This window comes from Pseudomonas fluorescens, from assembly GCF_000802965.1.
GTDB classification, from domain to species: domain Bacteria; phylum Pseudomonadota; class Gammaproteobacteria; order Pseudomonadales; family Pseudomonadaceae; genus Aquipseudomonas; species Aquipseudomonas fluorescens_A.
Genome location: NZ_JSAK01000005.1, coordinates 1 through 56,223, shown reverse-complemented (window position 1 = coordinate 56,223; position 56,223 = coordinate 1). Strand labels below are relative to the sequence as shown.

At 59.5% G+C, this 56,223-nt stretch carries 54 protein-coding genes (1 of these 54 only partly in view); 35 read left to right on the top strand and 19 right to left on the bottom strand.

Translation table 11 applies throughout. The features are described 5' to 3' along the window. The 5 genes from NL64_RS04940 to NL64_RS04920 form a co-directional block, all read left to right on the top strand. On the top strand, positions 1–1,254 hold the 3' portion of the coding sequence (locus NL64_RS04940; RefSeq protein ID WP_034147042.1) for a PepSY-associated TM helix domain-containing protein. It extends 327 nt beyond the left edge of the window; the window shows 1,254 of its 1,581 coding nt (coding positions 328–1,581); its start codon lies off the left edge, out of view; the stop codon is at positions 1,252–1,254. Continuing rightward, positions 1,255–1,581: a DUF3325 domain-containing protein gene (locus NL64_RS04935; protein ID WP_034147041.1), complete on the top strand. Its 327-nt coding sequence runs from the start codon at positions 1,255–1,257 to the stop codon at positions 1,579–1,581. It begins immediately after the preceding gene. Between the two features lie 4 nt (positions 1,582–1,585). Next, positions 1,586–2,173 (top strand): RNA polymerase sigma factor, encoded by a 588-nt coding sequence (locus NL64_RS04930; protein WP_034147111.1) that lies wholly within the window; start codon positions 1,586–1,588, stop codon positions 2,171–2,173. Next, complete coding sequence (locus tag NL64_RS04925; protein WP_034147040.1) at positions 2,170–3,159, top strand: FecR family protein; 990 nt, start codon at positions 2,170–2,172, stop codon at positions 3,157–3,159. The genes NL64_RS04930 and NL64_RS04925 overlap by 4 nt, the downstream gene beginning before the upstream one ends. A 197-nt stretch (positions 3,160–3,356) precedes the next feature. Then, positions 3,357–5,783 (top strand): TonB-dependent siderophore receptor, encoded by a 2,427-nt coding sequence (locus NL64_RS04920; protein WP_034147039.1) that lies wholly within the window; start codon positions 3,357–3,359, stop codon positions 5,781–5,783. Positions 5,784–5,906: 123 nt separating this feature from the next. Here the strand turns inward: NL64_RS04920 and NL64_RS04915 are convergent, their stop codons facing one another. Continuing rightward, positions 5,907–6,782, bottom strand: coding sequence for a helix-turn-helix domain-containing protein (locus tag NL64_RS04915; protein ID WP_034147038.1), 876 nt, complete (start codon positions 6,780–6,782; stop codon positions 5,907–5,909). Positions 6,783–7,058: 276 nt separating this feature from the next. Between NL64_RS04915 and NL64_RS04910 the strand changes: the two genes are divergently transcribed. Beyond that, a complete protein-coding gene (locus NL64_RS04910) occupies positions 7,059–7,961 on the top strand; it encodes a DMT family transporter (RefSeq protein WP_034147037.1) in 903 nt (300 codons plus the stop codon). A gap of 29 nt (positions 7,962–7,990) precedes the next feature. On the opposite strand, the gene NL64_RS04905 is transcribed toward NL64_RS04910, so the two are convergent. Together NL64_RS04905 and NL64_RS04900 are read right to left on the bottom strand one after the other, a co-directional pair. Beyond that, positions 7,991–8,500, bottom strand: coding sequence for a DUF2165 domain-containing protein (locus NL64_RS04905; RefSeq protein ID WP_034147036.1), 510 nt, complete (start codon positions 8,498–8,500; stop codon positions 7,991–7,993). Positions 8,501–8,675: 175 nt separating this feature from the next. Continuing rightward, positions 8,676–9,650, bottom strand: coding sequence for a 2-hydroxyacid dehydrogenase (locus tag NL64_RS04900; RefSeq protein ID WP_034147035.1), 975 nt, complete (start codon positions 9,648–9,650; stop codon positions 8,676–8,678). A gap of 201 nt (positions 9,651–9,851) precedes the next feature. On the opposite strand from NL64_RS04900, the gene NL64_RS04895 reads away from it, so the two are divergent. Continuing rightward, entirely contained in the window at positions 9,852–10,109 is a 258-nt protein-coding gene (locus tag NL64_RS04895) for a hypothetical protein (RefSeq protein WP_034147034.1), read from the top strand. A 157-nt stretch (positions 10,110–10,266) separates the two neighbouring features. On the opposite strand, the gene NL64_RS04890 is transcribed toward NL64_RS04895, so the two are convergent. The 5 genes from NL64_RS04890 to norR all read right to left on the bottom strand — a co-directional run bounded on the left by NL64_RS04890 (position 10,267) and on the right by norR (position 14,806). Beyond that, positions 10,267–11,016 (bottom strand): YkgJ family cysteine cluster protein, encoded by a 750-nt coding sequence (locus tag NL64_RS04890; protein WP_034147033.1) that lies wholly within the window; start codon positions 11,014–11,016, stop codon positions 10,267–10,269. Positions 11,017–11,099: 83 nt separating this feature from the next. Continuing rightward, a complete protein-coding gene (locus NL64_RS04885) occupies positions 11,100–11,420 on the bottom strand; it encodes a hypothetical protein (protein ID WP_034147032.1) in 321 nt (106 codons plus the stop codon). 146 nt (positions 11,421–11,566) lie between these two features. Further along, positions 11,567–12,028: a GNAT family N-acetyltransferase gene (locus NL64_RS04880; RefSeq protein WP_034147110.1), complete on the bottom strand. Its 462-nt coding sequence runs from the start codon at positions 12,026–12,028 to the stop codon at positions 11,567–11,569. Between the two features lie 25 nt (positions 12,029–12,053). Continuing rightward, a complete protein-coding gene (locus tag NL64_RS04875) occupies positions 12,054–12,956 on the bottom strand; it encodes a chemotaxis protein CheV (protein WP_034147031.1) in 903 nt (300 codons plus the stop codon). Between the two features lie 299 nt (positions 12,957–13,255). Continuing rightward, a complete protein-coding gene (gene norR, locus NL64_RS04870) occupies positions 13,256–14,806 on the bottom strand; it encodes a nitric oxide reductase transcriptional regulator NorR (RefSeq protein ID WP_034147030.1) in 1,551 nt (516 codons plus the stop codon). Positions 14,807–14,962: 156 nt separating this feature from the next. On the opposite strand from norR, the gene hmpA reads away from it, so the two are divergent. The 8 genes from hmpA (at position 14,963) to NL64_RS04825 (ending at position 23,291) form a co-directional block, all read left to right on the top strand. Beyond that, the gene (gene hmpA / locus NL64_RS04865) at positions 14,963–16,144 is read left to right on the top strand and encodes an NO-inducible flavohemoprotein (RefSeq protein WP_034147029.1); all 1,182 of its coding nucleotides are present in this window, start codon (positions 14,963–14,965) and stop codon (positions 16,142–16,144) included. A gap of 228 nt (positions 16,145–16,372) precedes the next feature. Continuing rightward, entirely contained in the window at positions 16,373–16,882 is a 510-nt protein-coding gene (locus NL64_RS04860; protein WP_034147028.1) for a disulfide bond formation protein B, read from the top strand. Positions 16,883–17,710: 828 nt separating this feature from the next. Continuing rightward, entirely contained in the window at positions 17,711–18,646 is a 936-nt protein-coding gene (gene cyoA / locus NL64_RS04850; protein WP_034147026.1) for a ubiquinol oxidase subunit II, read from the top strand. A 3-nt stretch (positions 18,647–18,649) separates the two neighbouring features. Next, positions 18,650–20,680: a cytochrome o ubiquinol oxidase subunit I gene (cyoB, locus tag NL64_RS04845; protein ID WP_034147025.1), complete on the top strand. Its 2,031-nt coding sequence runs from the start codon at positions 18,650–18,652 to the stop codon at positions 20,678–20,680. 3 nt (positions 20,681–20,683) lie between these two features. Then, positions 20,684–21,310 carry a cytochrome o ubiquinol oxidase subunit III gene (locus tag NL64_RS04840; RefSeq protein WP_034147024.1) on the top strand — a complete coding sequence of 209 codons (627 nt, stop codon included), beginning with the start codon at positions 20,684–20,686 and terminating at the stop codon, positions 21,308–21,310. After that, on the top strand, positions 21,311–21,652 hold the full coding sequence (cyoD, locus tag NL64_RS04835; RefSeq protein ID WP_034147023.1) for a cytochrome o ubiquinol oxidase subunit IV: 342 nt from the start codon (positions 21,311–21,313) through the stop codon (positions 21,650–21,652). Positions 21,653–21,663: 11 nt separating this feature from the next. Continuing rightward, entirely contained in the window at positions 21,664–22,551 is an 888-nt protein-coding gene (cyoE, locus tag NL64_RS04830) for a heme o synthase (RefSeq protein WP_034147022.1), read from the top strand. 245 nt (positions 22,552–22,796) lie between these two features. Further along, positions 22,797–23,291, top strand: coding sequence for a RidA family protein (locus NL64_RS04825; protein WP_034147109.1), 495 nt, complete (start codon positions 22,797–22,799; stop codon positions 23,289–23,291). 26 nt (positions 23,292–23,317) lie between these two features. Here NL64_RS04825 and NL64_RS04820 read toward each other — a convergent pair whose 3' ends face one another. Beyond that, a complete protein-coding gene (locus NL64_RS04820; RefSeq protein WP_155292716.1) occupies positions 23,318–23,590 on the bottom strand; it encodes a hypothetical protein in 273 nt (90 codons plus the stop codon). Between NL64_RS04820 and NL64_RS04815 the strand changes: the two genes are divergently transcribed. Then, a complete protein-coding gene (locus NL64_RS04815) occupies positions 23,589–24,140 on the top strand; it encodes a hypothetical protein (protein WP_034147020.1) in 552 nt (183 codons plus the stop codon). The two genes, NL64_RS04820 and NL64_RS04815, sit on opposite strands and share 2 nt — an antisense overlap. A 144-nt stretch (positions 24,141–24,284) precedes the next feature. On the opposite strand, the gene NL64_RS04810 is transcribed toward NL64_RS04815, so the two are convergent. The 3 genes from NL64_RS04810 to NL64_RS04800 all read right to left on the bottom strand — a co-directional run bounded on the left by NL64_RS04810 (position 24,285) and on the right by NL64_RS04800 (position 27,349). Next, a complete protein-coding gene (locus NL64_RS04810; protein ID WP_034147019.1) occupies positions 24,285–24,989 on the bottom strand; it encodes a hypothetical protein in 705 nt (234 codons plus the stop codon). Positions 24,990–25,118: 129 nt separating this feature from the next. Further along, complete coding sequence (locus NL64_RS04805; RefSeq protein WP_034147018.1) at positions 25,119–26,633, bottom strand: sensor histidine kinase; 1,515 nt, start codon at positions 26,631–26,633, stop codon at positions 25,119–25,121. Beyond that, positions 26,630–27,349, bottom strand: coding sequence for a response regulator transcription factor (locus NL64_RS04800; RefSeq protein WP_034147017.1), 720 nt, complete (start codon positions 27,347–27,349; stop codon positions 26,630–26,632). Before NL64_RS04800 ends, NL64_RS04805 begins: the two co-directional genes overlap by 4 nt. 151 nt (positions 27,350–27,500) lie before the next feature. Here NL64_RS04800 and msrB point away from each other — a divergent pair, with 151 nt between their 5' ends. Both msrB and msrA read left to right on the top strand, forming a co-directional pair. Next, positions 27,501–28,013 (top strand): peptide-methionine (R)-S-oxide reductase MsrB, encoded by a 513-nt coding sequence (msrB, locus tag NL64_RS04795; RefSeq protein WP_034147016.1) that lies wholly within the window; start codon positions 27,501–27,503, stop codon positions 28,011–28,013. A 48-nt stretch (positions 28,014–28,061) separates the two neighbouring features. Further along, the gene (gene msrA / locus NL64_RS04790) at positions 28,062–28,766 is read left to right on the top strand and encodes a peptide-methionine (S)-S-oxide reductase MsrA (RefSeq protein ID WP_034147015.1); all 705 of its coding nucleotides are present in this window, start codon (positions 28,062–28,064) and stop codon (positions 28,764–28,766) included. A gap of 26 nt (positions 28,767–28,792) precedes the next feature. On the opposite strand, the gene NL64_RS04785 is transcribed toward msrA, so the two are convergent. Then, the gene (locus NL64_RS04785) at positions 28,793–29,806 is read right to left on the bottom strand and encodes a sensor domain-containing diguanylate cyclase (protein ID WP_034147014.1); all 1,014 of its coding nucleotides are present in this window, start codon (positions 29,804–29,806) and stop codon (positions 28,793–28,795) included. Positions 29,807–29,881: 75 nt separating this feature from the next. After that, positions 29,882–30,787: a LysR family transcriptional regulator gene (locus tag NL64_RS04780; RefSeq protein ID WP_034147013.1), complete on the bottom strand. Its 906-nt coding sequence runs from the start codon at positions 30,785–30,787 to the stop codon at positions 29,882–29,884. Positions 30,788–30,889: 102 nt separating this feature from the next. On the opposite strand from NL64_RS04780, the gene NL64_RS04775 reads away from it, so the two are divergent. Then, positions 30,890–32,062 carry an aspartate aminotransferase family protein gene (locus NL64_RS04775; protein ID WP_034147012.1) on the top strand — a complete coding sequence of 391 codons (1,173 nt, stop codon included), beginning with the start codon at positions 30,890–30,892 and terminating at the stop codon, positions 32,060–32,062. On the opposite strand, the gene NL64_RS04770 is transcribed toward NL64_RS04775, so the two are convergent. From NL64_RS04770 to NL64_RS04755, 4 genes are all read right to left on the bottom strand, one after another. Then, positions 32,056–32,310 (bottom strand): Txe/YoeB family addiction module toxin, encoded by a 255-nt coding sequence (locus NL64_RS04770; protein ID WP_034147011.1) that lies wholly within the window; start codon positions 32,308–32,310, stop codon positions 32,056–32,058. The genes NL64_RS04775 and NL64_RS04770 overlap by 7 nt on opposite strands. Further along, a complete protein-coding gene (gene yefM / locus NL64_RS04765; RefSeq protein WP_080757859.1) occupies positions 32,307–32,561 on the bottom strand; it encodes a YoeB-YefM toxin-antitoxin system antitoxin YefM in 255 nt (84 codons plus the stop codon). The genes NL64_RS04770 and yefM overlap by 4 nt, the downstream gene beginning before the upstream one ends. Positions 32,562–32,734: 173 nt before the next feature. Beyond that, the gene (locus tag NL64_RS04760) at positions 32,735–33,229 is read right to left on the bottom strand and encodes an adenylate kinase (protein WP_034147010.1); all 495 of its coding nucleotides are present in this window, start codon (positions 33,227–33,229) and stop codon (positions 32,735–32,737) included. A gap of 111 nt (positions 33,230–33,340) precedes the next feature. Further along, positions 33,341–35,260, bottom strand: coding sequence for an alkaline phosphatase D family protein (locus NL64_RS04755; protein WP_034147009.1), 1,920 nt, complete (start codon positions 35,258–35,260; stop codon positions 33,341–33,343). Between the two features lie 130 nt (positions 35,261–35,390). Between NL64_RS04755 and NL64_RS04750 the strand changes: the two genes are divergently transcribed. The 8 genes from NL64_RS04750 to NL64_RS04715 all read left to right on the top strand — a co-directional run bounded on the left by NL64_RS04750 (position 35,391) and on the right by NL64_RS04715 (position 42,388). Further along, the gene (locus tag NL64_RS04750; protein WP_034147008.1) at positions 35,391–35,855 is read left to right on the top strand and encodes a hypothetical protein; all 465 of its coding nucleotides are present in this window, start codon (positions 35,391–35,393) and stop codon (positions 35,853–35,855) included. Between the two features lie 140 nt (positions 35,856–35,995). Then, positions 35,996–36,976 (top strand): quinone oxidoreductase family protein, encoded by a 981-nt coding sequence (locus tag NL64_RS04745; RefSeq protein ID WP_034147007.1) that lies wholly within the window; start codon positions 35,996–35,998, stop codon positions 36,974–36,976. A gap of 13 nt (positions 36,977–36,989) precedes the next feature. After that, the gene (locus NL64_RS04740) at positions 36,990–37,838 is read left to right on the top strand and encodes a TauD/TfdA dioxygenase family protein (protein ID WP_034147006.1); all 849 of its coding nucleotides are present in this window, start codon (positions 36,990–36,992) and stop codon (positions 37,836–37,838) included. An 87-nt stretch (positions 37,839–37,925) separates the two neighbouring features. Next, complete coding sequence (locus NL64_RS04735; protein WP_034147005.1) at positions 37,926–38,978, top strand: 3-keto-5-aminohexanoate cleavage protein; 1,053 nt, start codon at positions 37,926–37,928, stop codon at positions 38,976–38,978. A 92-nt stretch (positions 38,979–39,070) separates the two neighbouring features. Then, the gene (locus tag NL64_RS04730) at positions 39,071–40,399 is read left to right on the top strand and encodes an MFS transporter (RefSeq protein ID WP_034147004.1); all 1,329 of its coding nucleotides are present in this window, start codon (positions 39,071–39,073) and stop codon (positions 40,397–40,399) included. Further along, positions 40,396–41,058, top strand: coding sequence for a DsbA family protein (locus NL64_RS04725; RefSeq protein WP_034147003.1), 663 nt, complete (start codon positions 40,396–40,398; stop codon positions 41,056–41,058). Before NL64_RS04730 ends, NL64_RS04725 begins: the two co-directional genes overlap by 4 nt. Continuing rightward, on the top strand, positions 41,055–41,381 hold the full coding sequence (locus NL64_RS04720; protein ID WP_034147002.1) for a Rieske (2Fe-2S) protein: 327 nt from the start codon (positions 41,055–41,057) through the stop codon (positions 41,379–41,381). Before NL64_RS04725 ends, NL64_RS04720 begins: the two co-directional genes overlap by 4 nt. Beyond that, a complete protein-coding gene (locus NL64_RS04715; protein WP_034147001.1) occupies positions 41,378–42,388 on the top strand; it encodes a YeiH family protein in 1,011 nt (336 codons plus the stop codon). Before NL64_RS04720 ends, NL64_RS04715 begins: the two co-directional genes overlap by 4 nt. A 130-nt stretch (positions 42,389–42,518) precedes the next feature. Here NL64_RS04715 and NL64_RS04710 read toward each other — a convergent pair whose 3' ends face one another. Further along, positions 42,519–43,562 carry an AraC family transcriptional regulator gene (locus tag NL64_RS04710; RefSeq protein ID WP_034147000.1) on the bottom strand — a complete coding sequence of 348 codons (1,044 nt, stop codon included), beginning with the start codon at positions 43,560–43,562 and terminating at the stop codon, positions 42,519–42,521. 352 nt (positions 43,563–43,914) lie between these two features. Here NL64_RS04710 and NL64_RS04705 point away from each other — a divergent pair, with 352 nt between their 5' ends. The 8 genes from NL64_RS04705 (at position 43,915) to NL64_RS04665 (ending at position 55,934) form a co-directional block, all read left to right on the top strand. Beyond that, positions 43,915–44,481 carry an RBBP9/YdeN family alpha/beta hydrolase gene (locus NL64_RS04705; protein ID WP_034146999.1) on the top strand — a complete coding sequence of 189 codons (567 nt, stop codon included), beginning with the start codon at positions 43,915–43,917 and terminating at the stop codon, positions 44,479–44,481. 122 nt (positions 44,482–44,603) lie between these two features. Beyond that, positions 44,604–46,610, top strand: a complete 2,007-nt coding sequence (locus tag NL64_RS04700; RefSeq protein WP_034146998.1) for a DUF1302 domain-containing protein — start codon at positions 44,604–44,606, stop codon at positions 46,608–46,610. Positions 46,611–46,651: 41 nt separating this feature from the next. Beyond that, positions 46,652–48,010 carry a DUF1329 domain-containing protein gene (locus tag NL64_RS04695; RefSeq protein WP_034146997.1) on the top strand — a complete coding sequence of 453 codons (1,359 nt, stop codon included), beginning with the start codon at positions 46,652–46,654 and terminating at the stop codon, positions 48,008–48,010. Between the two features lie 149 nt (positions 48,011–48,159). After that, positions 48,160–49,251, top strand: coding sequence for a WD40/YVTN/BNR-like repeat-containing protein (locus NL64_RS04690; RefSeq protein WP_034146996.1), 1,092 nt, complete (start codon positions 48,160–48,162; stop codon positions 49,249–49,251). Positions 49,252–49,267: 16 nt separating this feature from the next. After that, positions 49,268–51,787, top strand: a complete 2,520-nt coding sequence (locus NL64_RS04685) for an efflux RND transporter permease subunit (RefSeq protein ID WP_034146995.1) — start codon at positions 49,268–49,270, stop codon at positions 51,785–51,787. 6 nt (positions 51,788–51,793) lie between these two features. Further along, positions 51,794–53,572: an acyl-CoA dehydrogenase C-terminal domain-containing protein gene (locus tag NL64_RS04680; RefSeq protein ID WP_034146994.1), complete on the top strand. Its 1,779-nt coding sequence runs from the start codon at positions 51,794–51,796 to the stop codon at positions 53,570–53,572. A gap of 22 nt (positions 53,573–53,594) precedes the next feature. Further along, on the top strand, positions 53,595–55,238 hold the full coding sequence (locus NL64_RS04675) for a fatty acid--CoA ligase (RefSeq protein ID WP_034146993.1): 1,644 nt from the start codon (positions 53,595–53,597) through the stop codon (positions 55,236–55,238). A gap of 354 nt (positions 55,239–55,592) precedes the next feature. Continuing rightward, a complete protein-coding gene (locus tag NL64_RS04665) occupies positions 55,593–55,934 on the top strand; it encodes a potassium channel family protein (RefSeq protein ID WP_034146991.1) in 342 nt (113 codons plus the stop codon). Positions 55,935–56,223: the final 289 nt, after the last annotated feature.

Genomic DNA, 56,223 nt, shown 5'->3' with positions numbered 1-56,223 from the left:
CTCGACCCACAAACCGGCAGTGAAGTGCACGGCAGGGATACGCGCGGCGGCGAGTTCTTCTACCGCTTCCACTTTCAGCTGCAAATGCCTTATCCGTGGGGCCGCTGGCTGTCGACTATCGCAGCCATGGTGATGTTCGTCGCGCTGATCAGCGGGATCATCACCCATAAGAAAATCTTCAAGGACTTTTTCACCTTCCGTCCACGCAAGGGCCAGCGCTCCTGGCTCGACGGGCACAACGCGGTAGGCGTGCTGGTGCTGCCGTTTCACCTGATGATCACCTATAGCAGCCTGGTGATTTTCATGTCCATGGTCATGCCGGCAAGCATCCTGGCCTCGTACAAAGGTGATGCGCAGGCGTTCTTCAGTGAGGTGTTTCCCGCGGGCAATACCGCAAAAGCCTCCGGCGACGTTGCGCCGTTGTTGCCATTGGCGCCGTTGCTGGAAAAGGCTCGCGAGCAGTGGTCGGGCGGGCGAGTCGGACGATTGACCGTGAACAATCCGGGCGATGCGAATGCCACGGTGGTGCTGGCCCGCGATGGCGCGGATCGCGTGGTTCACGACCTTGGTAGCGCCGTGACCTTCAACGGTGTGACTGGTCAATTGCTGGGTGCGACACCTGAACAAGCGTTACCGATGGCGATTGCCGGCAGTTTCTACGGCTTGCACATGGGCCATTTCGCCGGGCCGGTGTTGCGCTGGCTGTACTTTATTTGCGGGCTGGCGAGCACGGCGATGATCGGCACCGGGCTGGTGATCTGGCTCGGCAAGCGTCAACTCAAGCACGCCAAGAGCGGCGTGATGCCGTTCGAACTGCGATTGGTGGAAGTGCTGAACATCGCCAGCATGTCGGGTCTGGTGGTCGCGGTGGCGGTGTTCTTCTGGGCTAACCGTTTGCTGCCGGTCGACCTGGACGGCCGGGCGGATTGGGAGGTCAACAGCTTCTTTATCGTCTGGGGCCTGTGCCTGCTGCATGCCATGCTCCGGCGCGGTCGTACCGCGTGGGTGGAGCAACTGGCGCTGGCGGCGTTGCTGTTTGCTGCGGTGCCGTTGTTGAACGCCGTGACCACGCCGTATCACTTGGGCGTGACGCTGGTCCAGGGCGATTGGGCCATGGCCGGTTTCGATCTGGCGTGCCTGGGAAGCGGTCTGTTCCTCGGTTGGGCGGCGTGGAAAATGCAGCGCGCCGGACAGCCTGAACTCACCGGCCAGCAACGTGCGCGCGCCGTCATCCCAGAGCAGGAGGCGAACTGAATGCTGCTCGCCTGTTTGCTCTGCTACGGCGCGTTCACTGCGCTCTGCTTATCCATGGATCGACATCATGCTGATCTGCTGGGGCGCAAACTTTCACCGCGCCTGCGCCCATGGCTGAAGCTCGCGGGCTGGTTGCTGCTTGCCTTGTCGTTGTGGGCGGCAGTGTCGAGCACCGGTTGGGGGCTGGGACTGGTGGAGTGGTGCGCGGTGTTGATGCTCAGTGCCTTGCTTCTGGTGTTGCTGATGCCCTATCGCCCGCGTCTGGCGTTGTCGCTGGCCGGGTTGAGCCTGGTGGCCAGCCCGATTGCCGCGTTGGCGCAGTTTTGAATCGATGATCAGTCGTCCGCCCCGACTCTGTGAAAAAGAGCCCTGTGAAGGTGAGCGCGATGAACCGCGCGGCGACCGTGCGCATTTTCTCCAGGTGTTCCTCTCGCAACGGTCGCAAATGGAAGCGCTGGTGAGTCGCCGCGTGGGGTGCCGGGCGACCGCCGCGGACCTGGTGCAGGACTTGTTCCTGCGTTTCTGGCGACGGCCGCTGGTGCAGGTCGAAGAGCTCAGCACCTACCTGTTGCGCTGCGCCGGCAACATCGCCATCGATCATTTACGCAGTGAAGGCACGCGGGTCCGCGCCAACGAAGGCTTGATGGCGGAACCGTCGGACAGCGCAGGCAGTGAGCCGCAAGCGGCGTTGGAGGCGGGCAACGATTTGCGTCATGTCGAAGCGGCATTGCGTGCATTGCCCGAGCGCACGCGGCAGATCTTTTTGCTCAATCGCATCCATGGCCGCAAATACGCTGAAATCGCCAAGGCCATGGACCTGTCACAAAGTGCCGTGGAAAAACATATGATGCGCGCGCTCGAGGCCTGCAAGGCCAGCCTGCGGGAACCCGACCCGCGCATGCCAGGGAAAGCACTGTGAACAACTTGGAACGCGTCACCCCGACGCCGGCTCAGGAGCAGGCTGCGCTGGCCTGGCTGAGTCTCTTGCATGACCAGCCGAGCAGCGGCGATCAGGCCACGTTCAGCCAGTGGTTGCAGGCTGACCCGGCCCATGCCGAGGCGTATGCCCGTGCGCAGGTGCTATGGGAATTGAGCGAAGGGCCGGCGCGCACGCTCGCCGATGAAGACGCATTGGCTCTGCAGGGTTACCTCAATGCGATGAACCGCTCACGCCGCGGCAGTGTCCGGCGTTGGTCCGCAGCGCTGGTTATGGCTGCGTGTTTGCTGCTGATGGTCAGCCTCGGCAGCGGTTGGCAGCCATCGCGCTGGATCGACGATCTGGGCGCCGATTATGTGTCGGCGCCGGGGGAAATCCGCACCGTCATTTTGGCCGATCAGTCGCAAGTTACTCTTGATGCCGATAGTGCAATTGCCGTGGATTTCAGTCGTGGTGAGCGGCATGTGCAGGTGCGTCGCGGTGCCGGATTTTTCAGCGTGACCCATACTGGCGAGCCGTTTGTGGTGGATGCCGAGAACGGCCAGGCGCGGGTGTTGGGCACGCAGTTTGAGGTGCGCCTGCGGCCCCATGGGGCGCAGGTCACGGTGTTGTCTGGTCGGGTTGGCGTAACGGCTGGCAAGAATGCCGAGCAGCAAATTCTCACCGCTGGCCAGCAAGTGGCGTACGGCGAAGGCTCAGCGGAAAAGCTTCACGCGGTGGACAGCGAAGCGCAGTTGGCATGGCGTCAAGGGTGGCTCAATTACTACAAGGCGACACTGGCCGATGTGGTGGAGGATTTACGCCGCTATCACCCGGGGCGGATCGTGTTGCTTGACGATGAACTGGCCCAGCGCCGGGTCAGCGGCAGCTTTCCGAGCAAGGACCCGCAAGCGGTGCTGAATTCTTTGCAGGGGGTATTGGGGTTTGAACAGCATCAGGTGTTGGGGCGTCTGATTATTCTGCGCTGAGGCAAAATCAAAAGATCGCAGCCTTCGGCAGCTCCTACATGGAACACGTCCCCTGTAGAAGCTGCCGAAGGCTGCGATCTTTTGATCCTCCCAAAATATTTTCAACTTTCTGCTGAGGTAAAACCGAGCGCCATCCGTGTAGTGACTGAAACTGCGAGTCATTCGCATCCGTTGCGGTTCTACACAGGTCATGAGTGATGAAGTCCAGGGCAAAATCGGGTTCGGTCAAACAATGGTTGGGTGTTTCTGCGTTGAGCTTCTCGGCGTTGGCGTTGCTGCCGCTGAATGTGGCGATGGCGGCAGAAACCAGTGCCCAGGAACGCACACAGTTCAGCTTTTCGATGGCCGCCCAACCACTGCCCCAGGCCCTGAGCGACTTCAGCCGCATCACCGGCATCAGCGTGGTCTACACCGATGAAGCGCCTTACGGCATCACTGCCCCGGCCGTCAGCGGGCAGTTCAGCGCCGAACAGGCGATGCAGCGTTTGCTCGCCGGTTCAGGTTTCACCTTCCGTCGTACCGACGGCCACACGTTGGTGCTGGAACCGCTGCCCACCGAAGGCGCCTTGAACCTGGGCGCGACCACCATTACTTCAGTGATGGATCAGTCGACGAGCTACCAGCCGCCCGACACCAGTTCGGTGATGCGCACTTCGGCATCGCTTCAGGAAATTCCGCAGACCGTCAACATTGTCCCGGCCCAGGTCATCCGCGATCAGACGCCGCGCAACCTCGACGATGCGCTGGCCAACGTCAGTGGCATCACCCAAGGCAACACACTGGGCAGCACTCAGGATTCGGTGATGACCCGCGGCTTCGGCGACAATCGCAACGGTTCGATCATGCGCGACGGTATGCCGATCGTGCAGGGCCGTGGCATGAATGCCACGGTGGATCGGGTCGAAGTGCTCAAGGGCCCCGCCTCGTTGCTCTACGGGATTCAGGATCCGGGCGGCGTGGTCAATATGGTCAGCAAGAAACCTGAGCTTGAGCAGTACAACGCGTTGACCGTGCGTGGCTCGACCTATGGCGAAGGCAAGAACGGCAGCGGCGGTACCTTCGACAGCACCGGCGCATTAGGGCAGTCCGGGCTGGCCTATCGCATGGTGCTGGACCACGAAGACGAAGATTACTGGCGCAACTACGGTGTGCATCGCGAGACTTTGGTGGCGCCGTCGCTGGCCTGGTTCGGCGAAAACACCAAGCTGTTATTCGCCTATGAGCACCGTGAATTCCTGACCCCGTTCGACCGTGGCACGGTGATCGACCCGCGCGACAATCATCCGCTGGACATCCCTCGCGATCGCCGGCTCGACGAGCCCTTCAACAACATGGAAGGGCGTTCCGACCTGTATCACTTCGAAGCCGATCACCAACTCAACGACAACTGGAATGCGCACTTCGGCTACAGCTGGAACCGCGAAACCTACGACGCCAGCCAAGTGCGCGTGACAGCCATCGACACCAATAAAGGCACCCTGACCCGCAGCATGGACGGCACCCAGAATGCGCTCAGCACCGACCGCTTCACCACGGCCAGCCTTGAAGGCAACGTCGATGTCGCGGGCATGCGCCATGACGTTGTGTTCGGCATCGATGACGAGTACCGCAAGATTTACCGCGAAGACCTGATCCGCCAGAAAAGCCTGACCACGTTCAGTTATCTCAATCCGGTGTATGGCCGTGAAGTCGCCGGCACCACGGTCAGCCCGGCCGACAGCGCGCAGACTGACAAACTGCGTAGCGATTCGGTGTTTCTGCAGGACTCGATCCATCTCACCGACCAATGGATCCTGGTGGCCGGTGGACGTTTCCAGGAGTACGACCAGTACGCGGGTAAGGGTGTGCCGTTCAAGGCCAACACCGACAGCAACGGCCAGAAATGGGTGCCGCGCGCGGGGCTCGTTTATCGCTACACCGATGAGTTGTCGTTCTACGGCAGCTACACCGAATCGTTCAAACCCAACTCGACCATCGCGCCATTGAGTGGCAGCAGCACGGTGCTCGACGGCAGCGTTGCGCCGGAAGAAGCCAAGTCCTGGGAAGTCGGCGCCAGGCTCGATATGCCGGGTCGCGTCACGGGTAACGTCGCCTTGTTCGACATCAAGAAACGCAACGTGTTGGTAGCTAATTCGGAAGGCCCGGTGACGATCTACAGTGCTGCTGGCGAGGTGCGCTCCCGAGGTCTGGAACTGGATTTGAGCGGCCAGCTCAGCGAGCGCTGGAGCATGATCGGCAGCTACGCCTATACCGATGCCGAAGTGACAGAAGACCCGGACTACAAAGGCAAGAAACTGCAAAACGTTGCGAAGAACAGCGGCTCATTGTCGGTGGTGTACGACTTCGGCTCGGTCATCGGTGGCGATCAGTTGCGGGTCGGCGCGGGCGCGCGTTATGTCGGGGAGCGGGCGGGTAATGCGGTGAACGATTTCGAGCTGCCGAGCTACACCGTCGCCGATGCGTTCGCCACGTACGACACTCAACTCGACGGGCAGCGGGTCAAGTTCCAACTCAATGTGAAGAACCTGTTCGACCGCACGTACTACACCTCGGCGGCGAGCCGGTTCTTTGTGTCGATGGGCGATTCGCGGCAGGTGACGTTGTCGAGCACGTTGGAGTTTTGACTTTAAACCGCGTCATCGTTCATCGCTGGCAAGCCAGCTCCCACAGGGTTTGCGTCGACACAAAAACCTGTGGGAGCTGGCTTGCCAGCGATGGCGGCCTTGCAGGCACTGAAAATCTCAGCGCTAGCGCAAAAACGCCTGCCGATATTCCCCCGGCGTCCCACCCAACGCCTGCCGGAACCGATTGGTAAAGTGACTGGCACTGGCAAACCCGCAGGCCAGCGCAATCTCTCCCAACGGCTGCGATGTCGAGCGCAACAACTCCCGCGCCCGGCTCAGACGCCGCGCCAATACATACTGATGCGGCGGCAAGCCGAAGCTCTCCCGGAACATCCGCGCGAAGTGGTATTCCGACAGTGAACACAACGCCGCCAATTGTCCCAAGCTGATGGCCTCAGCCAATTGGCTGTCGATGTACTCCACCAACAGCCTTCGTTGATGCGCGGCCAGGCCACCCTTTAGGCGCAGGCCCTGACGGCTGCTGACCTGACTCAGCAAGGCATGGCTGAGCATCTCATGGGCCAGGCTGCTGGTCAGCACACGCTCACCCGGCTCGTCCCAGTTGAGGCTGATCAACTGCCTGAAGCGTGATGCTTGCTGCGGGTCATCCAGAAAGGTTTGCTCACGTAGCTGCACTTCTCGTGGTTCGCGATCGAGCAGCGTGACGCAGCCAAGGGCAAATTGTTCGGGGCTGAAATACAGGTGCGCCAGGCGAATGTCGCCATTGATCACCCAGCCGGACTGATGGTCGGCCGGCAGGATGCACAGTTTGTCCGGGCCGCCCTTGTTGCCGGGCTGGTCGCGACGGAAAGTCCCGGTGCCGCCGGCGATGTAGCAGGACAGGGTATGGTGGCTTGGCGCTTCGTAATCCTGCGCGTCGTGATGGTTGCTCCACAAAGCTGCGGACAAGCCGTCACCAAGCTCGGCGCTGTGCTCGAGGCGAGCATTGGGCGAGCGGTTAAGGGCTTGAAAGACTTGTAGCGTTTCCAGTGCGGCCATGATTGTTGCTCTCTAACACCTGCATCCAACGCCTTGCATCCTACTCCGTAGACCTCTGCGTGCCAGCCCGTCGCCTGACAAAAGCGCAAGTTTATGCAAGTGCGTGCGCGTTTGGCGCAGCACACTGAATCCTCGACCAGGCAGGGCTTTGTGGCGAGGGAGCTTGCTCCCGCTTGAGTGCGTAGCGCTCACAAAAGGGCCGCAGCGCAGCCCAACGCGAGCAAGCTCGCTCGCTACAAAAGCAATCTGCCATGCCTCATTTTGGGAGCCCTTGCCATGAACCTTTCTTTGTACCTGCTGACCGTGCTGATCTGGGGCACCACCTGGATCGCCCTGAAATGGCAACTGGGTGTGGTGGCGATTCCGGTGTCGATCGTTTATCGCTTCGGCCTCGCCGCGCTGGTGCTGTTCGTGATGTTGCTGCTCAGCCGCAAGCTGCAAGTGATGAACCGTCGCGGACATCTGATCTGCCTGGCGCAAGGTTTGTGCCTGTTCTGCATCAACTTCATGTGTTTCCTGACGGCCAGCCAGTGGATTCCCAGCGGTTTGGTGGCCGTGTTGTTCTCCACCGCGACCCTGTGGAACGCGCTCAATGCGCGGGTATTCTTCGGCCAGAAAATCGCCCGCAATGTGCTGATGGGCGGCGCGTTGGGCCTGTCGGGCTTGGGTCTGCTGTTCTGGCCTGAACTCGCGGGCCACACGGCCAGCCCGGAAACCCTGCTCGGTCTGGGCCTGGCGTTGCTCGGCACCTTGTGTTTCTCGGCGGGCAACATGCTCTCGAGCCTGCAACAGAAAGCCGGGCTCAAGCCGCTGACGACCAACGCCTGGGGCATGGCCTACGGCGCGGCAATGCTGTCGGTGTGGTGCCTGGTCAAAGGGATTCCGTTCGACATGGAATGGAATGCCCGCTACATCGGCTCACTGCTGTATCTGGTCATCCCGGGCTCAGTCATCGGTTTTACCGCCTACCTGACCCTCGTCGGGCGCATGGGGCCGGAGCGTGCCGCCTACTGCACCGTGTTGTTCCCGGTGGTGGCGCTCAATGTGTCGGCGTTTGCCGAGGGCTATCAGTGGACTGCTCCGGCGCTGGTGGGGCTGGTACTGGTGATGATGGGGAACGTGCTGGTGTTTCGTAAGCCCAAGGCACCCATAGTGGCAGGTACTGGCAAGCTGGCTTGAAACCGCGTCAGGGTCGAAAGTGTTCGCCTTCAGTTTTCGATCCTGATCGCCAGATATATCAGTGCAGGCAACATGAAGCCGACTATATGTCTGGCCCAATCCTTGTAACTCCACTGTAGCGATTCGTCCATGTTGAACCATTCAATCCCGATAACTTGAAAGCAGACGTAATAGAGAAATAGCGCAATCAATAATCCAATGATCGCGAATTTTTTGGCTTCGTGGAACGCTGTCGCGTTAGTGTTCATGTTCTTGAATAGTTGGATGGTTCCCATTGTGCAAAATACTGTAAACATGACTTCAAGTGTAATGATGAGCCAGTAGATGCGATGATGCATCATTGGCGAGTTGATTGCGCGATGAGCGTATTTATGACCGTCGCGTGTCGTGTCCATGCTCAGGATGTGAGCCAGATACTCATAGTTGGTAGCGTAATCGGTAACGTTGCTGTACATCATCAATATGCCGAAGAAACTGATAAACAACATTATGCTGGCCTTACTGATCTTGATGGCCTGGCTGGTAGTAAGTTTGTTCAACGTGTTGTTCTCCAAAGCCGATTAATATCGGAGTGATTAGTCTGGAGAGTTTATATCGCGGGTTGTTTGTCAGGTGCTGAACTGAGTTGCAAGGTATGTAGGGGGTATATAAAATTTGGTAAGGATGGATTCTTGGTTAACGGGCAGGCGTATATAACGCCTGCCCGTTTTTATTTTAGCCTTTCCAGACTTGCGGATTGACCAGATCCTGCGGTCGTTGACCCAGCAAGGCACTTCGCAAGTTGGCAAGGGCACGGTTTGCCATTGCGTCGCGAGTTTCATGGGTGGCCGAACCGATGTGTGGCAAGGTCACGGCGTTTTTCAGTTGGAACAATGGAGACTCGGCCAGCGGTTCCTTTTCGTAAACGTCCAGGCCAGCGCCGCGAATTCGGTTGTTTTGCAGTGCTTCGATCAGCGCTGGTTCGTCTACCACCGGGCCTCGGGCAATGTTCACCAGAATGGCACTGGGCTTCATCAACGCCAGTTCGCGATGGCTGATCAGGTGTTTGGTTTTTTCGCTGAGTGGCACCACCAGGCAGACGAAATCGGCTTCGGCCAACAGTTGATCCAGGCTGCGGAACTGCGCACCCAACTCCTGTTCCAGTGCAGTCTTGCGGCTGTTGCCGCTGTAGATGATCGGCATGTTGAAACCCAGGCGACCGCGACGGGCAATCGCCGCACCGATGTTGCCCATGCCGACGATGCCCAGGGTTTTCCCGTGCACATCGCTACCGAACAATGGCGCACCAACGGTGGCTTGCCATTGACCCGCCTTGGTCCAGGCGTCGAGTTCGGCCACACGTCGGGCGCTGCTCATCAGCAAGGCGAAGGCCAGGTCGGCGGTGCTTTCGGTGAGCACATCGGGCGTGTTGGTCAGCATGATTCCGCGTTCACTGAGGTACGCGACGTCATAGTTGTCGTAGCCCACCGAAACGCTCGACACCACTTCCAGATTGGATGCGTTCTCCAGTTGCGCACGGCCGAGTTTGCGGCCGACGCCGATCAAGCCGTGCGCGTGGGGCAAGGCTTCGTTGAACTGGGCGCTGATGTCACCGTTTTTCGGATTCGGCACGATGACGTCGAAGTCTTGTTGCAGGCGTTCGACCATTTCAGGCGTGACGCGGCTGAAGGCGAGGACAGTCTTTTTCATGGGAGGCAGGGCTCGTCGGGCGGTGGAGATTACTTAGCAAGCTACTAGCTTCAAGCGGCAAGCTGCAAGTTAAAAGCCGTCCCTCATCGCTTTTAACCAGAAGCTTGCTGCTTGAAGCTTGTAGCTGCCGTTCCGCTATACTGTCCGCCTTTCGTGGCTCGCTGACCGGGCCCGACACTTTACGTATCACCCGGAGCTTTCATGACTTCCCCGAAACAACCGCCGGTCGCCGACACCTTGAGCGACGAGCAGGCAGAGCTGCCAGACAGCGTCGACTCCAGCGCCGACAGCGAAACCAAAGCCGAAATCCCGGCATTCAAGTTCCCGTTCAAACCGGGCGAACTGGCCGCTGGCAAGAACTCCAATCAGCCGTGGTACAAGAACGGCGCCAAGAACGGCCACACCAAGACCCCGGGTATGGCGCCTCCGGGGACTCGTCGTTCGATGGGTAAGCGCTAAAGTTCAAATTGTGCGGTGATGGTGCTGCCGTCATCGCGGGCAAGCCCGCTCCCACAGGGGATCGTGGTTGTACACAACATCTGTGCTCACCGACGAACCCTTGTAGGAGCCGGGCTTGCCCGCGATGAAGCCATCACAGGCGATAAATCCCTCGGGCTCAAACCGCCCGCAACGAAATAAACGCGTAGTTCACCGGCACATCCGTCGCCACTTGCGCGCCGGCTGCAAGTAACTGCCCAGCGATATCGCCACCCGAGACATGGAACAGCCATTCGTTGTCCCACTGCGGTAATGGCTGCCCGGCCAAGTCGTCGATGATCTTGGCAAACTTGCTCATATCCGGCAGATAAGCGGTAAACCCATCGCCCTTCAGCGCCGTCGTCCGAATCCCCAGCGACGCGCAAATCGCCACCTTCGCTTGAATATCATCGCGATCCGCTTGACGCGAGCGCTGGATCAGCTCCGACAGTTCCCGGTCCACTAGCTCGCCGCCAACAATCAGCTCCGGTCCTTTTTCCCACGACTCTGACGGGCATTCCTTGATGTCCGGGTTGAGGGGGATGTGCGGATTGATTTCCATCGGGTAAATGCGGCACACCAGGGGGCGGCGTTCGTAGATGCGGCAGAGGTTGTCTTCGTCAAGATTCCGACAGGCACCGACGTTGTAGGCGGCAAAGGTGATAGCGACGTAGGCATCCGCATTGGCGCTGCGAACCCGCGCCGAACGGCGTAGCGCATGTTCTCGTTGTTGTGCCGGCAGCCCCAGTCCGGTGCCCAGAAAACCCTCCACCAGCACGATCACCTGGCCACCATCGGCCGCCCACATCCGGACTTCAGGCAGGGTCAGGGGCACATGGTGATCATTGCAGCATTTGCCACAGCCAACGCAGGAAAACCTTGTATTCATTGAGCAGTCAGTCGCTTTCAAAGGCATTAAACGGCGACAGAATTCCACCGCGAAGGTGGCTGTTGAAGCAACTTATGCGCCAGTCATTGCGCCTTGGCAGTTGGGCGGATGGAGTCCCACTCGGTGATAAAAGCGGTTTTGCTTTTCTTGTTGTAGAGGCACAGCTCGGTGCCTTGCTGGCCTTTCATGTGTTTTTGCGGGTACTGCCCTTGCAGCAGGAGTGCGGTGTAACCGACCCGGTCATCGAACTGAGCGGCGTCGCCAACGGGTTTCACATTCTTCAGGCCACTGGCCTTGGTGCAACTGGCGAGCACGGTTTTGTCGTAGGCGGCCCAGGCGTCGGGGCTGGAGGCGTGGGCCAGGGGGGCGATGAGGCAAAGGAAGGTAAGGGTTGCGGCTTTCATTGATCAGGCATCCTTGGAGGGTAATGGCCAAGGTTGGAGTATGCCTCAGGGGATATTTTCTGAGGGCCATCGCCAAGATCGCATCCTTCGGTAGCGCCTACAGGAGAATGCATTCCAACGTAGGAGCTGCCGAAGGCTGCGATCTTTTAGCGGGTCGGAACCAGCTCCCGGCGGACTACATACATCCCGACACTTTCATACAATCGCCGCGCCCGCTCGTTGTCCTCCAGCACCTTCAAATCCACATATCCTTCCCGGCGTTGTTGAAACAACCTGAATGCATTCAACAGCAGAGCGCGTCCCAGGCCTTGCCCTTGGGCGCGAGGATGCACCACCAGGTTCTTGATGTAGGCACTGGTCCAGCACTGACACACGGCAACGATGCCTTCGGCATCCAGGGCGATGAAGCACAGGCCAGGATCGTACTCCGGATCGGTTTCAAAACGCTGCTGCCAGACATCCAGCTCCGATACCCGACCGCCGCCCTCCCGGTAACCCATTTCCATCAGGTGGTGCACCGAAGCCGCAAGTTCAGGTCGGTATTCGGACAATTGAATGCCGGTTGGCCAAGTGATTGGCGGCACAACCTCAGCCAGGTTGCGCCGCATCAGAAAGCAAAAGTCCGCGGCCAACTCAGTATCCTTGTTCGGTCACAGCTTTGGCTGCTGTGATCAGGCACTGGGTCAGCTCGGGCGAAGAGAATTTGGTCAGCACCGCGTTCGCGCCGGCCAGGCGGGCCTTTTCGCTGTTCATTGCGCTGTCCAGAGAGGTGTGCAGCAACACATAGAGGTGCGCGAAGTCCGGGGTTTCGCGCAGGGTACGAGTGAAGGCGTAGCCATCCATCTCGGACATTTCGATATCGGAGACGATCAGGTTGATCTGCTGGGCCGTACCTTGCAGATCCAGCAGGCAATCGATGGCTTCCTTGGCGCTGCGCGCGGTGTGGCATTGCAGGCCGAGATTGCGCAGGGTGTGCACCGATTGTTGCAGGGCGACCTGGCTGTCATCGACCACCAGAATTCGCGCGCTGCCCAGTATTTCGGCATCTTCCATGCTGAGTTCGGTCGGGGCCGTTTCAATCTGCGCCGGGGCGATGCCGTGGATGACTTTTTCGATGTCCAGCACTTGCACCAGCGTGCCATCGACCGACGTCACGCCGGTGATGTACGAGCGCCCGCCGCCCGAGCCGAAGGGCGGCGGGCGGATGTCGGTGGTCAGGCAGTGGACGATCTTGCTGACCGCTTGAACGTGCAAGCCCTGCTTGGAGCGACTGACATCGGTGACGATCAGGCAGCCACCGTTCGGGTCTTCCAGAGGACGCTCGCCGATGGCGCGGCTGAGGTCGATCACCGACAAGGAGGTTCCGCGCAACGTGGCGATGCCTTTGACGTGAGGGTGCGACTCCGGGAGTTTGGTCAGCGGCGGGCAGGGGATGATTTCACTGACCTTGAGCAGGTTGATCGCCATCAACTTGCCACTGCGCAAGGTGAACAGCAGAAGCGAAAGTGAATCTGCGCGGGCTTTGGTGGAGGACATAAAAACCTTCTATGGAAAAAGGTGATGGTCGACCGCAAGGATCGCCAACAGCTATCAATGCCGGGTTATCGACTTGTCGGGGGCAGGCTTTAGGTCAATTACCCATCGACAACCGAACCAGTAGGAGCCGGCTTGCTGGCGATGGCGTTTTCAAAGGCGCCATCGCCAGCAAGCCGGCTCCTACGAAAAGCGATTCACACCATGCAGGGATCCAAGGCAGATCAAAAGATCGCAGCTTGCGGCAGCTCCTACAGGGATCGCGTTTCTCTGTAGGAGCTGCCGAAGGCTGCGATCTTTTCTTACTTCATCCCCAATCGCTTGGCCATCCGCCCAAGATTCGCCCGGTCCAAGCCTAGCTCACGGGCCGCGCTCGCCCAGTTGTTGTGGTGCCGTTCCAGGCACGCACCGATCAAGTGGCGCTGATAGTTTTCGGTCGCCTCGCGCAAATCACCTGTTACCAATGCCATTGCGGCGGCGGTCGGTTGTTCGGCGGTGACTTCGATGCTGCCGTTGGGCAGATCGAGGTCGGCGGCACTCAAGCTGAGAATCTTCGGGCGTTCCTTGCAATTGCCCAGCGCCTTGAGGGCGCTGCGGCCGATCAAGTGTTCCAGTTCCCGGACGTTGCCGGGCCAGTCGTAACTCAACAGCGCAGCCTGGGCGTCGGCGTTCAGGCGCAGGCTGTTGAGGCCCATGCGCGAACGGTTCTGCTCCAGAAAGTAGCCGCTGAGCAACAGCACATCCCGCCCGCGATCACGCAGGGCCGGCACCAATAACGGATAAACGCTGAGGCGGTGATAGAAGTCGGCGCGGTAACGGCCGCTGCGCACTTCCTCGGCCAGGTCTCGGTTGGTCGCGGCGATCAGTCGTACGTCGACCTGATGCTCCTTGTCCGAACCCAGGCGCTGCAGTTGGCCGCTCTGCAGGACACGCAACAATTTGGCCTGCACTGTCAGCGACAGTTCACCCACTTCATCGAGAAACAGCGTGCCGCCATTGGCCAGCTCAAACTTGCCGCGTCGATCATTCATCGCCCCGGTGAAGGCGCCGCGCACATGACCGAATAGCTCGCTCTCCACCAGCGTGTCCGGTAACGCGGCGCAATTGAGGCTGATGATCGGCTTGTCGGCGCGGGGCGAAGCGGCGTGGATGGCCTGGGCCACCAGTTCCTTGCCGACCCCGGTTTCCCCGGTGATCAACACGGTCAGGTCGCTGCCGCCCACCAGATTGATTTCTTCCACCAGGCGTTTGTGCGCCTTGCTCTGGCCGATCATTTCGCGGTTCTGCTGACCGCTGGCCTGGCGGTAGACCTCGGCACGCTGATGCTCGTCTTCGACGCGATTGTTCAGGCGTTCGATGCGCTCGGCGGCATTAACAGTGGCGGCGGCGAGGCTGGCGAAGGCTTCCAGGGCATCCAGTTCGATCGGCTCGAACTGCTCCGGATCCAGGGCATCGAGGGTTAAAAGGCCCCATGGACGCTCATCTATAAACAGAGGGCAACCCATGCAGTCGTGGACTTCCAGATGGTCATCCAGGCCATCGACCAAGCCGTCATAAGGATCGGGCATGTCGCTGTCGGCGGCGAAACGGGTCGGGCCTGTGCTGCTGAGTAGCGCCTCGAAACGCGGGTGTTCACTGACTTTGAAACGTCGTCCGAGGGTGTCGGTACTCAACCCGTCGACGGCCAGCGGCACCAGCCATTCGCCGTCGAGGCGCAGCAGGGCGGCGGCATCGCAGGGGAGCAGGGCGCGCATGGCTTCCAGCAGACGCCGGTAGCGCTCGCCCTCGGGGAGTTCGCGGGACAGGTCGGAGACCAGTGGCAACAGAGCTGTGAGCAGGGATTTTGCAGTCATAGTGACTCCATGTAGTCGGTGTGACTATAAAGCAGCCTGTGTCGATATGACTATCTGTGTTTTAAGTTATTGATTTATAACAATATTAAAACTGGCACGGAACCTGATAAGCATAGGGCAATAGTTAAGAAACCCTCGTTGCTCAGGAGTCACTTTATGCTTAGCGTCCAAGACCGTGCCATCGTCAAATCCACTGTGCCGCTGCTGGAAAGCGGTGGCGAAGCCCTGATCACTCACTTCTACCGCATGATGCTCTCCGAGTATCCGCAAGTTCGCCCGCTGTTCAACCAGGCTCACCAGGCCACGGGTGACCAACCACGTGCCCTGGCCAACGGCGTACTGATGTATGCGCGCCACATCGACCAGCTCGACCAGTTGGGCGACCTGGTGGCCAAGATCATCAACAAACACGTCGCCCTGCAGATTCTGCCGGAGCATTACCCGATTGTCGGCACTTGCCTGCTGCGTGCCATCGCCGAAGTGTTGGGCGAAGAAATCGCCACCCCGGAAGTCATCGCGGCGTGGGGTGCAGCTTATGGTCAACTGGCGGACATTCTGATCGGCGCCGAAAAAAGCATCTACGACCAGAAAGAACAAGCACCCGGCGGCTGGCGCGGGGCGCGGGAATTCATCGTCGCGGCCAAGGTCGAGGAAAGCGCGGAAATCACCTCGTTCTACTTCGAACCGGCTGACAAAGGTCCAATTCTGGCGGCAGAGCCAGGCCAGTACATCGGCATGAAACTGATCCTCGATGGCGAAGAAATTCGTCGTAACTACTCGCTGTCGGCCTTGGCCAACAAGGGCCAGTACCGCATCAGCGTCAAACGTGAAGCGGGCGGTCGCGCCTCCAATCACCTGCACGACGAGTTGCACGTAGGTTCGAGCATCCAGCTGTTTCCGCCATCGGGCGAGTTCACCCTGACCGCCAGCGAAAAACCGCTGGTGCTGATCAGTGGCGGCGTCGGCATCACCCCGACCTTGGCGATGCTCGAAGCGGCGCTGGAAACCGAGCGCCCGGTGCACTTTATCCACTGCGCCCGCAACGGCAGCGTTCACGCCTTCCGCGACTGGATCGACGGCTTGGCCGAGCGTCACCCGCAACTCAAGCGCTTCTACTGTTATGCCGAAGATGACGGTGTCAGCCCGGCGGCGCACAAGGTTGGTCTGTTGAGCCAGGAGCAATTGGGCGAATGGTTGCCGGCAGAGCGCGATGTTGATGCTTACTTCCTGGGGCCTAAAGGCTTCATGGCGGCGATCAAGCGTCACCTCAAAGCCTTGGGTGTGCCAGAGAAGCAAAGCCGTTACGAGTTCTTCGGGCCGGCGGCGGCGCTGGAGTAACACTACATAAAAGATCGCAGCCTTCGGCAGCTCCTACAGGATGCAATCCATCCCCCTGTAGGAGCTGCCGGAGGCTGCGATCTTTTGATCTTTCTGTTTTAAAAGTTAATCCCTTCTTAACCGTCTTGTCGTCTATTCCCTCCGACACCCGCCGATACGCGCCAGGCTCTCAAACGTCAGGGCCAGCGTGTAGACTGGCGGGCAATCGATATCTTGAAGGGAAACGCGATGAGCGAGGAAACAATGCGGTTGGGGCGTGAACGACGCTATCTGGTGTTGCTGGGCGTCATCTGCCTGGCACTGATCGGCGGCGCCCTGTACATGCAAATCGTCCTGGGCGAGGCGCCGTGCCCGCTGTGCATCCTGCAACGTTATGCCTTGTTGTTGATCGCGATTTTCGCCTTCATCGGCGCGGCCATGCGCACCCGCCGCAGCATCACAGTGTTTGAAACCCTGGTGGTGATCTGCGCGCTGGCAGGCGTCGGCGTGGCCGGGCATCACGTCTACACGCAGTTCTACCCGGCAGTGAGTTGCGGCATCGATGTGCTGCAACCGATTGTCGATGGCCTGCCGCTGGCGAAGATCTTCCCGCTGGGTTTCCAGGTCGATGGATTCTGCTCGACGCCATACCCGCCGATCCTCGGTTTGTCCCTGGCGCAATGGGCGCTGGTGGCCTTCGTATTGGTTGTGGTGCTGGTGCCGCTGCTCACTGTGCGTAATCGCAAAGCGCTGCGCTGAAGCTATTTGCCGTACTGCTGCCGTGCACATAAACGCCCCGATCCTCGATAAGAGGAGCGGGGCGTTTTTTCATTTCAGTGCCGAGGTAAAAAGAACGTGATGTGCGACAGCGAAGGGGTGCGACACGTGTGCGACATGTTGTCACATCTTTGGTGTCGCACCGAGTTTCCAAAGACGGGATTGGCACAACGTCATGGGAAGAAATTGGTCAGGTTTAGCGGTGCGCAGCATTTCACTTGCAAGGCTGGAGCAGGCAGTTTTAACAGGTGTTGGCAATTTGCCAGAGCCCTTGTCATATCGGGGCTTGGGCCGGGTGGGGGACGGCTGTCGAGCCTTCGATGCTGTCTGAATTGCGGATGGTAGGCCTACTATTTTTGGTGTTTTTGTTGAGAATCGATTTCGATAAGATGCGCCACTTTTGCGAAAATCGGTAAGCATTGTTGCCAGTTCGGATAAAAATTATTTCGGGATAAGACATGGTTTATAAAACGCTACATATCTACAATCGCCCGCACTGAATTCCCGACTCTGCTCGCTCTCACTCAGTTGCATGAGCAGAAACCGGGTGTCGAGAGGCCGGGTGGCTTCATGCGACCCCCTGGTGTCGGTGCCTCCAACTATCCGCACCAAATGGAATTGGTCTGTAACAAGGCCTTTGACCACGAATTCGAATAAGAACTCAACGCTAGCCCAGGATTTGTCGAAACGCGTCTGACGCACGACGGGCCAGCCCTTATTCAATCCAAGAAAAATGCCAACCCTTGGCAGGGTGAAGTGTTGGCGATCAAAACCCAACTGCATTGCGCAAGCTGCTTTAGAGGTCGTGAGATGAGTAAAAACAGGTACCCCAGACTACTAGGCTTATTGCCGCTGATCGGCACGTTGTTGCTGTCAGGCTGCAACATGACCTTGCTCAATCCCAAGGGCCAGGTCGGTCTGGACGAGCGAAACCTGATCATCACCGCAACGCTGCTGATGCTGTTGGTCGTGATTCCGGTCATCGTCATGACGTTCCTGTTCGCCTGGAAATACCGCGCGTCCAACACCAACGCCACCTACACCCCGAAATGGAACCACTCCACCAAGATCGAGATCGCGGTGTGGGCCGTTCCAATTCTGATCATCATTGCCCTGGGTTACGTCACCTACAAGTCGACCCACGCTCTGGACCCATACAAGCCGCTGGAATCCGACGTCAAGCCGGTGACCATCGAAGTGGTCGCGCTGGACTGGAAATGGCTGTTCATCTACCCGGAACAAGGCATCGCCACGGTCAACAAGATCGTGTTCCCGGCGCACACCCCGATCAATTTCCGGATCACTTCCGACGCCGTGATGAACTCGTTCTTCATCCCTGCGCTGGGCGGCCAGATCTACGCGATGGCGGGCATGCAGACCAGACTGCACCTGATCGCCAACGAGAACGCCGAGATGGACGGTATCTCCGCCAACTACAGCGGCGCCGGTTTCACCGGTATGAAATTCAAAGCGATCGCAACTTCCCAGGAAGATTTCGACGCCTGGGTCAGTGAAGTCAAAAAGGCACCTAAACAGCTTGAACAAGCTGAATACGCAGCCCTTGCCAAGCAGAGCCAGAACAACCCAGTCGAGCTCTACTCCTCGGTCACACCGAACCTGTTCCAGACCATCGTCGACAAGTACGAAGGCATGAAACCAGGCCCGAAAGTGAAGCACGAGAAGAAAGAGAAAGAAGTGGCCGCTACGGACATGGACTCGCATTCAGCTGCCGGGGCAGAGGAGTAAACGATGTTTGGTAAATTAAGTTGGGAAGCGGTCCCGTTCCACGAGCCGATCGTGATGGTGACCATCGCCATGATCGCGCTGGGTGGTCTGGCACTGTTTGCAGGTATCACTTATTTCAAGAAGTGGACCTATCTGTGGACCGAGTGGCTGACGTCGGTCGACCACAAGAAAATCGGCGTGATGTACATCATCGTCGCCATGGTCATGCTGCTGCGCGGCTTTGCCGACGCCATCATGATGCGTACCCAGCTGGCCATGGCCACCGAGGGTTCGCCTGGCTACCTGCCACCTGAACACTATGACCAGATCTTCACCGCTCACGGTGTGATCATGATCATCTTCATGGCGATGCCATTCTTCACCGGCCTGATGAACCTTGCAGTGCCGCTGCAGATCGGCGCGCGAGACGTTGCCTACCCGTTCCTGAACTCCCTGAGCTTCTGGCTGCTGGTTTCCGGCGTAGTGCTGATCAACCTGTCCCTGGGCGTCGGCGAATTCGCCAAGACCGGTTGGGTTGCCTATCCGCCGCTGTCGGGCCTGCAATACAGCCCGGGCGTGGGGATGGATTACTACATCTGGGCGCTACAGCTATCCGGGTTAGGTACGACGCTGACGGGGGTCAACTTCCTGGCCACCGTGCTGAAAATGCGTACCCCTGGCATGAAGCTGATGGACATGCCGATCTTCACCTGGACCTGCACCTGGGCCAACGTCCTGATCGTGGCTTCGTTCCCGATCCTGACCGCTACCCTGGCACTGCTGACGCTTGACCGTTACATGGATTTCCACATTTTCACCAATGAACTTGGTGGCAATCCAATGATGTACGTCAACCTGTTCTGGGCGTGGGGTCACCCTGAGGTGTACATCCTGATCCTGCCGGCGTTCGGCATTTTCTCGGAAGTCATCTCGGCCTTCACCGGCAAGAAACTGTTCGGCCACCACTCGATGATCTACGCATCGGGCGCGATCTCGATCCTGGGCTTCATGGTTTGGCTGCACCACTTCTTCACCATGGGTTCCGGTGCCAGCGTCAACGCCTTCTTCGGTCTGGCGACGATGCTGATTTCCATCCCGACGGGTGTGAAGCTATTCAACTGGCTGTTCACCATTTACCAGGGCCGTCTGCGCTTCACCAGCCAGGTTCTCTGGACCCTGGGCTTCATGGTGACCTTCGCCATCGGCGGCATGACCGGCGTACTGCTGGCCATCCCGGGTGCTGACTTCGTTCTGCACAACAGCCTGTTTGTGATCGCGCACTTCCATAACGTGATCATCGGCGGCGCGGTATTCGGCTACATCGCAGGTTTCGCGTTCTACTTCCCGAAAGCGTTCGGCTTCAAGCTGCACGAAGGCTGGGGTAAAGCAGCGTTCTGGTTCTGGATCTCGGGCTTCTTCGTCGCGTTCATGCCGCTCTATGCACTGGGCTTCATGGGCATGACCCGTCGTCTGAACGCCACCACCAACCCTGAGTGGGTGCCGTACCTGTACGTCGCCATGTTCGGTGCGGTGATGATCGCTGTCGGTATCGCTTGCCAGCTGATCCAGCTCTACGTGAGTGTGCGTGACCGCAAGAAGCCAGAGAACATGTGCGAACACGGCGACCCGTGGAATGCCCATACCTTGGAATGGTCGACCTCGTCGCCACCTCCGTTCTACAACTTCGCTGTGTTGCCGAAAGCCGACTGCATCGATCCGTTCACCGAAGCCAAGGAAAACGGTACCGCGTACCAGGCTCCGGCCAAGTACGAACCGATCCACATGCCAAACAACACCGCCACCGGTGTGGTCATGGGTGCTCTGTTGACCGTGTTCGGTTTCGCGATGATCTGGCACATCTGGTGGCTGGCAATCGCTAGCCTGGCCGGCACCGTGATCTACTTCGTGATCCACGCGGCCCGTGATGATCAAGGCTATATGGTGCCGGTCGACGTGATCGAGCGCATCGAAGCCGAGCAGCACAAGCGTCTGGTAGCGGCCGGGAAAGTCCCAGCCACCGCCACCCGTGTTGAAACCTCGTTGGAACAGGCTTAAACCATGTCGAACTTAGTGACCAATGCTGGACACACCCATGTCGATGGACATGGGCATGATGACCACCACCACGACTCGGGCGAGATGACCGTATTCGGTTTCTGGCTCTACCTGATGACCGACTGCATTCTGTTTGCGTCGATCTTCGCGGTGTACGCGGTACTGGTTAACAACGTAGCGGGTGGCCCGTCGGGCCACGACATCTTCGAACTGCCATACGTACTGGGCGAAACCGCTCTGCTGCTGTTCAGTTCGATCACCTACGGCTTCGCCATGCTGGCGTTCTTCCGTGGCAACAAGAAGCAAGTCCTGGGCTGGTTGGGCATGACCTTCCTGTTCGGCCTGGGCTTCATCGGCATGGAGATCAACGAGTTCCACCTGCTGATCTCCGAAGGCTACGGCCCTAGCCGTTCCGGCTTCCTGTCCGGGTTCTTCACCCTGGTCGGCACCCACGGTCTGCACGTGACCAGCGGTCTGATCTGGATGGCGATCATGATGTACCAGGTGCAGAAAAACGGCCTGACGGCGACCAACAAGACCCGTCTGAGCTGCCTGAGCCTGTTCTGGCACTTCCTGGACGTGGTGTGGATCTGCGTATTCACGGTTGTTTATCTGATGGGGACTATGTAAATGGCTAACGCAGCTCATTCCCACAATGGCCACGACGACGCCGGTCACGGCAGCGTCAAGTCCTACGTCATTGGCTTCGTGCTGTCGGTGATCCTGACCCTGATTCCATTCGGTCTGGTGATGTACCCGACGCTGCCGAAGTCGATCACCCTGTTGATCGTTCTGGCCTTCGCGATCATCCAGGTGCTGGTGCACCTGGTGTACTTCCTGCACCTGGACCGTTCGGCCGCGCAGCGTAACAACGTGATTGCATTTGTCTTCGCCGCGATCGTGATCGTCCTGCTGGTTGGCCTGTCGCTGTGGATCATGTTCAGCATCCACACGTTCATGATGGCGAAGTGAGGTAAGTCCGCATGTCCTTCAAGCACTTTATCCAAATCACCAAACCGGGGATCATTTTCGGTAACGTGCTTTCTGTGGCAGGCGGATTTTTCCTGGCCTCCAAAGGGCATGTCGATCTGGCCATTTTCCTGGCCGCCATGATCGGCACGTCCCTGGTCGTCGCCTCCGGTTGCGTGTTCAACAACTGCATCGACCGCGACATCGACATCAAGATGGAACGCACCAAGAACCGGGTGCTGGTCCAGGGCCTCATCTCCCTGAAACTGGCCCTGATCTATGCGACCGTCCTGGGTGTTCTCGGCGTTGCGTTGTTGTACAAGGTGGCCAACCCGTTGGCCGCTTTGTTCGCCGTGATCGGCTTCGTGATCTACGTCGGCTTCTACAGCCTGTACCTCAAGCGCAAGTCGGTTCACGGCACGCTGGTGGGCAGCCTGTCGGGCGCGATGCCGCCGGTGATCGGTTACGTCGCCGTCAGCAACACTTTCGACATGGCTGCGCTGACCCTGCTGGTGATGTTCAGCCTGTGGCAGATGCCGCATTCCTACGCCATCGCGATCTTCCGCTTCAACGATTACCTGGCCGCATCGATTCCGGTGCTGCCAGTGAAGCGAGGAATCCAGGTGGCCAAGAAGCACATCCTGATCTACATCCTGGCCTTCCTCGTGGCGACCTTGATGCTGACCTTCAGCGGCTACGCCGGCATGAGCTACCTCGCCGTCGCCGCGGCCATGGGCATGTACTGGTTGTACATGGCCTGGACCGGCTACAAGGCAGTGGATGACACGGTCTGGGCACGCAAGCTGTTCGTGTTCTCGATCTTCACCATTACCGCGTTGAGCGTGATGATGTCCCTGGACTTCAAAGTGCCAACCGAGTTGCTGCTGACGTACGCGCCTTAAGCTTCAGATGCAAAAACGAAAAGCCCCGCCTTCGAGAGAAGAGCGGGGCTTTTTGTTGGCGGTTTTTAGTGGCTAGTACAACGCCGAACCCTGTAGGAACTGCCGCAGGCTGTGATCTTTTGATCTTGTTTTTTTAAGATCAAAAGATCGCAGCGTGCGGCAGTTCCTACAGGGGAATACCTTATCTTGTAAATCTGAACTAATCTGTCAAGCCATTGGATCCAATGATCGATCAAGGGGCGCAGATGACTGGACACAAGACTTGCGATGAACGCTTCATCGCGCTGGCCAAAGAGCTTGGCTACGACATCTACGGCGAGAATACCGCTGGCGGGCATTACGCTCCGCTGATTCGGCATCACGATGAGCTCTACATCAGCGGCCTGGTACCGCGGATGAATGGCGAGATTCAGTACCCGGGCCGGGTAGGGCAGGAGTTGTCGCTGGCAGATGCGCAAAAAGCCGCCAGCATCAGTGCACTGCGCGGATTGGCGTTGATCGTCGATGCCGTGGGTTCGCTGGACAAAATCAAGTCGCTACTGCGGGTCACGGTTTACGTCAGATCCACCGGGGATTTTGTCGACCTGAGTGAAGTGGCCAACGGCGCGTCGGATGTCTTCAGTCATGTGTTGGGAGATGCCGGTAAACACACGCGCACCACGGTCGGCGTCTATCAATTGCCGAAAAATGCGGCCATCGAAGTCGACATGATCGCGGCATTGCGGCCGACAGCGCTGTAACGCTCCTGCCGATTAAAATTCAGGCATCAAAAAGCCCCGCGCTGAACCTCAGGGCGGGGCTTTTCCATGTCGATGACGAATACTTCTACGCGGGTGTTGCCTCTAAATGCCAGATTGACCCCGCTGTTGATGGAAATCCATTGCAGGGCGTCGATCAGCTTATAGCAGACACGGTTGGTCGAGAGTCTCGTTATTTCCAAATGAATTAATGAACTGTCAACTATGACAGTGATTAAGCTAGGCGCGCCGGGTGTATACATACTTCGCCAACTAGGTAGCTTTGCTTTGGAGTGAGTCATGTTAACTAACCCGCCAACAATACTAATCGTTGAAGAGGCTGATATTGCCGACCCTATGGCGAACGAGCTGCGCAGTCGCGGTTTCTCCGTTCGCACAAATGGTGTCCGTGAGGGGGATGTGCCGGAGGATATGGGCATTGCACCCGATGAGGTCATGGGCAGTTCCGTATTACCGACAGATTTGATGTTTTATCCATGGCCCTCCAGTGAGGACGAGAGAAGTGCACGAATCAGGAAGTACAGAAAGTATCTGCCGGACCTCGCCATTGTTTTTCTATACCCGGTCTTTTCTCAAGGGCTCCGATTAATACCGCAGAAGTACGACGATATTCGTACTACCAGTATCGAACCTGGGCCTTGGTGTTCGCCTATGCTCGAGGCCGATCGCATATATCGCAACGATTCTAATGTCCCTAAGGTTCGAGTAGCCGCCTGGCCATACTTTTTCTTGAAAGTGAATGTTGTCGATACGCGGATAGGTTCAACCATTGTCTTTCCCCGCAACACTTATGGAGACGTAATTCTGCGCGATCTAGTGCCTTTTGGATAATGATTCAAATGTGGATGTACTCGAGTCTTATTAATACATCGGCGAAGAAAACCTGCGCTGATTGCTCATTAGACAAGCCAAAGAAAAAAGTCCCGCCTTCCAGTGAAGAGCGGGGCTTTTTATTGGCCAGGTTTGGCTCAATGCTTACTGCGCGGCGATGCTGTAACCGTCGAACGCGGTCTGCTGTTGCAGTGCGGTGATGATGTTCTTGCGGTTGACGGCCTGTTCCGCACCGGCATTGTCGAGGAACGTTTCGCCTTCCAGCTCGGCTTCATCGCCTTCACCGACGAAGGTGAAACCGAGGAATTCCAGCGCTTCACGGTCAACGTTCAAGCGCGAGCGCGGGGTTCGCATTGGCAAGGTGACGCTGACGCCGTCCTTGCTGATGGTGAACACCTCGACGTCCTTCTTGGCCCGTGCTGCTTTGCTCTTGCCGCTGCTTGGGTTGCTGATGGCCTGGTGAGTCTGGTTCAACACCTTCAGCGCCAGCCCGTAGACGATTTCCTGAAAGGCTGGATCGTCCTTGAAGCTGGAAAGAATGCGGTTGATCGAAAACTTGCTGCTCAGGTCTTCCAGGGCGGCAATGTCGGCAGCCTCGGCGTCCTTCAACTGCTTGAGTTCGCCCATCAGCTCGTAGGCTTTGTCGTCGTCGAAGCTGTCGTGGGCCTGGCGAATGGCGGCGCGCAGTTCGCGGATCTGGTCGCTTTCGCGGGTGGACTGGAAGGCGTCCAGAACCATCTCGCTGATGGTTTTCGCCTGTGGCACGTGTTGTGAAAGATTGATGGAGTTTTCGTATTCCGCTTTGGACGACAAGGTGACTACGGATTCAGCGGTGTTGGAATCGGACATTGAAATTTCACTACTTCTTTAACTTGAATTGAGGCGAGAAAGCACGGGGGCCTTTTCAGGTCGCCTAATCTATTGGACCGGGGCGGCGTTGTCACGGCCCAACAGACAAAGCCGTGCAGGAGCTCAGGTTTACCCCGGTGTATTCAGGTTCATCGAGCGCTCTGCCAACGCGGATGCGGTTGCTTCATCCACCGGCAGTGAAAAGCGAAAAGTCGCCCCGCGCCCTGGAACATCGATCAATTGAATCTCGCGCCCATGCAATTGCAGGATGCGATGCACAATCCGCAGTCCCAGCCCGCCATCACGTCGTGCGCCACCAATGTTGAATGGCCGCAGGAACAAACCTTCGCGCAGCTCCGGGGCTATACCGGGACCGGTGTCGCTGACGGTCACTTCAATAAACGATCCTTGCGGGCGCAAGCCGAGTTCAATTTCCCCACCGGGTGGGGTATGGCGCAGGGCGTTGTCGAACAGGTTGGTCAGCACCCGTTCGATCAATCCCAGGTCGGCACAAGCGGCAGAAACGTTGGGCGCGAACGTGGCCTTCAGCTCGACCTGACGTGCCTCGGCGGTCAGTTCGAATTTCTGGAAGATGTCCTGCGTCAGATCGGTCAGGGAAAAACGCTCCAGCACCGGTTGCACGAAACCGTGCTCCAACCGCACCAGCTCCAGCAGCGACTGCGCCAGACCGCCGACCTTGCGGCTCTGGTCCAGTGCGATGCCGAGGTAGCGGCGGCGGTCGGCGGGGGACAGCGTGGCGTCCTTGAGCGAGAGGGTTTCCAGGTAACCGTGCAGCGAAGCCAGCGGTGTACGCAGGTCGTGGGAAATGTTCGCCACCAGCTCGCGGCGCTCCTGATCCTGGCGGGTCAACGAGCGCCATTGTTCACCGAGGCGCGCCTGCATCTGCCGGAAGGTGGCATCGAGGATGGCAATTTCATCGTGGCTGGCGGCTTTATCCATCGGAGCCGTTGACGGTACCGAGACGGGGACGCCGTCAATGTCGAACCGGCTGACGGTTTCGGTCAGGCGTCGCAATGGCCGGGTGATCAGGGCAAACGCCGTGAGACCGGCGATCAGGCACAGCAGCGCCACCAGTGCGATGGACATCAGGGCGGTATTGAGCGCTGCACTGGTGGCGCCGCGTTCAGCAATGCGGTCGTGGTCTTCGCCGAGCAACACCACATAGAGATAGCCTGCCGGTTTGCCGTCGACCTTGAGCGGCGCGGCGCTGAAGACCTTGAGCCCATCATTGCTGCGCGGATCGTCGCCGGGAATCGGCAGCGCATCGCCCTTGAGCAGGCGCTGGATCGGCGCCAGGTCGACCCGCTCCCGACGTATCCGCCCCTCGGGTGCGGCGCTGCCGACAATCTTGCCCTCGGTGTCCAGCAGATAGACCTCGACACTGGGATTGACCAGCATCAGCTTGCTGAACAGGTCGCGCACGGCATCGGGCATCAGGCCTTTGCTGTCCATCAGCACCGTGTCACGGGCGATGTGTTGCGCCAGATCCCGGGACAACCCTTGCACCACTTCCTGTTCATGCATCTGGTTGGAGCGCACTTGCATCCAGGCCGACGTGCCGCAGCACACCAGCAGCAACACGGCGAACACCAGCGACAGGCGTTGAGTGAGGGTCAGCCTCATGGTGGCGGCTCCTGACTGGAGGCGAATTTGTAGCCGCGCCCCCACACCGTGAGAATGCGTGCCGGCTGCGCCGGATCAGTCTCGATCTTCGCGCGCAGGCGGTTGATGTGTGTGTTGACCGTGTGTTCGTAGCCCTCGTGGCTGTAACCCCACACGGCGTTGAGCAGGTCCATGCGCGAAAACACCTTGCCCGGCTGACGAGCGAAGAAGTGCAGCAGGTCGAACTCCCTCGGCGTTAGATCAAGGCGACGCCCCTCCAGAGACACTTCGCGGGTAATCGGATCGATGGCCAGGCCGTCGATGTTCAAGCCGCCGGCGTCCATTTTCAGGTTGCGGGCCATGGCGTCGACCCGGCGCAGCAGTGCTTTGACGCGGGCTACCAGTTCGAGCATGGAAAATGGCTTGGCCAGGTAATCGTCGGCGCCCAGTTCCAGCCCCAGGATCCGGTGCACTTCGCTGGAGCGCGCACTGGTAATGATGATCGGTGTGTAGCGGGCCATGGCCCTGGCGCGGCGGCAGATTTCCAGGCCGTCGACACCCGGCAGCATCAGGTCGAGAATGAGTGCATCCCAGCTTCCTTGCTGCAGCAGACGCATACCTTCAGTGCCGTCGGCGCAGTGCACTACCTCGAACTGCTCATCACGCAGATGCAGGCAGATAAGGTCGGCGATATGCAGGTCGTCCTCAACCACGAGGACACGTTTGGTCTGTTCCATCCAGCTCAATCCTTCGGCGCAATGAGCGCATTGTGCGGGTTTTTCGGGGCCTGAGTTATCACGAATTATTTAACTTTCCGTGAGGATTTGGCGATCAACCCAAGCCTAGGCTGTGTTCCAAGACTGGCACCTGGAATTTTCGGAGACGAGCATGGTTTCACGACGGCAATTTCTGTTGGCGAGCGGCGGGCTGGGGGTTGCAGCCCTGGCGATCGGTGTATTGCCAAAATTTTCCATGGGCTCTGCGCTGATCAGCGATGCCCGCGCGGCGCAGGTATTCGAAGTGACCCACAGCGACAGCGAATGGCACTCGATCCTGAGCGCCGAGCAATATGAAATCCTCCGTGAGGAGGGCACCGAACGGGCCTATAGCAGCGCGCTGAACAATGAGCACCGTGACGGCACGTTCGCCTGTGCCGGTTGCGATTTACCGTTGTTTTCCTCAGGCACCAAGTTCGACAGCCGTACGGGCTGGCCCAGTTTCTGGGCACCGCTGGAAAAGGCTGTTGCCACCCGGCAGGACCGCTCTTTCGGCGTGCTGCGCGAAGAGGTTCATTGCCGGCGCTGTGGCGGTCATCTGGGGCATGTCTTCGATGACGGGCCCAAACCCACTGGTCTGCGCTACTGCATGAACGGTCTGGCGATGACGTTCAAACCGGCGTGATCCCGAAACCCGGTTGATCGCGATTGAAATGACTTAGGAGTCCGTCTCATGAAAGCTTTGTTCACCTGGCGCCGCACGTTGTTAGGGTTGGCAGCCGCCGGCGTCATGGGCCAATGCCAGGCCTTCTCTTTCGGCGCTGAGGATGCAGTCGTCATCCCACCGCCAAGCATTGACGAAATCACCCAGGCCCACAGCGAAACCGTGGTCTTCGCCGGTGGTTGTTTCTGGGGTGTTCAAGGTGTGTTCCAGCACGTCAAAGGTGTGAAGAAAGCCGTTTCCGGCTACGCGGGCGGTGCCGCCAACACCGCGCAGTATGAGCGAGTCAGCAATGGCGATACCGGGCATGCTGAAGCCGTCGAAGTCACCTTCGATCCAGCCCAGGTCAGCTACGGCAGCCTGCTGCAAATCTACTTTTCAGTGGCGCATAACCCGACCGAACTCAATCGTCAGGGGCCAGACCACGGCACGCAGTATCGCTCGGCGATATTTGTGCAGAGTCCGGAGCAGCAACGCGTCGCGCAGGCTTACATTGCCCAGCTGGACAGTGCCCGTTCGTTCGACAAACCCATTGTGACCAAACTGGAAACCTACAACGGTTTCTATCCGGCGGAAGAAGAGCATCAGGACTTTCTGACTGAGCATCCGACCTATCCCTACATCGTGATCAACGATCTACCGAAGGTGGCCCAGCTCAAGCAGTTGTATCCGCAGCGTTATCAGGAAAAACCGGTGTTGGTGAAGGCGGGGATGTAAGTGGAAGGGATGAGCGGTTATGGACCTCATCCCGTAATGACATTCTTGCCGGAAATCTTCGACCGATAGAGGGCTTGGTCAGCCCGGGCCATGAGGCCTGTCTGCTGCTCATCTTCAAAGCGCTGGACAACGCCGAAACTCATGGTGACCTGGAAGTCCCCCACTGGCGGCAAGCTGCCAAGTCCGTGGCGGATTTTCTCGGCGACAAGCCTGGCATCGGCCAGTGAGGTATCGGGCAGGATCACGATGAACTCGTCACCGCCCCAACGGGCGAGTAGATCGCCTTCGCGCACGCAGCGCTTGACGCTTTCGACCACCTGCACCAATGCAGCATCACCGAGTGCATGGCCGTAGTGATCGTTGATGGTCTTGAAGTCGTCAATGTCCATAGCGATCAGCGCGAGCGGCTGTCGAAAGCGTTGAGCGCGCTCACATGCCTGGGGCAGGACTTTTTCCAGGCGATAGCGATTGGCGACCGATGTCAGTACATCGGTTTCCGCCAGTTTGCGGTTCTCTTCAAGTTGAACCTGCAGTTGCTGATTGACCCGGGACAATTCACGGGTGCGTTCTTCAACGATGGCTTCAAGGGACTGATTGCGTCGTTCGAGTTCTTCCAGCAGACGCTTCTTGTCTTCGATGCTGCGGTGCGCGCCAACCATCCGTGCCACCGAGCCATCGGTATTGCGCGCCAGCACGTAGCCGCGATCTTCGATCCAGGTGTAATTGCCGTCCTGCATGCGGCAGCGATATTCGGCCTGATAGGCAGGCGCACGATGCGTCAGGTAGGCATCGAACTGCGCCATGACGTGCGGGTAATCGTCGGGATGGATCACGCTTTCCCAGGTGAACACATTGTTGTCCAGGGAGTGCGGGGTGTAACCGAGCATTTCGTACCAGCGAGGGTTTCGATAAACGAAACCGGTATTGGCATTCCAGTCCCAAATACCGTCGCTGACCAATTCCAGGATGGTGTGCAGCATGTCGTCGTTCATGTCCGACACGTTGAACTTCAACGGTTCGATGTTCGATGCCTCACCCATCGCTGCTCTCCCTGGCGTCCTGATATCAAAATGACCTGCCTGTCGTGGAGATTAGTGCATGGCGCCTCGGCCCCGCTAGTGCTTGCCCCACATCTGCACGGCGAAGTCGACGAAACGACGCAGTTTCGGCAAACGGTAACGATCCTGGGCGTACACCAGGTGCATCGGCCGGCTCGGAAGTCGATAGCTCTGCATCAGCGCCACCAGTTTTCCATCCTTCAGATCCTGCTCCACCAGCGCATCCGGCACCATCACAATGCCCATGCCGGTGCGCGCGGCCTGATGCAGCCCCGCCGAGCTGTTGATCAGCATCGGACCGCTAACCGCCACCACGACTTCGCCTTCCGGGCCGCTCAGGCGCCATTGTTTTTCCACGGACTGCCAGTCATCGCCGGCAGGGTAGGCAAACGCCAGGCAATCATGGTGTTGCAGGTCCTCTGGCTTTTGTGGGGTGCCCCGGCGCGCCAGATACTCCCTGGAGGCGCACATGGTCAGGGTGTAGTCGATCAGCGGGCGGGCGATCAGGTTCGAAGGCTCGAGTGCACCGAGGCGGAACGCCACGTCAAAGCCATGATCCATCAGGTCCGGACGGCGATTGGTCAGCACCACGTCGAGTTTGACCCGCGGATTGTGCAGGCTGAACTCACTCAATGCGGGCGCCAGGCGTTCGGTGCCGAAGGTCAGCGGGGCAGTGATTCGCAGGGTGCCGCTAGGCTCGTCGAGCGCCTGTTCCGCGAGACGTTCGGAGTCCGCCACCAGCCCTAGCACTTCGAGGCAGCGCTGGTAATACGCGGTGCCAAATTCCGTCAAGCGTTGACGCCGAGTCGTACGGTTGAGCAGGCGCACACCCAAGCGCTGCTCCAACGCTTTGAGGTGATTGCCGACCATGGTCGTGGACATTTCGCACTGCTGCGCGGCGGCGGTCATGCTGCCGGCTTCCACGACTCTTACGTAAACGGTCATTGCCTGGAATAAATCCATTATCAAGCTCAGCTTTTAAATGATTGAAGTTTTACCGCGTTTATCCAGCTCAGGTGGCTAACCATACTGCAAAAACACCGACAATTGCTGGAGCCTGATGTCATGACCGCCGCCTGCCTGATGAGCACTTACCAACCCTTGGATCTGAGTTTCAACAAAGGCCTGGGGACGCGCCTCTGGGATCAGGCCGGTCGTGAATACCTCGACGCGGTGGCCGGTGTGGCGGTGACCAACGTTGGCCATTCCCATCCGAAAATCGTCGCGGCCATCAGCGAGCAAGCCGGCTTGCTGCTTCATACCTCAAACCTCTACAGCATCGACTGGCAGCAACGACTGGCACACAAACTCACCGCGCTGGCAGGCATGGACCGGGCGTTTTTCAACAATTCCGGGGCCGAGGCCAACGAAACGGCGCTGAAAATCGCTCGGCTTTATGGCTGGCACAAAGGCATCGAACAGCCGCTGGTGGTGGTCATGGAGAACGCTTTCCACGGTCGGACTCTTGGCACCCTGTCCGCCAGCGACGGACCGGCGGTCAGATTGGGTTTCAACAAATTGCCGGGAGATTTCGTCAAAGTCCCGTTCGGCGATCTCAGGGCGCTGGACCAGGTGCAGCAGACCCACGGCGCGCGCATCGTGGCGATTCTGATGGAGCCGATCCAGGGCGAAAGTGGCGTGCAACTGGCGCCGCCCGGTTATCTCAAAGCCGTGCGTGAACTGTGCAACCGGCGCTCGTGGCTGATGATGCTCGATGAAATCCAGACCGGCATCGGCCGGACCGGCCAGTGGTTTGCCTTCCAGCACGAAGGCATCGTCCCCGACGTCATGACCCTGGCCAAAGGCCTGGGCAACGGCATCCCGATCGGCGCTTGCCTGGCCCGTGGCAAAGCTGCCGAACTTTTTACCCCCGGCAGCCACGGCAGCACGTTCGGCGGTAACCCGTTGGCCTGCCGGGTCGGTTGCACCGTGTTGGAGATCATCGAAGAACAAGCGCTGCTGGACAACGCACGGCTACAGGGCAAACACCTGCTCGACAGATTGCGCATGGAATTGGCGGATAACCCGAACGTAAAAGCGATTCGCGGCCAGGGCCTGATGATCGGCATCGAACTCAAGCAACCGATCCGCGACCTGAGCCTGATCGCCGCACGGGATCATGCCTTGTTGATCAACGTAACCCGGGGCCAGACCATTCGCCTGCTGCCACCGTTGACGATTGATGAGCGGGAGGTGGAAATGATTGTGAGAGGGGTGAGCCGGGCGGTGTCTCAGTAGTGATATCGACACATCAGGACACGTACTTCGCCGTTCTCGACTGTGTAAATCAAGCGATGTTCAGCAGTAATCCGGCGTGACCAGAAACCGCTCAGGTTGTGCTTGAGCGGTTCAGGTTTTCCCAAACCGTTAAACGGTTCACGCTGGATTGCTTTGATTAAAAGGTTAATACGCTTGAGTCCTGCCTTGTCGTTCTGCTGGAACCAAAGATAATCGTCCCAACCCTCGGGTGTGAACTCGATGTTCATTCTTCAATGAGCTGTCTGGTCGTGGTTTTCCCTGCCCGTAAATTGCCGATTGATTTGATCAACCGTTCAGCATTGGCTGGGGAGCGGAGTAAGTAAGCGGTCTCTTCAAGAGAGTTGTATTCCGCCAGCGACATCATTACCACCGGTTCGCCTTTCTGGCGAGTGACCAGTAATGGTGCTCGGTCTTCATTGACGCGATCCATGGTTTCCGCCAGATGTGCGCGTGCGTTTGTGTAGTTAATGGTGTCCATCGTGTTGTCCTCGCTCAATGCAGAGAACGTACAGAAATGAGTACATGGTAGCAAGGCGATACCTACGAGTGGTTATGACGCGGACGACTTATCCACGTTTATCTCAAGTATCTCCGAAGCTTCCTCAGGACGTTTCCGAGAACGCTGTAATCTCGATCTGATTCAAACTTCTTCTATGCATCTGCACTGACGAAAGCCGTAACTTCAGCCCCATCCATCAACTGAATCTTCGAACCACCAAACCCTTCGAACAACCGCTGATGCGCAGCAAATCCACAGCAGTCCTCACGCAGCCGATAGCTACCGGCCCACTCCAGCAACGCAATCAACAGCGCATCCTCCTCATCCCGTTTCGCCTCGCGCTGGCGAATATTGGCGATGCAGGTTTCATCGTCCACGGTCAGCCAGACCAGCGCTGTCGCTCGATGCAACAGCTCGCTGACGATCCAGCCGTAAACACCTTCGATTATCCAACGCTCCTCACTGGCCGCGATCTGTGTCAGCGCCAACGCTTCGGCGCGGGGTCGGGCGATGCTGTATTCGTCGGATAGCCAGTGAATCAGGTCGAGATCGGTCCACGGCACCCGCATTTGCTCGGCCAGGCGTTGCGCCAGCCAGCTCTTGCCGGAACCGGAGTTGCCGATGATCAGGGTTCGGGTGAGGTCCATGAGCGACACCGATTTTTTGTAGGAGCAAGCTTGCTCGCGATGCGGTGGGGCAGGTATCACAACAGTGACTGGCAGACTGCATTCGCGAGCAGGCTCGCTCACACAGGTTTTTTAATCATCTCCCTCAGGCGCCACCATCCGTGTCTTCGGCGAGCCATTGGAATTGTGCTGGAAAATATCTCGTGGCTGCCCCTGTTCATTGAAGAACACCTGGCCAATGCCCGCCGAATTCCACAGTCGTTCGCCCGCTTCAGCATGCTCCGGAACGTGGGGGACGATGCGCATGCGCCGACGTTTGGTCAGCCAGTTGAGTGGCGAGCGCGGCGAGTACAGCCAGCGGTTGAGGCGGTCGAACCATTCCAGCAGGGCGGGCGGAAACTCATTCTTGATGCCGCTGCTGGTGATTTGCCAGATTCGCGGCCCGGCCTTGCGGTGTCGGATCAGCACTTCGTAGACGAAGGAATAATGCACATCGCCTGAGAGCACCACGTAGTTACCCGGTGTACGAGAGTGTCGGAAAATGTTCAGGATCACCTGCGCCGCCCCGCGATGGGCCATCCAGTTTTCCGCGTCCACCAACAGTGGATAACCGCACCAACTGAACACCCGTTGTACGGTTTCGATCAGTTTGACGCCGAACACCGGCGCCGGCGAAACGATGATTGCCGACGGGTGATCCAGCAGTTCCTGTTGCAGTTCACTGAGCGCCTCCCAGTCCAGCAAACCCGAGGGTTGCTTGAGCGTCATCTCGCTGCGCCAGCGCCGCGTGCGGGTGTCGAGCACCACCATCGCCGGGCTGGTAGGCAGCACGTAATGCCAATTTTGAAAGCGCAGCAGTTCGTCGATTAACGCGTCCTGCACCGGGCTGTCGAGGTAGCTATCCTGCCCGGTGGCAATCAACGAGCGGGCCTTCTCCAGTACGCCGCTGAACGCATCCGGATTGTTGCCCCAACCCTGGCACAACAGGTAGGCGAGCAACGCGTTGCCGATTATGCGTTTGGAGAACGGATGGCCGTAGGCCGTTTCCTCCCATTGCGCGGAAAGATTCCAGTCATCGGTAATGTCGTGGTCGTCGAAAATCATCAGCGTCGGCAAATGCGCCAGCGCTCGCGCGACGTTGCCCAGGCCAGCCTTGAAACCGTCGATGCGCGTCTGTTCCAGCGCATAACGCTCACGCCGTTCCTTGATCAGTTTCGGCGGCTTTGGCGCGATCAGCGACCAAGGCGTCGGCGACCAGACCAACAAATACATGGCCATGACTTCAGCGAAAGTCACCAGATGATTGTCGGCACTGCTGCTGGTGAAAATCGGCTTGCGCACACCGCCGAAGAAGCGATCGCGCAGGGTTTCGTTGCTCTTCAGTGCCGGCAGCAAATCGGCGCGGTGGTAGTAGCAGGCAGCGTGGCCGTACAGCTCGGCGCTGTCGCTGACGACGGCTCCTTCCAGATGCTCGCCGAACAGGCCCAGCCGCTCGATCAAGGCATGAATCGCTCGCAGCATTGGCCCGGCGACATCGTCGGCGTATACCTGATCGCCGCTCATCATCAACAGCGCGGGGCGATCCTTGGCTTCGTGTTCTTGCGCCAACAGGGCATCGACGCAGAGCAAACCGTCGGTCGCCGGGTGATGGGGTTTGCGGCAGGAACCGTGCAGCAACTGATCGATCCTTGAGCGCAGGACGAAATTCGGACGCCGAGCATCACCATAAAGCAGATGCGGCGCCCAATCGGCGATGCCGGTGCCATCATCCATCAGCAGGTCGTACTCGATCCGCTCGTCATAGGGCAGGGCACTGTCCAGTTGCACATCGATCAAATGCACGAAAGCCTGAGTGCCCACCGCAATCACTGTGCATTGCCCGTCGTCGAGGCGGATATCGGCAACGCCCTGCAAACGCAGAGTCAGCTCCAGCGCACGTGACCCCACCAGCCACAACACCAGCCGAGTGGGTTCCAGACGCCGCAACAGCGGGCCGGCGAGCACCGGTGGCAGGGAATGAAGATCGGCGGGCGGTGGCAGCGTTACGGACATCCGGGTCAAGGCTCTTGGAAGCGCAGAGGCGGGCGATGATAGCGCAGGTGGCGGCGGGACAGGCTATTGTGAATCGGCGACGCCGTTTGTCGGCGCTTTGAACAAGTTTTCCGGATGCAGTGAGGAACCCATGAGCAGATTTATCATGCCGGCATTGGCCATTTTGATCCTGGCCCAATCCCCGGCCTACGCCATCAATGACAAGTACCGCAAACAGCTTGAGGCGTCCGGTTGCACACAGGTCAGCGAGCTGGAAGGCTGCGATATCCACAAGAGCAAGGCCGAGAACGCCAAGGCCGGTTTCAGCAACCCGCAAGCACCGGCCGCCGCCGACAGCGCCACGACACAGACCCCTTTTGCCGGGCAATGGGTCGCCAAGAGTGATGCCGGTGCGACCGTCGCCACCATTCGCATCGATTCCAAAGAGAACGTCTGGGTCAACGGCGAGCGGGTCAAGGCCAAGCGCACCGATGGCACGCTGCAATTTCGTCAGGGCAAGCTCACCTTCACGATCCAGGGCGACCGACGGTTGGAGAACGAGGACTACTGGACCGACAGTGATGCCGGAACCAAAGGGCCGATTCAGATCGAATAGACGAGGAGGGGGCTGCCACACCTGTCATGAAATGAAAAGCCATTGTCGCCTGATGAGAAGCGTCGCATCAGGCCGCGACCTACAGTCCAATCAACGCAATTCGATGCCACAGCCAACTTGCAGATTGGAGAATAAAAATAATGGCCAAAGCCGTACGCTTTTACGAAACCGGTGGTCCCGATGTTCTTCGCTATGAGGACGTCGAAGTCGGCGAACCCGGTCCTGGCCAGGTCCGTCTTCGTCATGTAGCCGTTGGCCTGAACTATGCCGACACCTACTTTCGCAATGGTACCTATCCGATCCCGATGCCCAACGGCATGGGGGTTGAAGCCTCCGGCGTGGTCCAGGCCATCGGCGAGGGCGTGACCAACGTCCAGGTGGGCGACCGCGTCACTTACACCGGTTTCCTCAACACCCTCGGCGCCTACAGCACCGAGCGCCTGATCCCGGCCGCGCCGCTGATCAAGCTGCCGGAAACCATCAGCTTCGAGACCGCCGCCGCGATGACCATGCGCGGGCTGACGTCCTCGTACCTGATGCGCCGCATCTACGACTTCAAGGCCGGCGACAGCATTCTGCTGCACGCGGCTGCCGGCGGTGTCGGCCTGATCGTTTCGCAGTGGGCCAAGTTGCTCGGGCTGAACGTGATTGGCACCGTGTCGACCGAACAAAAGGCTGAAATAGCCCGGGCTCACGGTTGCGACCACACGATCAATTACAGCCATGAAGACGTCGCCGCTCGCGTTCGCGAATTGACCGATGGCGTGGGCGTCAACGTCGTGTTCGACAGCGTTGGCAAGAACACCTTCATGGGTTCGCTGGATTCGTTGAAGCCTCGTGGCCTGATGGTCTGCGTGGGTACCGCGTCCGGGCCGATCCCGGCGTTCGACCCAGTGATGCTGGCGATGAAAGGTTCGCTGTACCTGACCCGTCCGGCCCTGGCCAACTACATCAGCGACCCGGCCGAAAAAGCCGAGCTGGCCGGTGAGTTGTTTGACCACGTCGGCAGCGGCCGAATCAAGATCGAGATCAACCAGCACTACGCGTTGCAGGACGCGGTGCAGGCCCATCGCGACCTTGAGTCACGCAAGACCACCGGCTCGTCGATTTTCGTCATTTAAGGAGCTGCCAGCCATGAAAGTCGAACAATTGACTGCCACCATTGGCGCCGAACTGATCGGCGTCAACCTCGCCGACGCCGTGCACGACGATGGTCTGTTTGCCGAGATTCGTGCCCAGCTGCTCAAGCATCGAGTGGTATTCCTGCGTGACCAGGAAATCTCCCGCGCCGATCACGTGGCCTTCGCCCGTCGCTTCGGCGAGCTGGAAGATCATCCGGTGGCCGGCAGCGATCCGGAGCATCCGGGACTGGTGCGGATCTACAAGAATCCGGACCAGCCGATGGACCGGTACGAAAACGCCTGGCACACCGATGCGACCTGGCGCGAAGCACCGCCGATGGGTTGCGTGCTGCGCTGCGTGGAATGCCCGCCAGTGGGCGGCGACACCATGTGGGCGAACATGGTCGAGGCTTATGCGCGTTTGCCTGAAGACGTGAAGCTGAAGATTGCCGACCTGCGCGCCCGTCACAGCATCGAAGCAAGCTTCGGTGCGGCCATGCCGATCGAGAAGCGCCTGGCGCTCAAGGCGATGTACCCGGACGCCGAGCACCCGGTGGTGCGCACGCACCCGGAAACTGGCGAGAAGGTGCTGTTCGTCAACGCCTTCACCACGCACTTGAGCAACTACCACACCCCTGAGCGGGTGCGTTTTGGCCAGGACGCCAACCCGGGCGCGGGTGAGTTGCTGCGCTACCTGATCAGCCAGGCGTACATCCCTGAGTATCAAGTGCGCTGGCGCTGGAAGCCCAACAGCATCGCCATCTGGGACAACCGCAGTACCCAGCACTACGCCGTCATGGATTACCCGCCATGCCATCGCAAGATGGAGCGCGCCGGGATCATCGGCGAAAAGACGTACTGATCCACCCCCTCTGCATACGCACTCGTGAATACGTCTGCCCGGCACGACCCCGGGTGGGCGGGACAATCATAAGAACTGGAGTAAATCATGCAATTCTTCGACGATTCCCTGCACCCGGAAAACATGGAAAAGGTGGTCATCACCGTGGCCCCGTACGGCCCGGAATGGATGCCGGAAGACTTCCCGGAAGACATCCCGCTGACCATGGATGAACAGGTCCAGAAAGCGGTCGAATGCTACGAAGCCGGTGCCACCGTGCTGCACTTGCACGTGCGTGAACTGGACGGCAAGGGCTCCAAGCGCCTGTCGAAATTCAACGAGCTGATCGCCGGTGTACGTGAAGCCGTGCCAGACATGATCATCCAGGTCGGTGGTTCGATCTCCTTCGCTCCGGAAAGCGATGGTGAAGCCGCCAAGTGGCTGTCCGACGACACTCGCCACATGCTGGCCGAGCTGACGCCGAAACCGGATCAGGTCACCGTCGCGATCAACACCACCCAGATGAACATCATGGAGTTGCTGTATCCGGAGTACCTGAAGGGCACTTCTCTGGACAACCCGATGATCCACGCGGCCTACAGCGAAATGACCGTACCGGCCGGCCCGGCCTGGGTTGCCGAGCACCTCAAGCGCCTGATGGACAACGGCATTCAGCCGCACTTCCAGCTGACCGGCATGCACGCTCTGGAAACCCTTGAGCGCCTGGTACGCCGTGGCGTCTACAAAGGCCCGCTGAACCTGACCTGGATCGGCATCGGCGGCGGCTTCGACGGCCCGAACCCGTTCAACTTCTTCAACTTCATCCATCGCGTTCCGAACGGTTGCACCCTGACCTCCGAGTCGCTGCTCAAGAACGTACTGCCGTTCAACACCATGGCGATGTCCATGGGGCTGCACCCGCGTGTGGGCAACGAAGACACTATTATTGATCACAAGGGCGAGCGTTTCGGCTCGGTCGCGCAGATCAAGCAAACCGTGCGCATCGCCCACGAACTGGGTCGCGAAATCGCTACCGGCAAAGAAGCCCGCGAGATCTACCGCATCGGCGTGGAGTACCAGAGCATCGAAGAAACCCTGCTCGCCAACGGTATGGCCCCCAACCGCAAGGCTGGGCAAAAAGGTGTGCCGCAACGCGGCTGACCGGTGGTCCGGACGAGGGGCCGTGACCTCTCGTCCGCTGCACTGCAACACGCTTGATAACAACAATAAATAAAAGCTTTTGAGGAGGCTGCATGGCCTTTCACCCAATCGCCGCCGACGATGACGACTCCAACGGAGCCGGCGTTGCGCGCCAATATGCCTGGATCGTCTTTGCACTGACGTTCGGCCTGTTGATTTCCGATTACATGTCGCGTCAGGTCCTGAACGCGGTGTTCCCGCTGCTCAAGGGCGAATGGGCCTTGAGCGACGGCCAGCTCGGGTTGCTCAGCGGCATCGTTGCCCTGATGGTCGGCCTGCTGACATTCCCGCTGTCGTTGATGGCTGACCGTTTTGGCCGGGTCAAAAGCCTCGCGCTGATGGCACTGCTGTGGAGCCTGGCCACGCTGGGTTGCGCCGTGGCGCAGGACTACCAGCAAATGTTCATTGCCCGGTTCATGGTCGGCGTTGGCGAGGCGGCCTACGGCAGCGTCGGCATCGCGGTGGTGATTTCGGTGTTTCCGAAACACATGCGCGCCACCCTGGCCAGTGCCTTCATGGCCGGCGGCATGTTCGGCTCGGTGCTGGGCATGGCGTTGGGCGGTGCGATCGCGGCCAAGCTCGGCTGGCGCTGGTCGTTTGCCGGCATGGCGCTGTTCGGCCTGGTGCTGGCGGTGCTTTACCCGATCATCGTCAAGGAAGCGCGCATTGCGCCCAAGCGTGCAGCGCAACTGGCGAACAAGGTGGTAGCGGTCAAGCGTCCATTGCGTACGCTGTGGTCCAGCCGTTCGGTGGTGGCTACCTACGTCGGCAGTGGCCTGCAGCTGTTCGTCGGCGGCACGGTGATGGTGTGGATTCCCAGCTACCTCAATCGCTACTACGAAATGCCTACGGACAAGGCTGGCGGTATGGCGGCGATCATCGTGTTGTGCAGCGGCGCCGGGATGATCCTGTGCGGCATTCTCAGCGATCGCCTGTGCCGTAACTCGCCGGAGCGCAAGGTCAGCCTGGCCATCGCTTTTTGCCTGGGTAGCTGCCTGCTGCTGTCGGCGGCGTTTGCCTTGCAGGCGGGGCCGGTGCAACTGCTGCTGATCTGCCTGGGCATGTCGATTGCCACCGGTACCACCGGCCCGGCCGGCGCGATGGTTGCCAACCTGACCCATTACTCGGTCCACGGTACGGCGTTCGCCACGCTGACCCTGGCCAATAACCTGCTGGGCCTGGCGCCCGGGCCGTTCCTGACGGGTCGCGTGTCCGACCTTATCGGCCTGCATGCCGCGTTCCAATTGGTGCCACTGGTCAGCCTCGCGGCGGCAGCGGTGTTCTTTTATGCCAAGTGTCATTACCAAAAAGATATCGCCCGGCTTGAAGGTCAGAGCGTGCCTGAACCTGTCAGTGCAGCCGGGATAGAGGTGAAGTTGTGAGTCGTCGTTTACAGATTGATGTGTTTTTCGATTTTATCTGCCCATGGTGCCTGATCGGCAAACGCCAATTGGAGCATGCGCAGGTACAGTTCCTCAGTCGCCACCCGGACGTGAAGATCACCACGGTGTGGCATGGCGCGCAGTTGTTGCCGCAGTTGCCGGTACAGGGTGAGCCCTTCGCCGATTTCTACCGCAAGCGCCTGGGTAATGCCGACGCCGTGACCATGCGTCAAGCCCAGGTGCAGCAGGCTGCCGGAGCGGTAGGGCTGGCCATCGACCTCAGCCGCATCGAGACGATGCCCAACACCGCCGACGCCCATCGTATGTTCGAGCGTGTCAGTGAACTGGGTAATACCGCTCAGCGTGAAATGTTGCTTGAACGACTGTTCGCCGCTTACTTCCTGAGACGCGAGAACCTCGGCTGCCGTGAGACCTTGCTCGATATCGCCCGCTCCTGCGGCGTCGATACCAACGTGGTGCTCGATTGCCTGAAGGGCGACGGTACGCCATTTGAAGGATCGCCCGACGCAACCAGTGGCGTGCCGAGCTTTCAGTTCGACCGCCGAATGACGGTCATCGGTGCGCAACCAGCCCAGGCGCTGCTCGCGGCCATGAACCAGGCAATCAAGGACAGTGAACTCGAGCGGCAACCGGCATGACTCGGCGCATCCCCGTACCTGCCGGGAAATACCCGCAGGCCGGTGGCCGTGCGCTGTTCGAATTCGAAGACAAAAGCCTGGCGTTGTTCAACGTCGATGGACAGCTGTTCGCCATCGACGACAGCTGCCCGCACCAGGGCTCCTCGCTGTGTGGCGGGCGCCTTGATGGCCGGGTGATTCAATGCCTCGCCCATGGTTTGCGCTTCGATTTGCACAGCGGCTACTTGCTCAATTCCACCCAGGTCAAAGTCAACAACTACCCGGTCGAGATCATCGACGGCCAGGCGTTTATCGTGATTGTTCCCGAGGAGGCCGCGCCATGAGCGCCATCGCCCTTACCCGTATCCATAGCCGCACACGCGAGTTGGCCCCGGGCTTTATCGTCAGCCTGATCGTCGCGGCCGCCGCGTCGTTTTTGTCCGAGCACTACGGTGCGCCCGTCATGTTGTTCGCCCTGTTGCTGGGCATGGCGCTGAATTTTCTCGCCGATGACGGCCCGTGCAAGGCCGGGGTCGAGTTCACTGCGCGCACCGTGTTGCGTATCGGCGTGGCGCTGCTGGGCATGCGCATCACCCTCGAACAAATGGCGGCGCTGGGCTGGAAGCCGATTGCGCTGGTGGTGATTCTGGTGGTGGTGACCATCAGCGTTTCTGTGATCGCGGCCAAGGCCCTGGGCTTCCAGCGTCTGTTCGGCATGCTCACCGGTGGCGCGACGGCGATTTGCGGTGCTTCGGCGGCACTGGCACTGGCGGCGGCGCTGCCGAACCATCCGCAAAAAGAACGTGCGACCTTGTTCACGGTGATCGGCGTTTCCGCGCTATCGACCATGGCCATGATCGTCTATCCGATGATCGCGAACTGGCTGCAGTTGTCGCCGCAGGTGGCGGGCGTGTTCCTCGGCGCCACCATCCACGACGTGGCCCAGGTGGTCGGCGCCGGTTACAGCATGTCGACCGAGACCGGCGACACGGCCACGGTGGTCAAGTTGATGCGGGTTGCGATGCTGCTGCCGGTGATCGTCACCGCCGCCATGATTACTCGCATGCAGGGCGCCGATCCGACGGGCAAACGTCCACCGTTGCTGCCGTGGTTCGCCGTTGGTTTTCTGATTCTTGCGTGCATCAACAGCACCGGTTGGATAGCCCCGGCGGTGCAGGGTTCGGTCAACGAATTGTCGCGCTGGTGCCTGGTGATTTCCATCAGTGCCCTGGGCATGAAGACTCGGCTCAAGGAGCTGGCCTCGGTCGGTATCAAGCCAATCCTGCTGATGGTCGGGGAGACGGTGTTCCTGGTCGTGCTGGTGCTGTTGCTGCTGCACTGGGGGCTCTGAGAACGCAAGGTTTATGGCAGGGCTTCACTGGGCTGGCTCCTCGTCACAGTGAAGCTCTCGACCGGTGTCACAAACACCGGTCTTTACACGGCGACTGTACCAGCAGTCGCCGTTTTTTTTGGCCGCGATATCAGGAGGTCTTTGGAGGGGTAGCGTCCGTCGGGGCTTTTGCCGAGCCCTGCTTTTGTGCGCGCCACGTCGCCGGTGGCATGCCGAACTGGCTGATGAACCAGCGCGTAAACGAACTCGCCATGGAATAGCCGAGCATGTCGGCAATGCGGCTGAGCGGGTAGTTCGGGTTTTCCAGGTAACGCAGCACCAAGTCGCGGCGCACGTCGTTGATCACGTCGTTGAAAGCGCAGCCGTCTTCCTTGAGGCGGCGTTGCAAGGTGCGCACGTTCATGCCTTGGGTCTGGGCGATCTGCTCGATGGTGGCGCGTCCCATGGGCAACAGCATGTAGATGGCCTTGCGCACTTCGAACAGCAACGAGGCGCCTTCGTCGTTCTGCAGCGAATCGAGGTAGCTTTGGGCGTAACGGGCCATGGCGGGGTCGGCATGGGGGTTGGGCAGGTCGAGGCTGGTATTGGGGCAGACGATACCGTTGAACTCGCTGCCGAACTCCAGGTTGCAACCGAACAGGCGCCGATGCAGTTGCAGGTTGTCTGGTGGCTGGTGCATGAAATTGACGCTGTAGGGATGCCAGTGGCTGCCGAGCAGTGCGGCACACAGGCGGAACATCACACCGATGGCCAGCTCCGTGGCCTGCTTGCTGGGCATCGGCGATTCGGTGACCACCTCTTCGCGGATGATCACCATTTTGCCGGCCTCTTCGACGAAGATCGCCAGCGAATTGTTCATCAGGTGCCGATAGTTCAGCACCACCTGCAAGGCATCGCGCAAGGTACGCTGGTGGCTAAGCAGCAGGCTGACCACCCCGAAGTCCGAGAGCTGGCGCGACTCGGCCATGCTCAGGCCAAAGGTCTGGCAACCGCTGGCGGCCGCCGAGTCTTCCAGCAGGCGCACGGCGGCATCGATGGTGATGCGTGATTCAGGGGCTTGCAACTGGGCTCTGCTCAGGCCTGCGCCGGCCAATACGTCACGCGGGTTGAACCCCAGGTACTGGGTAACCTCCAGGTAGTTGGTCAACACGGCGGCGCGAACAAACTTGGGCATTCGAAGGTCTTCCCTGGGCCGATGGCAATTGGCGTGAGCGTGGCGACTATATCCAGCACGTGGGCTGTTGAACAGTTGTCATGTAAGGGATGTTTTGCTGCTGTCCCGTGCCCTGTGAACTGCACGATACGGAGCGATCGCACCTCATCCGTTGATTACAGTGACCCTGCGCCAACCTGCGCTGATTTTAGACCATGGGTCACACGTCTGAGTGTCCGACAATTTGTCATCAAAAGAAAAGTGCATGACGTCCAATGTAAAGCGTAGCGGGTGGGCGCTCTTTAATGTCGACACTACAAAAAGCCCCTGGCGAAAGAGCCAGTCGAGTCATCGAGAAAGCAAAGGTGTTGACGTGGACAAACTGCAAACTGCTGCCACCGTTTTGATCGTACCCGGTCTGCGCGAGCACGTTGCCGAACATTGGCAAACGCTGCTGGAAGCCAGATTGAGCAAAGTACGCAGCGTGCCGCCGCTCGAGACCGACAAGCTCGATTGCCAGGCGCGTGTCCGGGCGATCCAGCACGAACTTGAACAGATCGACGGGCCGGTGATTCTGGTTGCCCACAGTGCCGGTGTGTTGATGGTCGCGCACTGGGCTGCGCAGTTCACTCGTCCGATCAAGGGTGCTTTGCTGGCCGCGCCACCGGATCTGAATGCGGCGTGGCCCGCCAATTACCCATCCCCTGAAACCCTGCGCAGCAACGGTTGGGATCCTCTACCCAAAAACCGACTGCCCTTCCGTAGCCTGGTGGCTGCCAGCACCAACGATCACCTGGCCAGCCTGGACGCTGCCACTCACCTGGCCCATGGCTGGGGCGCCGAATTGCTCAATCTGGGCGATGTCGGCCACCTCAACCCGGCGGCCGGTTTCGGTCACTGGCCCCAGGCCGAAGAACTCATCCTGGAGCTGGACCGCTAGTACAGGAGCCAGTCGGGCCGCATCCCGACCGGCATTTGCCCTCACCCCTGAAACGCTGGCCTCACCTGGCCGCGCGAGGGCGGCTGCGCTAAAAACAAATACAAAAAGGCGGAGACAACGCAATGCACAACAACAATAAGAGTCACGGCTTCACCACAACACGCTACACCTTGCTGGCGTCGGCTATCCTGGCCGCCATTATGCCGGCCGCTTATGGGGCAGAGATCGAAACGGGCAACCCGGACTGGGCTGTGCGAGTCGATAACACCATCAAGTACAACTACGGCGTACGCACCGAAAGTGCTGACAAACGCATGTTGGCAACGCCGAACAACAACGACGGCGATTACAACTTCCGCAAGTCCGGGACCAACATCACCAATCGCGTCGACTTGTTGACCGAGATGGACGTGGTCTATCAAAACCACATGGGCTTTCGCGTCAGTGCTGCAAGCTGGTACGACAAGGCTTATGAGAACACCGGCTCCAACTCCAACCCGTTCGTCAACGGCAACGGTTCGACGTCAGGCCTGATCGCCAACGACCCGCGCCTGGCCCCGGTTACCAATGACAACGTTGGCACTGGCAGCCCGCACCTGAGCAACTATGCACAGCGTTACTACACCGGTCCGTCCGGCGAAATCCTCGACGCCTTCGTGTTCTACAGCACCGAAGTGGGCGAGGAGTCGATGCTGAGCTTCAAGGCTGGCCAGCACAACGTGTTCTGGGGCGAGACCATTCTCAACCCGGTGCACTCGATCAGCTACGGCCAATCCGGCCTCGACCTGGCCAAACTGGCCGCGTCGCCAGGCACTGAAGCCAAGGAGCTGTTCGTCCCGCGTAATCAGCTGTCGATGTCGTTCACGGTCAACCCTGAACTGACCCTGGCGGCGCAGTACTTCCTCGATTGGGATGAAGCGCGCTTGCCGGAAGCGGGCACCTATTACGGCGGTTCCGACCTGGTCGGTTTCGGTGCGCAATCGTTCCTGTTGGGCAACACCAACGCCGTGGTTCCGGGCAGCCCGCTGGGTTGTGGCCTGGCGCCGTGCAACGGTTTGACCAACGTCCGTCGCGGCCATGACCTGACACCGGACAAGCGCGGCGACTGGGGCCTGATGGCCAAGTGGTCGCCAGCCTGGCTGGACGGCACCCTCGGCGTTTACTACCGCGAAACCTCGGAAATCCTGCCGCAAGCGTGGCTGGATGCCAGGGGCATCAGCTCGGCCAACGCCAACGGCACCCGTCCGGCAGGGCAAGTGCCAGCGGTCGTCAACACGCTCAACTCGCTGAACACTGCCACCTATCAAATGGCCTACGCCGACAACATCAAGATCGTCGGCCTGAGCCTGTCCAAGGACGTCGGCGGGGTGAGCGTGGGTTCCGACCTGAACGTTCGTCACAACATGCCGCTGGCCAGTATTCCGGCGATTGTCAGCACCACCAGTCCGCTGGGTCTGGGCCAGGGTCTTGGCCTGTTGCCGGCGCGCACGGCTTCCACCGGCGTGATTTATGACACGCCGGAGAAGGGCGACAGCATGGCCGCCACCGGCGACACCCTGCACTGGACGCTCAACGGTCTGATGACCATGCCGAAAACCCCCGTGTTCGATTCGGCGACCCTGCTCGCCGAGTTGTACTACAGCAACTTGCTCAAGCTCGATAGCAAGAATGAAGCGCTCTACAAAGGAAAGAGCACCTACCGCGGCATCGATCAGCCGACCCGGGATAACTGGGGCATCGCGGTCAACTTCACACCGACCTGGTACCAGGTGTTTCCCGGTGTTGACCTCAACGCGCCGATGTCGATCAACCTCGGTCTCGATGGTGTGTCACCGGTCTCCGGTGGCGGTGCCAAAGACACCGGTAACTACGCAGTCGGCCTGGGTGCCGTTGTGTACAACAAATACTTTGTCGACCTGAAGTACGTGGATTCTTTCGGCAAGGCCGACAAGTGCAATGTCAGTGGTGTGAGTACCGGTCCGAATGGCGGTGACGGTGCTGCGCCGAACGCCTTCAGCGGCAACGAAAACTACGCCTGTTACGCCGGTGGCTACTCAGCCTTTTCCGGTGGTGGTGCAACGACTGAGGACCGTGGCGCTGTTTACCTGACGATGAAAACCACTTTTTGATTCACCACTGATTTGCTCAATGCAAGCAGGAGAATAACAACATGAAATTCGTAAAAACCGTGTTGGCCGCTTCGCTGGCCATGGTCCTTGCCGCTCAGGCACAGGCCGCTGTATCAACCCAGGAAGCCGCCAAATTGGGCAGCAACCTGACTCTGGTGGGCGCCGAAAAGGCCGGGAACGCTGATGGTTCCATTCCTGCCTACAACGGTGGCCTGACCACGCCGCCAGCCAGTTTCAAAGCCGGTGACAGCATGCGCCCGGATCCGTTTGCCAATGAGCAACCGTTGCTGGTGATCGACGGCAAGAACGTCGATCAGTACAAGGGCATGCTCAGCGCCACCACCGTGGAACTGGCCAAGCGTTTTTCCACCTTCCACGTCAACGTGTTCCCGACCCACCGTACCGTCTCGCTGCCAAAAGCGGTGCTGGACAATGGCGTGAAAAACGCCACCGATGCCAAGTCGCTGGAAGGTGGCCTGGCCATCGACAACGTGCTGCCAGGCGTGCCGTTCCCGATTCCGCAGTCGGGTAACGAAGCGATGTGGAACTTCCTGCTGCGCTACCAGGGTGTCAGCATCAGCTCCAAGTACGATTCCTGGAACGTCGACTCTGCTGGCGTTCCGAGCCTGGCAACCACCGGGCAGGCGAACATCTCCTATCCAATCTACGAGAACCTTTCGCAGCCGATCAGCAGCTCCGATGTGTACTACCAGATGAAGCTGGCCTACACCGGTCCTGCACGCCGTGCCGGCGAGGCGATCATGCTCAAGGACGCCGCCAACCCGTTGCAGCAACCACGTCGCGCCTGGCAGTACTTGCCTGGCCAGCGTCGGGTCAAACTGGCACCGAGCCTGGCGTACGACACGCCTAACCCGGGTACTGCCGGCGCCGGCACCTACGATGACGTGTTCGTCTTCAACGGTGCGCTGGACCGCTACGACTGGAAGCTGGTGGGCAAGCAGGAAATGATCGTGCCCTACAACACCTACAAGCTGACTTACGTCCAGGATCCGAAGTCGATCACGACCCCTAATCACCTGGCACCGGACTTCGTCCGTTGGGAAAAACACCGCGTCTGGGTCGTCGAAGGCACCCTCAAGGCCGGTGCTCGTCACATCTACGCCAAGCGCCGCTTCTACCTCGACGAAGACAGCTGGACCGCTTTGGCCTCGGATCAATATGACGCCCGTGGTCAGCTCTATCGCGGTTCGTTCGCCTTCCTCAGCCAGAGCTATGACAAGCAGGTTCCGGACTCCACGCCATTCATGATCTACGACCTGGTGGGCGGCTCCTACAACATCAACGGTGTAGTCGGCCCTTACGGCGGCATCAAGTACATCGAACCGCTCTCCAAGGCCCAGTGGTCTTCGGAATCGCTGGCCGGTAGCGGCATTCGCTAAGCCAACCGTAAAAAACGCCCGTACGGTCCACTGCTCACAAGGCGGTGAACCGTGCTGCGGTCGGTGCATGCCGATCGCCGCGGGCGCCAGGTTCGAACGTCAGGCACACCAACGTGTGCCCCGGCGCGGTTTTTCGAAGAGGACGCGGTATGTGTTCGTATAAAAATAATATGTTGCAGCTGGCATTTGGCGTTGTGCTCTGCCTGTCGCAGGGCATCACCCATGCGAACGATTACGTCGATGTGCTGGACCTGCCCGCCAAGGTCAGCGCCCTGGCCATCAAAAGCCCGTTGTCTGGCATGGCCCGCGCCGGTGGGCGTGTGATCGCCGTCGGCCAGCGTGGTCATATTCTGTTTTCCGATGATTCCGGCCAGCACTGGCAACAGGCATCCGTGCCGGTCAGTGCTGACCTCACCGCCGTTAACTTCCCGACCGCCAGCCAAGGCTGGGCGGTGGGCAATGACGGCGTGGTGCTGCATACCAGCGACGCAGGCGCGACCTGGAGCAAGCAACTTGACGGCCGCCAGATCGGTACGTTGGTGGTCAACCATTACACGGCGCTGGCCAGCGCCGAACCGGGCAACGAGCAATGGCCCCAGTTGGCTATGGAAGGCCAACGACTGGTCGATCAAGGCGCGGACAAGCCGCTGCTTGACGTCTGGTTCGCCAATGAAAAAGTCGGCTATGTCGTCGGCGTGTTCAACCTGATCCTGCGCACCGAAGACGGTGGCCTGACCTGGACCCCATTCCAGGATCGCACCGACAACCCGCAGGGTTTCCACCTCAACGCCATCGCCTCCACCGGCGACGCCGTGTACATCGCCGGCGAGCAAGGCCTGTTGCTCAAATGGGACGACAACACCCAGCGTTTCGCTGCGGTGCCGACGCCTTATCAGGGCAGCTTCTTCGGCGTACTCGGCAAGCCTGGCGAAGTGCTCGTCTACGGCTTGCGCGGCAACGTGTTGCGCAGCACCGACGGCGGGCAAAACTGGACCGCGCTGAAAACCGGTCTGCACGTCAGCGTCACCGCCGGCCTTATCGATGCGCGCGGGCAATACCGCTTGTTCACCCAGGGAGGGCAGATGCTGGTGAGCCAGGGTTCTGGCGCACAACTGTATCTGGTGCAGAAACCGACACCGACACCCATAGCCGGTGCTACCCAGTCCGCCGATGGCGCGCTGGTGGTGGCAGGCAGCCGTGGCGCACGGACGCTGGCCGCCGATCCAGCCCTCGAACCCTAAGAGCGAGAACCCAGACATGGGCAATATCAAACAAGACGCCATGCCGGTGATCCGCGATCTGCGTGATTTCGACCACCGCTCCGGCAACCTGCTCGAACGGCTGGTGTTCAACTATCGGCCGCTGTTCATGCTGCTGATGGCCCTGGCCACCGTGGTGCTGGGCTTCATGGCCGTGACTCGCCTGGAGTTGCGCCCAAGCTTCGAAAAAATGATTCCGCAGAGCCAGCCGTACATCCAGAACTTCCTGGAAAACCGCCAGTCGCTGCGCGGCCTGGGCAACTCGGTGCGGGTGGTGGTGGAAAACACTCAGGGCGATATTTTCGACCCGGCGTACCTCGACGTGCTCAAGCAGGTCAACGATCAGTTGTTCCTCACCGAAGGCGTCGACCGGGCGTGGATGAAGTCGCTGTGGAGCCCGGCGGTGCGCTGGACTGAAGTCACCGAGGAAGGTTTCCAGGGTGGCCCGGTGATGCCCGACACCTACTCGGGTCAACCTGAACAGATCGAACAACTGCGCCAGAACATCTCTCGCGCCGGCATCGTCGGCAGCCTGGTGGCCAGCGACTTCAAGTCGAGCATGTTGATCGTGCCGCTGCTGGATAAAGCCGCCGCGGGTGGTCAGCCCATCAACTATCACGCGTTCTCGCAGATGCTCGAAGAGCAGTTGCGCGACAAGATCGAATACGCCGGCGACAGTGCCGCGCGTAAATCCGGGGTAGAGGGTAAGGGCCAGTACAAGGTCCGCGTGATTGGTTTCGCCAAACTGATGGGCGATCTGATCGACGGCCTGATTCAGGTGATGATGTTCTTCGGCCTCGCCGTCATCACCTCGCTGATCATCATTTATGCCTACACCCGTTGCGTGCGCAGCACATTGCTGGTGGTCGGCTGCTCGCTGATCGCGGTGGTCTGGCAACTGGGCATCGTCGCCTGGCTGGGTTATGCCATTGATCCGTACTCGGTGCTGGTGCCGTTCCTGATCTTCGCCATCGGCGTGTCCCACGCGGCGCAGAAGATGAACGGCATCATGCAGGACATCGCCCGTGGCACCCACAAACTGATCGCCGCGCGTTACACCTTCCGCCGTCTGTTCATCGCGGGCGTCACCGCATTGCTGGCCGACGCCGTGGGCTTCGCGGTGTTGATGCTGATCGACATTCCAGTGATTCAGGACCTGGCAATCACCGCGAGTATCGGTGTCGCAGTGCTGATCTTCACCTCGCTGTTGCTGATGCCGGTGGCGCTGTCTTACGTCGGCGTCGGCGCCAAGGCTGCTGACCGCGCACTGAAAATCGACAACCGCGCCGAACGCAACAAAGGCTTTGGCAAACTGTGGGAGCTGCTCGACCGCTTCACCACGCGCAAGTGGGCCACCGGTGCCGTATTGGTCGCAGTGTTGATGGGCATTGGCGGTTTCATGGTCAGCCTGAACCTGAAGATCGGCGACCTGGAAAGCGGCGCGCCGGAGTTGCGTGCGGACTCGCGCTACAACCGCGACAACGCCTACATCACTCAGCATTACGCGCTGTCCAGCGACCTGTTCGCGGTGATGATCAAGACTGCGCCGGAAGGCTGTCTGAACTACAAGACGCTGACCCTCGCCGACCGCTTGGCCTGGGAGCTGCAACAGTATCCGGGTGTGCAAGCGACCACCTCGCTGGTCAACGCGGTACGGCAGATCACCGCGGGTACCTACGAAGGTAACCCCAAGCTCAACAGCATCCAGCGCAACCAGGACGTGCTGAATTACGCCGCGCAACAGGCATCGGTCAACTCGCCGGAGCTGTTCAACAACAACTGTTCGCTGATGCCGGTGATTGCGTTCCTCAAGGATCACAAGGCTGAAACCCTCGACGCCGTGGTGGCGATTGCCGACAAGTTCGCCAAGGAAAACAGCACCGAAGATCGCCAGTTCCTGCTCGCTGCCGGCAGTGCCGGTATCGAGGCAGCGACCAACATCGTGGTGCGTGAGGCCAACCGCACCATGCTGCTGTACGTCTACCTGGCGGTGACGCTGTTCTGCCTGATCACCTTCCGCAGCTGGCGCGCGACGCTGGTGGCATTGCTGCCGCTGGTGCTGACCTCGATCCTTTGCGAAGCCTTGATGGTAGCCATGGGCATCGGCGTGAAAGTCGCGACATTGCCGGTGATCGCCCTCGGCGTGGGCATCGGCGTCGACTACGCGTTGTACCTGCTTAGCGTGCAATTGCACTTCCAGCGTCAGGGCCTGCCGTTGTCCCAGGCTTACCGCAACGCCGTGTCGTTCACCGGCCGGGTGGTCGGGCTGGTCGGTATCACCCTCGCCGCTGGCGTGGTGTGCTGGGTCTGGTCGCCGATCAAGTTCCAGGCCGACATGGGCATCCTGCTGACCTTCATGTTCCTGTGGAACATGCTCGGCGCGCTGATCCTGATCCCGGCCCTGTCGTACTTCCTGCTGCGCGAACGAGCGGTCGAGACCGCTGCTGTCACGGCAGCCGAAACCACCGAAACCACTGAACGTCCTGGCATGCCTCATGCCGTGACCACTTCCGAGTAAGCAACGATGTCTGACTACAAAGCTCCCCTGCGCGACATGCGCTTCGTACTCAACGAGGTTTTCCAGGTGTCCCGGTTGTGGGCCGAATTGCCTGGCCTGGCTGACGTGATCGATGAAGAAACCGCCGCCGCGATTCTCGAAGAAGCCGGCAAAATCAGTGGTGAAGTGATTGCGCCGCTGAACCGCGCCAGCGACGAACAGGGCTGCACCTGGAGCAATGGCTCGGTCAGCGCGGCGGACGGTTTTGCCGAAGCCTACCAAGCCTTCGCTGAAGGCGGCTGGGTCGGTGTCGGCGGTGATCCGCAGTTCGGTGGCATGGGCATGCCCAAGGCGATTTCGGCGCAGGTCGAAGAGATGGTCAACTCGGCCAGCCTGTCCTTCGGCCTGTACCCGATGCTGACCGCGGGCGCGTGCCTGTCGATCAACGCCCACGCCAGCGAAGCGCTGAAAACCAAGTATTTGCCGAACATGTACGCCGGCACCTGGACCGGTTCGATGTGCCTGACCGAAGCCCACGCCGGCACCGACCTGGGCATGATTCGTACCCGCGCCGAGCCTCAGGCTGACGGCAGCTATAAAGTCAGCGGCAGCAAGATTTTCATCACCGGCGGCGAGCACGACCTGACGGAAAACATCATCCACCTGGTACTGGCACGTCTACCGGATGCGCCAGCAGGGCCGAAAGGTATCTCGCTGTTCCTGGTGCCGAAAGTGCTGGTCAATGACGACGGCTCGCTGGGTGAACGCAACGCGCTGTCCTGCGGTTCCATCGAACACAAGATGGGCATCAAGGCTTCGGCTACTTGCGTGATGAACTTCGACGGCGCCACCGGTTGGCTGGTCGACGCGCCGAACAAAGGCCTGGCGGCGATGTTCACCATGATGAACTACGAGCGACTGGGCGTTGGCATTCAGGGTTTGGCTCAGGGTGAGCGCTCGTACCAGAACGCCCTGGCGTACGCCCGCGATCGCCTGCAAAGCCGTGCGCCCACCGGTGCGCAGCACAAGGACAAATCCGCCGACCCGATCATCGTCCACCCGGACGTGCGTCGCATGCTGCTGACCATGAAAGCTTTGAACGAAGGCGGTCGTGCGTTCTCCAGCTATGTCGCGCTGCAACTGGACACCGCCAAGTTCAGTGAAGATGAAGTCACGCGCAATCGCGCCCAGGAACTGGTGGCCTTGTTGACCCCGGTGGCCAAGGCATTCCTCACCGACATGGGCCTGGAGACCACCCTTCACGGCCAGATGGTTTTTGGCGGCCACGGCTACATCCGCGAGTGGGGCCAGGAGCAACTGGTGCGCGATGTGCGCATCACCCAGATCTACGAAGGCACCAACGGCATTCAATCCCTGGATCTGGTCGGGCGCAAAATCGTCGGCAGCGGCGGGGCGCTCTATCGGTTGTTCGCCTCGGAAATCCGTAACTTCACCGCCAACGCTTGCGCTGACCTCGGCGAGTTCACCCAACCGCTGAACGCCGCCGTGGACACCCTCGACGAACTGACGTCGTGGCTGCTGGATCGAGCCCAAAGCAACCCGAATGAAATCGGTGCGGCCTCGGTGGAGTACCTGCAAGTGTTCGGCTACACCGCGTACGCCTACATGTGGGCACGCATGGCCAAAGCCGCCATGAGCACCGATTCCAGTGACGATTTCTACGTCAGCAAACTGGCCACCGCACGCTTCTACTTCGCTCGTCTGTTGCCGCGTATCCACTCGCTGAGCGCGTCGGCCAAGGCTGGCAGCGAATGCCTCTATCAACTGGACGCGGCGCAGTTCTAAGCCACGGACAAGGAACTCCAACATGATAAATACAAAAATAATTGCGCCCGCCGAAGGCGCCTATGCCTACCCCCTGCTGATCAAGCAATTGCTGCTGTCCGGGGTGCGCTACGAGCCGGGTCGGGAAATCGTCTACGCCGACAAACTGCGCTACAGCTACCAGACGCTGAACAAACGCATCCGCCGTTTGGCCAATGCGCTGACGGCGGCCGGGGTCAAGGCCGGGGACACCGTGGCCTTGCTCGACTGGGACAGCCATCGCTACCTGGAATGCTTCTTCGCCGTGCCGATGATCGGCGCGGTGCTGCACACGGTGAACATTCGCCTGTCGCCGGATCAGGTGCTCTACACCATGAACCACGCCGAGGATGATCTGGTGCTGGTGCATGACGATTTCCTGCCGCTGGTGGAGCAGATCCAGGGGCAACTGACCACCGTCAAAGGCTTCCTCCAGCTCACCGACGACAGCGCCGCCAACACGTCGCTGCCGGTACTCGGCGAGTACGAGCAGTTGCTGGCGCAGGCCTCGGATCAGTACGACTTCCCTGACTTCGACGAGAACTCGGTCGCGACGCTGTTCTACACCACCGGCACCACTGGCGCGCCGAAAGGCGTGTACTTCACCCATCGCCAATTGGTCCTGCACACCCTGAATGCCGTCGGCACTTTGGGCGTGTACCAAGGCCAGCCGCTGTTGCGTTCCGACGACGTGTACATGCCGATCACGCCGATGTTCCACGTGCATGCGTGGGGCGTGCCCTATGTGGCGACCCTGATGGGCATCAAGCAGGTTTACCCCGGCCGCTATGAACCCAACAGCCTGGTCCGTCTGCACCGCGAAGAGAAGGTGACGTTCTCTCACTGCGTGCCGACCATCCTGCAAATGATCCTCAACTGTGAGGAAGCGAAATCCGCCCGTTTCGACGGCTGGAAAATGCTCCTCGGCGGCAGCGCCCTGACCCTCGGAATCGCTAGCGAAGCCAGCGCCAAAGGCATGGTGGTGCACGCCGGCTACGGCATGTCGGAAACCTGCCCGCTGTTGTGCGTGACCTACCTGCGTGACGAAGACCTCAAGCAGCCGATGCACGACCAGTTGCCGCTGCGCATCAAGACTGGCACACCGGTGCCGATGGTCGATCTGAAAATCATCGATGCCGAAGGCAAGGACGTCGTCCATGACGGCGTTGCACAGGGCGAAATCGTCGTGCGTGCACCATGGCTGACTCAGGGCTACCTGAATGAGCCGGAAAAAGGCGCCGAGCTCTGGCACAACGGCTGGCTGCACACCGGCGACATGGCATCCATCGACGCGATGGGCGGCGTGGAAATCAAGGACCGGATCAAGGACGTGATCAAGACCGGTGGCGAGTGGATCAGCTCCCTGGAACTGGAAAGCCTGATCAGCGAGCACGCAGCGGTCATGTCGGTCGCCGTCGTGGGCATCGCCGACGAGCAATGGGGCGAACGGCCGATGGCGTTGGTGGTGTGCGAACCGGGGCAATACCTCGACCGCAAAATCCTCGAAACCCACCTGCAAACTTTTGTTGAACGCGGTCGCATCAACAAGTGGGCGATCCCCAAGCAGTTCAAGTTCGTCACGGAGATTCCCAAGACCAGCGTCGGCAAGATCAACAAGAAGCTGATCCGCGAAAGCGAAGCGGGCTGACCGCTACCTTCTTGGGCGCGGCATCGTAGAGGGCATGCGTTGCTGCGCCGGGATCATCCTGGCGCCGCCTCCGTTGATGGGGGGAGCCTGTGACGCGGTTACGCTTTCATCTTTGCCAGGGTCATGGCACGAAGAACCGCTGAGCGCGATGACAACGGCGATCAGGACGGGAGGGATCAAGTGCTTGATCATCGGTGTTCTCCTGCGCCGTGAAATACCAGCTTAGCCTTGAATCTTCACGGCAACTCTCCGTCGGTCGCGAGCTGCGATTGACCAGCGGTTTCCAGCGTTTGTGCCAAGCTAATGGAGTCTTGATACGCCATCAGCTCATCCCATCCTCAGGAAGCCCATGACATGAACATCACTCATGCAGCGCATGTCCGTCGAGAATTCTTCAAAGCAGTCGGTTTCTACTTGCGAGTTGTCTGGCCGATCTTCTCCGTATTGGTTTTCCTGATCGTGCTGTTCGGCTTCATCATCGGCTATCTGGAAGGCTGGAAGCCCATGGACGGCATCTATTTCGGCTTCGTGACCGGTTTGACCATTGGTTATGGAGAGCTGGTGCCCAAACTCGGCGTCTCGCGGGTTCTGGCGTTAATGCTAGGGTTCAACGGCGTGCTGATGACCGCGATATTTGCCGCGGTCAGCGTTCGGGCGATTGAAGTGGCAGTGCGAGCGACGGGCCAAGAAGAGTAAGGATATTTTCGAGAGACCAAAAAACCGGTGGCGAGGGAGCTTGCTCCCGCTGGACTGCGCAGCAGTCCCCTTTTTGGGGCCGCTTCGCGACCCAGCGGGAGCAAGCTCCCTCGCCACAAATTGGCCCACCAAAAATAACGCCATGCGCAACCTGTAGGAGCCGGCTTGCTGGCGATTGCGGACATACAGTTGACACAGACGTCGCCTGACAAACGTGCTGATGACCGCGATATTTGCCGCGGTCAGCGTTCGGGCGATTGAAGTGGCGGTGCGAGCGACGGGCCAAGAA

What these genes read in the sequence shown, in the direction of transcription:
- NL64_RS04935 (WP_034147041.1), top strand. Translation starts at nt 1,255, where the DNA reads ATGCTGCTCGCCTGTTTGCTCTGCTACGGCGCGTTCACTGCGCTCTGC.
- NL64_RS04930 (WP_034147111.1), top strand. Translation starts at nt 1,586, where the DNA reads ATGATCAGTCGTCCGCCCCGACTCTGTGAAAAAGAGCCCTGTGAAGGT.
- NL64_RS04920 (WP_034147039.1), top strand. Translation starts at nt 3,357, where the DNA reads ATGAAGTCCAGGGCAAAATCGGGTTCGGTCAAACAATGGTTGGGTGTT.
- NL64_RS04915 (WP_034147038.1), bottom strand. Translation starts at nt 6,782, where the DNA reads ATGGCCGCACTGGAAACGCTACAAGTCTTTCAAGCCCTTAACCGCTCG.
- NL64_RS04910 (WP_034147037.1), top strand. Translation starts at nt 7,059, where the DNA reads ATGAACCTTTCTTTGTACCTGCTGACCGTGCTGATCTGGGGCACCACC.
- NL64_RS04900 (WP_034147035.1), bottom strand. Translation starts at nt 9,650, where the DNA reads ATGAAAAAGACTGTCCTCGCCTTCAGCCGCGTCACGCCTGAAATGGTC.
- NL64_RS04895 (WP_034147034.1), top strand. Translation starts at nt 9,852, where the DNA reads ATGACTTCCCCGAAACAACCGCCGGTCGCCGACACCTTGAGCGACGAG.
- NL64_RS04890 (WP_034147033.1), bottom strand. Translation starts at nt 11,016, where the DNA reads ATGAATACAAGGTTTTCCTGCGTTGGCTGTGGCAAATGCTGCAATGAT.
- NL64_RS04885 (WP_034147032.1), bottom strand. Translation starts at nt 11,420, where the DNA reads ATGAAAGCCGCAACCCTTACCTTCCTTTGCCTCATCGCCCCCCTGGCC.
- NL64_RS04880 (WP_034147110.1), bottom strand. Translation starts at nt 12,028, where the DNA reads ATGCGGCGCAACCTGGCTGAGGTTGTGCCGCCAATCACTTGGCCAACC.
- NL64_RS04875 (WP_034147031.1), bottom strand. Translation starts at nt 12,956, where the DNA reads ATGTCCTCCACCAAAGCCCGCGCAGATTCACTTTCGCTTCTGCTGTTC.
- norR (WP_034147030.1), bottom strand. Translation starts at nt 14,806, where the DNA reads ATGACTGCAAAATCCCTGCTCACAGCTCTGTTGCCACTGGTCTCCGAC.
- hmpA (WP_034147029.1), top strand. Translation starts at nt 14,963, where the DNA reads ATGCTTAGCGTCCAAGACCGTGCCATCGTCAAATCCACTGTGCCGCTG.
- NL64_RS04860 (WP_034147028.1), top strand. Translation starts at nt 16,373, where the DNA reads ATGAGCGAGGAAACAATGCGGTTGGGGCGTGAACGACGCTATCTGGTG.
- cyoA (WP_034147026.1), top strand. Translation starts at nt 17,711, where the DNA reads ATGAGTAAAAACAGGTACCCCAGACTACTAGGCTTATTGCCGCTGATC.
- cyoB (WP_034147025.1), top strand. Translation starts at nt 18,650, where the DNA reads ATGTTTGGTAAATTAAGTTGGGAAGCGGTCCCGTTCCACGAGCCGATC.
- NL64_RS04840 (WP_034147024.1), top strand. Translation starts at nt 20,684, where the DNA reads ATGTCGAACTTAGTGACCAATGCTGGACACACCCATGTCGATGGACAT.
- cyoD (WP_034147023.1), top strand. Translation starts at nt 21,311, where the DNA reads ATGGCTAACGCAGCTCATTCCCACAATGGCCACGACGACGCCGGTCAC.
- cyoE (WP_034147022.1), top strand. Translation starts at nt 21,664, where the DNA reads ATGTCCTTCAAGCACTTTATCCAAATCACCAAACCGGGGATCATTTTC.
- NL64_RS04825 (WP_034147109.1), top strand. Translation starts at nt 22,797, where the DNA reads ATGACTGGACACAAGACTTGCGATGAACGCTTCATCGCGCTGGCCAAA.
- NL64_RS04815 (WP_034147020.1), top strand. Translation starts at nt 23,589, where the DNA reads ATGTTAACTAACCCGCCAACAATACTAATCGTTGAAGAGGCTGATATT.
- NL64_RS04820 (WP_155292716.1), bottom strand. Translation starts at nt 23,590, where the DNA reads ATGACTCACTCCAAAGCAAAGCTACCTAGTTGGCGAAGTATGTATACA.
- NL64_RS04810 (WP_034147019.1), bottom strand. Translation starts at nt 24,989, where the DNA reads ATGTCCGATTCCAACACCGCTGAATCCGTAGTCACCTTGTCGTCCAAA.
- NL64_RS04805 (WP_034147018.1), bottom strand. Translation starts at nt 26,633, where the DNA reads ATGAGGCTGACCCTCACTCAACGCCTGTCGCTGGTGTTCGCCGTGTTG.
- NL64_RS04800 (WP_034147017.1), bottom strand. Translation starts at nt 27,349, where the DNA reads ATGGAACAGACCAAACGTGTCCTCGTGGTTGAGGACGACCTGCATATC.
- msrB (WP_034147016.1), top strand. Translation starts at nt 27,501, where the DNA reads ATGGTTTCACGACGGCAATTTCTGTTGGCGAGCGGCGGGCTGGGGGTT.
- msrA (WP_034147015.1), top strand. Translation starts at nt 28,062, where the DNA reads ATGAAAGCTTTGTTCACCTGGCGCCGCACGTTGTTAGGGTTGGCAGCC.
- NL64_RS04785 (WP_034147014.1), bottom strand. Translation starts at nt 29,806, where the DNA reads ATGGGTGAGGCATCGAACATCGAACCGTTGAAGTTCAACGTGTCGGAC.
- NL64_RS04780 (WP_034147013.1), bottom strand. Translation starts at nt 30,787, where the DNA reads ATGGATTTATTCCAGGCAATGACCGTTTACGTAAGAGTCGTGGAAGCC.
- NL64_RS04775 (WP_034147012.1), top strand. Translation starts at nt 30,890, where the DNA reads ATGACCGCCGCCTGCCTGATGAGCACTTACCAACCCTTGGATCTGAGT.
- NL64_RS04770 (WP_034147011.1), bottom strand. Translation starts at nt 32,310, where the DNA reads ATGAACATCGAGTTCACACCCGAGGGTTGGGACGATTATCTTTGGTTC.
- yefM (WP_080757859.1), bottom strand. Translation starts at nt 32,561, where the DNA reads ATGGACACCATTAACTACACAAACGCACGCGCACATCTGGCGGAAACC.
- NL64_RS04760 (WP_034147010.1), bottom strand. Translation starts at nt 33,229, where the DNA reads ATGGACCTCACCCGAACCCTGATCATCGGCAACTCCGGTTCCGGCAAG.
- NL64_RS04755 (WP_034147009.1), bottom strand. Translation starts at nt 35,260, where the DNA reads ATGTCCGTAACGCTGCCACCGCCCGCCGATCTTCATTCCCTGCCACCG.
- NL64_RS04750 (WP_034147008.1), top strand. Translation starts at nt 35,391, where the DNA reads ATGAGCAGATTTATCATGCCGGCATTGGCCATTTTGATCCTGGCCCAA.
- NL64_RS04745 (WP_034147007.1), top strand. Translation starts at nt 35,996, where the DNA reads ATGGCCAAAGCCGTACGCTTTTACGAAACCGGTGGTCCCGATGTTCTT.
- NL64_RS04740 (WP_034147006.1), top strand. Translation starts at nt 36,990, where the DNA reads ATGAAAGTCGAACAATTGACTGCCACCATTGGCGCCGAACTGATCGGC.
- NL64_RS04735 (WP_034147005.1), top strand. Translation starts at nt 37,926, where the DNA reads ATGCAATTCTTCGACGATTCCCTGCACCCGGAAAACATGGAAAAGGTG.
- NL64_RS04730 (WP_034147004.1), top strand. Translation starts at nt 39,071, where the DNA reads ATGGCCTTTCACCCAATCGCCGCCGACGATGACGACTCCAACGGAGCC.
- NL64_RS04720 (WP_034147002.1), top strand. Translation starts at nt 41,055, where the DNA reads ATGACTCGGCGCATCCCCGTACCTGCCGGGAAATACCCGCAGGCCGGT.
- NL64_RS04715 (WP_034147001.1), top strand. Translation starts at nt 41,378, where the DNA reads ATGAGCGCCATCGCCCTTACCCGTATCCATAGCCGCACACGCGAGTTG.
- NL64_RS04710 (WP_034147000.1), bottom strand. Translation starts at nt 43,562, where the DNA reads ATGCCCAAGTTTGTTCGCGCCGCCGTGTTGACCAACTACCTGGAGGTT.
- NL64_RS04700 (WP_034146998.1), top strand. Translation starts at nt 44,604, where the DNA reads ATGCACAACAACAATAAGAGTCACGGCTTCACCACAACACGCTACACC.
- NL64_RS04695 (WP_034146997.1), top strand. Translation starts at nt 46,652, where the DNA reads ATGAAATTCGTAAAAACCGTGTTGGCCGCTTCGCTGGCCATGGTCCTT.
- NL64_RS04690 (WP_034146996.1), top strand. Translation starts at nt 48,160, where the DNA reads ATGTGTTCGTATAAAAATAATATGTTGCAGCTGGCATTTGGCGTTGTG.
- NL64_RS04685 (WP_034146995.1), top strand. Translation starts at nt 49,268, where the DNA reads ATGGGCAATATCAAACAAGACGCCATGCCGGTGATCCGCGATCTGCGT.
- NL64_RS04680 (WP_034146994.1), top strand. Translation starts at nt 51,794, where the DNA reads ATGTCTGACTACAAAGCTCCCCTGCGCGACATGCGCTTCGTACTCAAC.
- NL64_RS04675 (WP_034146993.1), top strand. Translation starts at nt 53,595, where the DNA reads ATGATAAATACAAAAATAATTGCGCCCGCCGAAGGCGCCTATGCCTAC.
- NL64_RS04665 (WP_034146991.1), top strand. Translation starts at nt 55,593, where the DNA reads ATGAACATCACTCATGCAGCGCATGTCCGTCGAGAATTCTTCAAAGCA.